Annotated in this window: 52 protein-coding genes and 3 pseudogenes (1 of these 55 cut by a window edge); 36 read left to right on the top strand and 19 right to left on the bottom strand. The window is 70.9% G+C overall.

Annotated features, from left to right (window positions below):
- From ACFU6I_RS11480 to ACFU6I_RS11510, 7 genes are all read left to right on the top strand, one after another.
- On the top strand, positions 1-332 hold a 332-nt coding region (locus ACFU6I_RS11480), incomplete at its 5' end, for a hypothetical protein (protein ID WP_384364056.1).
- A gap of 1092 nt (positions 333-1424) precedes the next feature.
- On the top strand, positions 1425-2003 hold the full coding sequence (locus tag ACFU6I_RS11485; RefSeq protein ID WP_384364058.1) for a hypothetical protein: 579 nt from the start codon (positions 1425-1427) through the stop codon (positions 2001-2003).
- Positions 2004-2445: 442 nt separating this feature from the next.
- A complete protein-coding gene (locus ACFU6I_RS11490; protein WP_384364060.1) occupies positions 2446-2739 on the top strand; it encodes a hypothetical protein in 294 nt (97 codons plus the stop codon).
- A gap of 561 nt (positions 2740-3300) precedes the next feature.
- Positions 3301-3894 (top strand): TIGR03086 family metal-binding protein, encoded by a 594-nt coding sequence (locus ACFU6I_RS11495; RefSeq protein ID WP_384364062.1) that lies wholly within the window; start codon positions 3301-3303, stop codon positions 3892-3894.
- A 154-nt stretch (positions 3895-4048) separates the two neighbouring features.
- Positions 4049-4171, top strand: a complete 123-nt coding sequence (locus ACFU6I_RS11500; protein WP_384364064.1) for a hypothetical protein — start codon at positions 4049-4051, stop codon at positions 4169-4171.
- A gap of 562 nt (positions 4172-4733) precedes the next feature.
- On the top strand, positions 4734-5792 hold the full coding sequence (locus ACFU6I_RS11505) for an NAD(+)/NADH kinase (RefSeq protein WP_384364066.1): 1059 nt from the start codon (positions 4734-4736) through the stop codon (positions 5790-5792).
- 183 nt (positions 5793-5975) lie between these two features.
- A complete protein-coding gene (locus tag ACFU6I_RS11510) occupies positions 5976-7820 on the top strand; it encodes a glycoside hydrolase family 15 protein (RefSeq protein WP_384364068.1) in 1845 nt (614 codons plus the stop codon).
- 280 nt (positions 7821-8100) lie between these two features.
- Here ACFU6I_RS11510 and ACFU6I_RS11515 read toward each other — a convergent pair whose 3' ends face one another.
- Positions 8101-9120, bottom strand: a complete 1020-nt coding sequence (locus ACFU6I_RS11515) for an alcohol dehydrogenase (protein ID WP_384364070.1) — start codon at positions 9118-9120, stop codon at positions 8101-8103.
- Between the two features lie 999 nt (positions 9121-10119).
- Between ACFU6I_RS11515 and ACFU6I_RS11520 the strand changes: the two genes are divergently transcribed.
- Positions 10120-10611: a lamin tail domain-containing protein gene (locus ACFU6I_RS11520; RefSeq protein WP_384364072.1), complete on the top strand. Its 492-nt coding sequence runs from the start codon at positions 10120-10122 to the stop codon at positions 10609-10611.
- 568 nt (positions 10612-11179) lie between these two features.
- Here ACFU6I_RS11520 and ACFU6I_RS11525 read toward each other — a convergent pair.
- Positions 11180-12328, bottom strand: coding sequence for a DUF3103 family protein (locus ACFU6I_RS11525; protein ID WP_384364074.1), 1149 nt, complete (start codon positions 12326-12328; stop codon positions 11180-11182).
- 611 nt (positions 12329-12939) lie between these two features.
- Entirely contained in the window at positions 12940-13824 is an 885-nt protein-coding gene (locus tag ACFU6I_RS11530) for an LLM class F420-dependent oxidoreductase (RefSeq protein ID WP_384364076.1), read from the bottom strand.
- Between the two features lie 457 nt (positions 13825-14281).
- Here ACFU6I_RS11530 and ACFU6I_RS11535 point away from each other — a divergent pair, with 457 nt between their 5' ends.
- A complete protein-coding gene (locus tag ACFU6I_RS11535; protein WP_384364078.1) occupies positions 14282-15310 on the top strand; it encodes a serine hydrolase in 1029 nt (342 codons plus the stop codon).
- Between the two features lie 216 nt (positions 15311-15526).
- On the opposite strand, the gene ACFU6I_RS11540 is transcribed toward ACFU6I_RS11535, so the two are convergent.
- Complete coding sequence (locus ACFU6I_RS11540) at positions 15527-16270, bottom strand: SAM-dependent methyltransferase (protein WP_384364080.1); 744 nt, start codon at positions 16268-16270, stop codon at positions 15527-15529.
- A 1272-nt stretch (positions 16271-17542) separates the two neighbouring features.
- On the bottom strand, positions 17543-18583 hold the full coding sequence (locus tag ACFU6I_RS11545; protein WP_384364082.1) for a LacI family DNA-binding transcriptional regulator: 1041 nt from the start codon (positions 18581-18583) through the stop codon (positions 17543-17545).
- A 191-nt stretch (positions 18584-18774) separates the two neighbouring features.
- Here ACFU6I_RS11545 and ACFU6I_RS11550 point away from each other — a divergent pair, with 191 nt between their 5' ends.
- The 8 genes from ACFU6I_RS11550 to ACFU6I_RS11585 all read left to right on the top strand — a co-directional run bounded on the left by ACFU6I_RS11550 (position 18775) and on the right by ACFU6I_RS11585 (position 27288).
- A complete protein-coding gene (locus tag ACFU6I_RS11550; protein WP_384364084.1) occupies positions 18775-19677 on the top strand; it encodes an ABC transporter substrate-binding protein in 903 nt (300 codons plus the stop codon).
- Positions 19674-20786, top strand: a complete 1113-nt coding sequence (locus ACFU6I_RS11555; protein ID WP_384364086.1) for an amino acid ABC transporter permease — start codon at positions 19674-19676, stop codon at positions 20784-20786. The genes ACFU6I_RS11550 and ACFU6I_RS11555 overlap by 4 nt, the downstream gene beginning before the upstream one ends.
- 1 nt (position 20787) lies before the next feature.
- The gene (locus tag ACFU6I_RS11560; protein WP_384364088.1) at positions 20788-21531 is read left to right on the top strand and encodes an amino acid ABC transporter ATP-binding protein; all 744 of its coding nucleotides are present in this window, start codon (positions 20788-20790) and stop codon (positions 21529-21531) included.
- Positions 21528-22298, top strand: coding sequence for a type 1 glutamine amidotransferase (locus ACFU6I_RS11565; protein WP_384364090.1), 771 nt, complete (start codon positions 21528-21530; stop codon positions 22296-22298). The genes ACFU6I_RS11560 and ACFU6I_RS11565 overlap by 4 nt, the downstream gene beginning before the upstream one ends.
- Positions 22299-22773: 475 nt before the next feature.
- The gene (locus ACFU6I_RS11570) at positions 22774-23769 is read left to right on the top strand and encodes an ArsR/SmtB family transcription factor (protein ID WP_384364092.1); all 996 of its coding nucleotides are present in this window, start codon (positions 22774-22776) and stop codon (positions 23767-23769) included.
- Positions 23770-24017: 248 nt separating this feature from the next.
- Positions 24018-25106: a hypothetical protein gene (locus tag ACFU6I_RS11575; protein ID WP_384364094.1), complete on the top strand. Its 1089-nt coding sequence runs from the start codon at positions 24018-24020 to the stop codon at positions 25104-25106.
- A gap of 76 nt (positions 25107-25182) precedes the next feature.
- Positions 25183-25410 (top strand): hypothetical protein, encoded by a 228-nt coding sequence (locus ACFU6I_RS11580; protein WP_384364096.1) that lies wholly within the window; start codon positions 25183-25185, stop codon positions 25408-25410.
- 381 nt (positions 25411-25791) lie between these two features.
- Positions 25792-27288 carry an IMP dehydrogenase gene (locus ACFU6I_RS11585; RefSeq protein ID WP_384364098.1) on the top strand — a complete coding sequence of 499 codons (1497 nt, stop codon included), beginning with the start codon at positions 25792-25794 and terminating at the stop codon, positions 27286-27288.
- Between the two features lie 248 nt (positions 27289-27536).
- Here the strand turns inward: ACFU6I_RS11585 and ACFU6I_RS11590 are convergent, their stop codons facing one another.
- Positions 27537-27989, bottom strand: a complete 453-nt coding sequence (locus tag ACFU6I_RS11590) for an Lrp/AsnC family transcriptional regulator (RefSeq protein WP_345516760.1) — start codon at positions 27987-27989, stop codon at positions 27537-27539.
- Positions 27990-28100: 111 nt separating this feature from the next.
- Between ACFU6I_RS11590 and ACFU6I_RS11595 the strand changes: the two genes are divergently transcribed.
- Together ACFU6I_RS11595 and ACFU6I_RS11600 are read left to right on the top strand one after the other, a co-directional pair.
- Positions 28101-28718 carry a LysE family translocator gene (locus tag ACFU6I_RS11595; RefSeq protein WP_384364101.1) on the top strand — a complete coding sequence of 206 codons (618 nt, stop codon included), beginning with the start codon at positions 28101-28103 and terminating at the stop codon, positions 28716-28718.
- Between the two features lie 49 nt (positions 28719-28767).
- On the top strand, positions 28768-29223 hold the full coding sequence (locus ACFU6I_RS11600) for a PaaI family thioesterase (protein ID WP_384364103.1): 456 nt from the start codon (positions 28768-28770) through the stop codon (positions 29221-29223).
- A 622-nt stretch (positions 29224-29845) separates the two neighbouring features.
- On the opposite strand, the gene ACFU6I_RS11605 is transcribed toward ACFU6I_RS11600, so the two are convergent.
- Positions 29846-31114: an MFS transporter gene (locus tag ACFU6I_RS11605; protein ID WP_384364105.1), complete on the bottom strand. Its 1269-nt coding sequence runs from the start codon at positions 31112-31114 to the stop codon at positions 29846-29848.
- 210 nt (positions 31115-31324) lie between these two features.
- Here ACFU6I_RS11605 and ACFU6I_RS11610 point away from each other — a divergent pair, with 210 nt between their 5' ends.
- The 4 genes from ACFU6I_RS11610 (at position 31325) to ACFU6I_RS11625 (ending at position 34327) form a co-directional block, all read left to right on the top strand.
- A complete protein-coding gene (locus ACFU6I_RS11610) occupies positions 31325-31648 on the top strand; it encodes a rhodanese-like domain-containing protein (RefSeq protein ID WP_384364107.1) in 324 nt (107 codons plus the stop codon).
- Positions 31649-31738: 90 nt separating this feature from the next.
- The gene (locus ACFU6I_RS11615) at positions 31739-33127 is read left to right on the top strand and encodes a rhodanese-like domain-containing protein (RefSeq protein ID WP_384364109.1); all 1389 of its coding nucleotides are present in this window, start codon (positions 31739-31741) and stop codon (positions 33125-33127) included.
- Between the two features lie 150 nt (positions 33128-33277).
- The gene (locus ACFU6I_RS11620) at positions 33278-33862 is read left to right on the top strand and encodes a rhodanese-like domain-containing protein (RefSeq protein WP_384364111.1); all 585 of its coding nucleotides are present in this window, start codon (positions 33278-33280) and stop codon (positions 33860-33862) included.
- Between the two features lie 198 nt (positions 33863-34060).
- On the top strand, positions 34061-34327 hold the full coding sequence (locus ACFU6I_RS11625; RefSeq protein WP_384364113.1) for a metal-sensitive transcriptional regulator: 267 nt from the start codon (positions 34061-34063) through the stop codon (positions 34325-34327).
- Between the two features lie 314 nt (positions 34328-34641).
- Here ACFU6I_RS11625 and ACFU6I_RS11630 read toward each other — a convergent pair whose 3' ends face one another.
- The gene (locus ACFU6I_RS11630) at positions 34642-38364 is read right to left on the bottom strand and encodes a S8 family serine peptidase (protein WP_384364115.1); all 3723 of its coding nucleotides are present in this window, start codon (positions 38362-38364) and stop codon (positions 34642-34644) included.
- A gap of 703 nt (positions 38365-39067) precedes the next feature.
- Here ACFU6I_RS11630 and ACFU6I_RS11635 point away from each other — a divergent pair.
- A complete protein-coding gene (locus ACFU6I_RS11635) occupies positions 39068-40432 on the top strand; it encodes an MFS transporter (protein ID WP_384364117.1) in 1365 nt (454 codons plus the stop codon).
- A 32-nt stretch (positions 40433-40464) separates the two neighbouring features.
- Positions 40465-41070, top strand: coding sequence for a TetR/AcrR family transcriptional regulator (locus ACFU6I_RS11640; protein ID WP_384364119.1), 606 nt, complete (start codon positions 40465-40467; stop codon positions 41068-41070).
- Positions 41071-41328: 258 nt separating this feature from the next.
- Here the strand turns inward: ACFU6I_RS11640 and ACFU6I_RS11645 are convergent, their stop codons facing one another.
- Positions 41329-41856: a hypothetical protein gene (locus tag ACFU6I_RS11645; RefSeq protein ID WP_384364121.1), complete on the bottom strand. Its 528-nt coding sequence runs from the start codon at positions 41854-41856 to the stop codon at positions 41329-41331.
- Positions 41857-42151: 295 nt separating this feature from the next.
- Positions 42152-43021 carry an LLM class F420-dependent oxidoreductase gene (locus ACFU6I_RS11650; RefSeq protein WP_384364123.1) on the bottom strand — a complete coding sequence of 290 codons (870 nt, stop codon included), beginning with the start codon at positions 43019-43021 and terminating at the stop codon, positions 42152-42154.
- Between the two features lie 995 nt (positions 43022-44016).
- Between ACFU6I_RS11650 and ACFU6I_RS11655 the strand changes: the two genes are divergently transcribed.
- The 6 genes and pseudogenes from ACFU6I_RS11655 to ACFU6I_RS11680 all read left to right on the top strand — a co-directional run bounded on the left by ACFU6I_RS11655 (position 44017) and on the right by ACFU6I_RS11680 (position 47645).
- Complete coding sequence (locus ACFU6I_RS11655) at positions 44017-44244, top strand: hypothetical protein (RefSeq protein WP_384364125.1); 228 nt, start codon at positions 44017-44019, stop codon at positions 44242-44244.
- A gap of 7 nt (positions 44245-44251) precedes the next feature.
- Positions 44252-45262, top strand: coding sequence for a helix-turn-helix domain-containing protein (locus tag ACFU6I_RS11660; RefSeq protein ID WP_384364127.1), 1011 nt, complete (start codon positions 44252-44254; stop codon positions 45260-45262).
- 341 nt (positions 45263-45603) lie between these two features.
- Positions 45604-45804, top strand: coding sequence for a hypothetical protein (locus tag ACFU6I_RS11665; RefSeq protein WP_384364129.1), 201 nt, complete (start codon positions 45604-45606; stop codon positions 45802-45804).
- Positions 45805-45862: 58 nt separating this feature from the next.
- Positions 45863-45961: pseudogene (locus ACFU6I_RS11670) on the top strand (IS5/IS1182 family transposase); the annotation flags it as partial.
- 182 nt (positions 45962-46143) lie between these two features.
- Positions 46144-46905, top strand: coding sequence for a MerR family transcriptional regulator (locus tag ACFU6I_RS11675; RefSeq protein ID WP_384364131.1), 762 nt, complete (start codon positions 46144-46146; stop codon positions 46903-46905).
- A 437-nt stretch (positions 46906-47342) separates the two neighbouring features.
- Positions 47343-47645 (top strand): hypothetical protein, encoded by a 303-nt coding sequence (locus tag ACFU6I_RS11680; protein WP_384364133.1) that lies wholly within the window; start codon positions 47343-47345, stop codon positions 47643-47645.
- Here the strand turns inward: ACFU6I_RS11680 and ACFU6I_RS11685 are convergent.
- Positions 47633-48073, bottom strand: a pseudogene (locus ACFU6I_RS11685) (MFS transporter); the annotation flags it as partial. The gene ACFU6I_RS11680 and the pseudogene ACFU6I_RS11685 overlap by 13 nt on opposite strands.
- Positions 48074-48121: 48 nt before the next feature.
- On the opposite strand from ACFU6I_RS11685, the gene ACFU6I_RS11690 reads away from it, so the two are divergent.
- From ACFU6I_RS11690 to ACFU6I_RS11705, 4 genes and pseudogenes are all read left to right on the top strand, one after another.
- The gene (locus ACFU6I_RS11690) at positions 48122-48328 is read left to right on the top strand and encodes a sensor histidine kinase (protein WP_384364135.1); all 207 of its coding nucleotides are present in this window, start codon (positions 48122-48124) and stop codon (positions 48326-48328) included.
- Positions 48329-48758: 430 nt separating this feature from the next.
- Positions 48759-49115 carry a hypothetical protein gene (locus ACFU6I_RS11695; RefSeq protein ID WP_384364137.1) on the top strand — a complete coding sequence of 119 codons (357 nt, stop codon included), beginning with the start codon at positions 48759-48761 and terminating at the stop codon, positions 49113-49115.
- Positions 49112-50263, top strand: coding sequence for a caspase family protein (locus tag ACFU6I_RS11700; protein ID WP_384364139.1), 1152 nt, complete (start codon positions 49112-49114; stop codon positions 50261-50263). Before ACFU6I_RS11695 ends, ACFU6I_RS11700 begins: the two co-directional genes overlap by 4 nt.
- 307 nt (positions 50264-50570) lie before the next feature.
- Positions 50571-50897: pseudogene (locus tag ACFU6I_RS11705) on the top strand (helix-turn-helix domain-containing protein); the annotation flags it as partial.
- A 117-nt stretch (positions 50898-51014) separates the two neighbouring features.
- On the opposite strand, the gene ACFU6I_RS11710 reads toward ACFU6I_RS11705, so the two are convergent.
- From ACFU6I_RS11710 to ACFU6I_RS11725, 4 genes are all read right to left on the bottom strand, one after another.
- Positions 51015-51203 (bottom strand): DUF2290 domain-containing protein, encoded by a 189-nt coding sequence (locus tag ACFU6I_RS11710; RefSeq protein WP_384364141.1) that lies wholly within the window; start codon positions 51201-51203, stop codon positions 51015-51017.
- A 16-nt stretch (positions 51204-51219) separates the two neighbouring features.
- Complete coding sequence (locus tag ACFU6I_RS11715) at positions 51220-51567, bottom strand: DUF2290 domain-containing protein (protein ID WP_384364143.1); 348 nt, start codon at positions 51565-51567, stop codon at positions 51220-51222.
- A gap of 104 nt (positions 51568-51671) precedes the next feature.
- Positions 51672-51953 carry a hypothetical protein gene (locus ACFU6I_RS11720; RefSeq protein ID WP_384364216.1) on the bottom strand — a complete coding sequence of 94 codons (282 nt, stop codon included), beginning with the start codon at positions 51951-51953 and terminating at the stop codon, positions 51672-51674.
- A gap of 150 nt (positions 51954-52103) precedes the next feature.
- Positions 52104-52502 carry a transposase gene (locus ACFU6I_RS11725; RefSeq protein ID WP_384364145.1) on the bottom strand — a complete coding sequence of 133 codons (399 nt, stop codon included), beginning with the start codon at positions 52500-52502 and terminating at the stop codon, positions 52104-52106.
- Between the two features lie 65 nt (positions 52503-52567).
- Here ACFU6I_RS11725 and ACFU6I_RS11730 point away from each other — a divergent pair, with 65 nt between their 5' ends.
- On the top strand, positions 52568-53239 hold the full coding sequence (locus ACFU6I_RS11730; RefSeq protein WP_384364147.1) for a phosphatase PAP2 family protein: 672 nt from the start codon (positions 52568-52570) through the stop codon (positions 53237-53239).
- Between the two features lie 17 nt (positions 53240-53256).
- On the opposite strand, the gene ACFU6I_RS11735 is transcribed toward ACFU6I_RS11730, so the two are convergent.
- The 4 genes in view from ACFU6I_RS11735 to ACFU6I_RS11750 are tightly spaced (at most 7 nt apart) and all read right to left on the bottom strand, a layout consistent with a single transcriptional unit that may run on beyond the window.
- The gene (locus ACFU6I_RS11735) at positions 53257-54639 is read right to left on the bottom strand and encodes a glutamate-1-semialdehyde 2,1-aminomutase (RefSeq protein ID WP_384364149.1); all 1383 of its coding nucleotides are present in this window, start codon (positions 54637-54639) and stop codon (positions 53257-53259) included.
- Positions 54640-54646: 7 nt separating this feature from the next.
- Positions 54647-55198, bottom strand: a complete 552-nt coding sequence (gene rfbC / locus ACFU6I_RS11740; RefSeq protein WP_384364151.1) for a dTDP-4-dehydrorhamnose 3,5-epimerase — start codon at positions 55196-55198, stop codon at positions 54647-54649.
- Complete coding sequence (locus ACFU6I_RS11745; RefSeq protein ID WP_384364152.1) at positions 55195-56427, bottom strand: polysaccharide pyruvyl transferase family protein; 1233 nt, start codon at positions 56425-56427, stop codon at positions 55195-55197. The genes rfbC and ACFU6I_RS11745 overlap by 4 nt, the downstream gene beginning before the upstream one ends.
- Positions 56424-56612: the final stretch of a glycosyltransferase family 2 protein gene (locus ACFU6I_RS11750; protein WP_384364154.1), read on the bottom strand. The gene runs 768 nt beyond the window's last position; the window shows 189 of its 957 coding nt (coding positions 769-957); its start codon lies off the right edge, out of view; it ends in the stop codon at positions 56424-56426. The genes ACFU6I_RS11745 and ACFU6I_RS11750 overlap by 4 nt, the downstream gene beginning before the upstream one ends.

Here is a 56612-nt window from a genome sequence, read left to right on the forward strand (position 1 = left end):
CCCTGCGGTCCTTCTGGTCCGGGCTCACCCTGCTCGCCCTGCGCACCGGGCGTGCCCTGCTGGCCCTGCGGTCCTTCTGGTCCGGGCTCACCCTGCTCGCCCTGCGCACCGGGCGTGCCCTGCTGGCCCTGCGGTCCTTCTGGTCCGGGCTCACCCTGCTTGCCCTGCGCACCAGGTGTGCCCGGCTCGCCCTGCGGTCCCTCTTGTCCGGCCGGACCCCTCTGGCAGCGGTCCTTTCCTTTGTCGTCATGCGGCCTGTGCTTGCAGCTAAGGAGGAGCCTGAACCGCGCGCAGCTGGTCGGGCACCAGACTCCGTCGCGACGCGCCGATGATCAGTACAGCTGACTAGTTGCTAGTCGATCCGCGCCGCGTGACAGGCAGGGGGCGGGGAGCGGCCCCGACGATGCAGTGGAGCGGAGGGCCGCGGTCTTCCGGTGCGCGCCGTCGTTCGAGGGGTTCGCCCATCGGGTCCGGACCGGGACCTGTCTTCGGCGTGCGGTCAAGGGGGCGGTGACCTGTCACGGCTCGAACCGCAGGTGCCACTGTCTGCGTCACTGCGTACCACCCGGGGTTTTTGGATGAGTGCCGGTGTCACTTTTGGCCGGGGCCGGGTGTCCTGTCGCGCCGGTCCTTGGCCGGTCTCACCGAAGACCGGCCGGTGCCGCGGCGTTGCGGTCGAAGCTCCCGCGCCTGCGGCCGGGAGGGGGCGGGCCCGTCGGTGTGGCGGCCCGAGCCGCATGAGCGGATGCCTCCACGGCCATGCTCCAGCGCATCGGCAGGCGGATCGGCGGGCCGGAGGCTTCTTCGGCCCGCGCCCCGGGCGACCGGGGCCAAGCGTCGTTGTCCTCGGCAAGGCCGGGCCATCGCTTCAGGAGCAAAAGACTCCGATGAGACAGGACAGGCACCATCCGGGCGCAGGGGAGTCGGTGCCACGAGGGAATTCCACGCGTGCAAACGTTCAACCGCGGCGCCCATGGCTCCGAGGCGCCGGACCGAACCGGATGATCGCGACGACGACAGCCGTCACCCCGCCCGGCGCCGCCACGGTCGTCCACCGCGCCGGCAAGGACCGGCCCGCATCCGGGCGCACGCGCTGTGGCGGCCGGGGTGGTCGGGGTGGGGCGCCGGTGACGGCTGTTCAGGGCGGCGGGTGAGGTTTTTCGGTGTGCGGGGGCCGGGCGACATGCTGCCGACAGGGTGATCGGACGTCATCAAGTCGCCCAGAAGGCCTAATCATGTGCCAAATAAGCTTATTTTTACATGTATTGACGGCGTGTCATGTGGCGATCGACGGGCGGAGCGGGGCGTGCGTACACCCGGTCGGCCCCCTGGCGATACGTCCGAGATGCCAGCTAAAGGCGCCATAAGTACGTTCGTCACAGGCCGGTTGCCCGGCCGACCCTCAGAGACAAGGGAGAAGTGACATGAAGACGCGTACTGTCGCCGTGACCGCTGCCGCAGTGGGCGCTGCGGTCATCGCCACTACCGGCATCACCTACGCCTCGGCCGCCGGATCCGCCCCGGCTGCTGCCCCGTCCGTCCAGCAAGCCGCCCCGGCTGCTCAGCAGGCCGCCCCCGACGCGGCTCCGCTCGGTGGTGAAGGCGGTGGCAACGCCGGCAACGGGGGCAAGGGGAACGAGGGCGGCTACGGCGGTGGCGGCGGCAACCGTGGCGGCAACGAGCGTGGTGGTTTCCGCTACAAGGAGGAGGGCCGGATCTTCATCAACGAGCGCTCTTACTCGGCTCGTGGTGAGGACGGCTGCATCACGGTGGTCAGCGGTCTGGGTGCCCGGAGCTTCAACGTCCGTAACGACAGCCGCCGGACTGTTGAGTTCTTCCGCGGGGCGACCTGCGACAACGGTTCCCCGGTTGCGACGGTCGGTCCCTGGAGCACCAGCAACGGTGTCTTCACCCGTCACCACGTCCGTGGCGGCGTGTTCGTCAAAAACGGTGTCGTGGGCAGCTTCCGGGTGGTCCGGGACCACTACGACAGGGAGTGGTAAGCAACCACTACGACCGGTGGTAACTATCCTCCGCAGCATACGGAAACTCCGGCCCGTCGGAATAGGGCCGGGGTTTCCGGCATGCGGGGGTATCCCTCGGCACGCCCCTCAAACCCCCCGCACCGGCTACGCCATGCCCGGCGTTCACCGAGCGCCCCGTATGCCGCCGTGGCCGGCACCCTGCGACGTCGAACGACTGCAGGCCAGTTGGCGGATCCGCCTCCCCAGGCAGGAGGCAGGAGGCGGGAGTCGGGAGGCGGGAGTCGGGAGGCGGAGGGGGCTTGGGTGCGCGTACTCAAGCCCCTCGCTGCCGTGTCGCGCAAAGGTGAGGGCATGACGAAGAAGAGGGCCCGCCCGCTGGGTGCGGGGCACGCTCGTGTCCGCGGTGGCGGCCGTCGCCTGCTGCGGGATCCGGGCGTCCCTGCGGCAAGGGGCCCAGGACGTGAGCGCGGCCGGTCCGGACACGATGTTCGCCGGGTCCTTCGGGCTCCTGTTGGCGGGGCTCACGGGCGTGGTGTCGATGCCGGTGCTGCTGCGGGCCGGGATGCGGGCCCTCGGGGAGCGGTGCCCCCACCTGTTCGTGAGCGTCGGCGCAGTGACGTGGCCCTTCCTCGGCACACACGTCGTCGAGGATCACGTCAGCGACGCGAGCACCGTCATGTACCTGGCCCTGTTCGCAGGGCTTTGCGGTCTGCCGGTCCTGGTCATGGCACCGAACGGACAACGGGCGCGTTGAGCCGGACCGGAGAAGTTCCGTTCCCGTCGCACGGGCCGCCGCCCGGCCGCGTTCCCCGAGTCGTCCTTGCCGTGCTCCACCCCTGAGCATGCCCGGGCGCAGCTAACTGCCCTCAGGGCGGGGCTCTCGACACCGGTCGTCATCGCGCAAGGGGAGCCTGCTGATGCCCCGTCCGCTGATCACAGGACGCGGTACCCGGCACGCAAGGAGTGTGTCCCGCCGGGCCTCACGGGCATGGTCGTCGACGTGAGGTCACAGCTGAACTGCGAGCCGATCTGCAGCGACCCGTCCGGGTGCTCCCCGAAGCGCTGCCCCCCCCGGGGGAGGAACACGGGATCCGCCACCTGTGCCCGCCGTGTGCGACCGCCGGGTCGCAGGAGGGCCGACCACCGTTGGGAGACGGTCCCGCAGCCGGGCGCGGCCTGTCGCACCCGCGCGGCCCACGCGGGCCCGCGGCCGCCGCACGGCGAGCGTTGAGGACTTCATCTGTCCTCAACGGTAGGTAGGTTGTCCTCAGCAGGCCGGGAGAGGTCCCGGCGGCATACGGGGAGGGGCGCACAGATGGACTCGATCGACGGTCTCAAGGTGCTGGAGCGGGCTCACACGTACCTGCGTGCGGCGGTTGCGGGCGTTCCGGCCGGGCGGTGGGACGCGGCAACCCCGTGCGACCGATGGACGGTGCGTCAGGTGCTGAACCACGCACGGCTGGACCAGCAGGCGTACGCGGCGGCCATCACCGGAGAGGGCGGCCCGCAGTCCGACCCCTTCCAGCCCGCCGACGTCCTCGGCGGGCATCACGTCCAGGCCCTGGACGGTGCCCTGGCGGCGGTGTCCGACGCGTTCGCCCGGCTGCCGGCGGACGCCGCCCGCGTGCCGACGCCGCTGGGCCCGCTGCCCGTCCGGCTCGGGGCTGTGGCAGCAGCGTTGGACGCCGGGATACATGCCTGGGACATCGCGGTCGCGACCGGCCAGGACCTTCCCCTGGAGCAGGAGTTGGCCGAGGGCCTGTGGGTCGCGGCGGATCAGCTCGTCGACCGGCTTAGCGACTCCTTCGGTGTCTTCGCCCCGGCCCTGCAGCAGGCGCAGGGGGGCGACCGGGCACACACGCTGCTGGCTTTCGTCGGACGCGACCCGTACTGGCGCCCGGCTGCCTGAAACACAGGCCGCAGCACCCGCCGGTCCCCGCTGCCCTCGCTGACGAGGACGGCGAGAAACCGCACAGCGGGCGACCACGAAGCGGTTTTGCCACCGTGCTGTCACCGCGGCGACGCCCGACGCCGAAGAAAACGTCCCGGACCGCGCCCACCCCATGTACGACTCCTACGTCCCGGAGACCGGAACGGGCCCGGCCGGGATGTTTCCTGCGGGCGAGGCCGGACGATCCGGCGCCGACACCGAGGTGTTCGAAGCAGGGGAGAGCATCGAGCTGTGAAGGACCGGGCGCTGCCCCAGGGCGAAGCCCCGGGGGCGGGACGAGCCCGGCGGACTCGTTCACCTTGCCCTCGGGTCACCTTGCCCTCGGGTGCTGTCCGGACGGCGACGGGCGGCGCGGGGAACACCGGGATCGCGCCGGCGGGACGGCCACGACCGGCGGCTCGAACACGGTTGGCGGTGACCCGCCGTGCGTACACCCGGTTCCGATCTTCATACGGGGCCGGCGGGCCGCACCTGAGCCCCGTGACAGCAGGCCCGACCTTGCCGAAACAGCCGGCACAGGACCGGCCGGCAGCCTCGGAGCCGGCCCGGCCGGGGCCGGCAGCAAGCGACCCGGCGGACACCACAGTGCGCAACGAGCCCGCCCCGCCCGCGCGGACCGGCTCAGCGGGCGAGGACTCCTGCGCCCGCTGAGCCGGCCCGCCCCCGACCGGGGCGCACCCTTGCGACCCCGGCGTACCACCACCCGCACCGGGCGGTGGCACGCCGCTCCTGCCGCTGCGCCGGGGGGATCTGTTGCGATCTGCGCGGCGGGTGGGGGCGGTCTACGGTGAGAAGTGATGCCTCTGAATCGGCTGGGTCTGGTTGTCCACCAAGGCCGGCCCGCCGCCGTCGCGGCGGCGCAGGCCGCCCGCCTGTGGTGTGCCGCGCGCGGCGTTGCCTGCACCGACATCGACGTGTGGCGGGACGGGGAGCTGCGGCACGGTGGCCAGGAGGAGGCCGAGGCGGCGGGCCATCCCGGGATGATCATCACGTTCGGCGGTGACGGCACGTTTTTGCGCGGGGCGCGGATCGCCGCCAAGGACGGGGCGGCGGTGCTGGGCGTGAACGTGGGCCGGCTCGGCTTCCTCACCGAGATCACCACCGACCAGGTGGAGGAGGCTCTGGACGTCCTCCACCGTGATCAGGCGGTGATCGAGGAGCGGATGGTGCTCACCCTGCGCGCGTCGCGCCCGCTTCGCACGCCCGTCGGCCTGGACACGGTGCTGTGCTACGGGCGCGGCCCCGCGCTGCCCGCCCCGGCCGTGCGCCCCGCCGGGGCACAGCCGGTCGGCTGGGGTGTCGCCCTGGACGTCACCGCCGTCAATGACGTGGTCCTGGAAAAACTCGCCCGGGACCGGCAGACGAGCGTGGCCGTGTACCTGGCCGGGCAGCTGCTCGCCTCCTACTCGGCCGACGCGGTGATCGTGGCAACCCCCACCGGCTCGACCGCCTACAACTTCGCCGCGGGAGGGCCGGTTCTGGACCCTGCCGCCGACGCCATCGTTTTCACCCCGGTCGCTCCGCACATGGCCTTCAGCCGCACCGTGATAGCCACGGCCGACGAGGCGGTGGTGGTCCGCGTGCTGCCGCATTCCGGCCGGGTGGCCGTGAGCATCGACGGGCAGACGCGCGGCGTACTGGAGCCGGGGGACTGGGTGGCGACCTACCGCGCACCGTACCGGCTGCGCCTGGCCCGTCTGGCACCGCTGGAGTTCTACCACCGGCTGCGCGAGCGCTTCCAGCTGGCCGACGCCCCGGCGGCCGCCGTCGACCAGACCCCCCTCTTCCACCGGCCCGACACCCCGCCACCCGACGATCTGGCCCACCTGCGCAGGCCCACGCCGCCCGCCGCATGAACGCACGGCCGGTGATTGCGCCGTGACTGCGAGGCCGGCGAACCGCCCTCGCAGCCACGGCGCGGCACACGGCAAAGGCGGCTGAAGCGGCAGACCCGGAGACAAAAACGTGGCGATTTAAACTGTTATCAGGGTTGTTTTCGGCTTCGTGACGGTGGCGTCGCGGTGGCAGGGAGGCCTGGCATGGCGTTCGAGAGTGCTGGACTCAGTGGAGACGGGCAAGGGGCAGGCCCCCCGCGCTACCTGCCGATCGCCGACCACGGCCTGATCGGCGACCTGCGTACCGTCGCGCTCGTGGGCACCGACGGCACGATCGACTGGTACTGCTGCCCGCGATTCGACGCACCCAGCGTGTTCGGCTCCATCCTGGACGCGGACCGGGGCGGATCGTTTCAGCTGGCCGCCGACGTGCCCGCGCGGACCCGCCAGTTCTACTTTCCCGACACCAATGTGCTGATCACACGGTTCTTCGCCCCGGACGGGGTGGGCGAGATCCAGGACTTCATGCCCATCGGCGACCAATCGGGCGAGGCCCACCGGCACCGGCTGATCAGACGCCTGCTCTGCGTCCGGGGCTCGCTCCCGTTCACCGCGCGGGTGGCCCCCCGCTTCGGATACGGGACCGAGCCGCACAGCGCACGCCTGGAGGGCGACAGGGCACACTTCGAATCCAGGAACCTGTCCCTGGCGCTGACGGCCACCGTGCCGCTCGAATGCGACGGCACGGATGCCTGGTCACATTTCAAGCTGCTGGAAGGCGAGTCCGCGGTCTTCGCCCTCGACCGGATCGGGGCCGAGGTCGCTCCGCGGGGGTGCGCCCGGCGCGAGGCGGAGGACGAGTTCCAGGCCACGGTCCGCTTCTGGCGGCACTGGCTGGGCGCCTCGCGCTACCACGGACGGTGGCGGGAGATGGTGCACCGCTCCGCGCTGACCCTGAAGCTGCTCGTCTACGCGCCGACCGGCGCGATCGTGGCTGCGCCGACGACGAGCCTGCCCGAGGAGATCGGATGCGGGCGTAACTGGGACTACCGGTACACGTGGGTCAGGGACGCCGCCTTCTGCATCTACGCCATGCTCAGGCTGGGCTTCACCTCGGAGGCCGAAGCGTTCATGGGCTTTCTGTCCTCCTGCATCATGTGCGAGGACGAGGCCACCGGACCGCTGCAGATCATGTACGGCATCGACGGACGCCGCGAGCTGCCCGAGCACGAACTAGCACATTTCGAGGGGTACTTGGGCTCGTCCCCGGTGCGGGTGGGAAACGCCGCCGCGACCCAGCTCCAGCTGGACATCTACGGAGCGCTCATCGACTCCATCTACCTGTACGACAAGTGGGGGCAGCCCATCAGCAGCCACCGCTGGGACGAGGTCGGCGCCGTGGTGGACTGGGTCTGCGACCACTGGGACCAGCCCGATGAAGGCGTGTGGGAGATCCGCGGGGGACGACGGGACTTCTTGTACTCGCGCCTGATGTGCTGGGTGGCGATCGAACGGGCCATGCGCATGGCGACCCGGCGCGGCCTGCCGGCCGATCTGGTCCGGTGGGGGCGCAGCCGTGACGCGATCTACCGGCAGATCATGCGACGCGGCTGGTCGGCCGAGGCCGGTGCCTTCGTCCAGCAACTGGACGGCGACGTCCTGGACGCCTCCGTGCTGATGATGCCCCTGGTCAAGTTCGTCTCCCCGGTCGACCCGAAATGGCTCGCGACGCTGGACGCCCTTGGCACGAAGCTGGTCGCCGACTCGCTCGTCTACCGCTACGACACGGGAGCAAGCCCGGACGGCCTGCCGGGCACGGAGGGCACTTTTTCGATCTGCTCATTCTGGTACATCGAAGCCCTCACCCGGGCCGGCCGCCTGGAGGAGGCCCGCCTGGCCTTCGAGAAAATGCTCACCTACTCCAACCATCTCGGCCTGTACGCGGAGGAGATCGGACCGACGGGAGAACAACTCGGCAACTTCCCGCAGGCCTTCACCCACCTCTCCCTCATCAGCGCCGCATTCAACCTCGACCGCGCCCTCGGCTGAACCCGCAGGCGGCCGGGCCCCGAACGGCCTGCGGCGGCGATCGCGGGTTCCTGCGCCGTCGTCAAGCGGCAGAGCGTGCGGCCGGCCGGGTTCAGCGCGGCTCCAGGCGCTCTGACCGGGCTGCGGCCGGCACCCTTACGGCCCGGGCGGCGGACCGGGGCGCGCAGACGGGCCGACGGCAGCCAGGGCCCTGGCGGTCAGGTCACCGATACCGGTTGCGGCGCCGGGGCGCGCAGGGAAGGATCGCCGATCCGCTCCACATACCCGGGGCAGCCGGCGGTCAGTTTCCGGTGGTGAGCACCATGCGGAAACGGGCTGCGCCGCTGAGCATCCGCTGGAAGGCGTCGTCGACTTCCTCCAGCGGCACCGTCTCCACCATGGGCTTCACCCCGGTCTGCGCGCTGAACGTCATGGTGTCCTGGATGTCCTGGGCGGTGCCGGACGGGTGGCCGTGGACGGAGCGGCTTCCCCCGATCAGCTGCAGCGGGCTGATCTGCAGCGGCTCGGGGGTAACGCCGAGGACGATCAGCTGCCCACGGTGACGCAGGCCGTCGACGGTGGCGGACATCGCGTCGGAGTTGGCTGCCGTGGCGAGCACGACGCGGGCGCCCCCCAGCGCTTGGAGGGCTTCGGCGACGTTGGCGGCGCTGCTGTCGATGTAGTGCCGGGCGCCGAGCTCTCGGGCCAGTGGCTCCTTGTCCCGGCCGCGGGCGATGGCGACGGTGTCGAAGCCGAACTGGCTGGCGTACTGGACTCCGAGGTGTCCCAGACCGCCGACGCCGAGGACCGCCACGAGGTCACCAGGCCGGGCAGAGCTGTGCCGCAGAGCGTTGAACGTGGTGACGCCGGCGCAGCCGAGCGGCGCGGCCAGGGCGGCCGGCAATCCGTCAGGAATGCGCGAGAGCGCGGTATCGGGGGCCACCATGGCGTCGGCGAAGCCGCCGGGATAGGCCCAGCCGGGAACCTGAAGGTTCTGGCAGTCGATGAAGTCGCCTTCACGGCAGGGCAGGCAGTGGCCGCAGTGGCCACCGAACCAGCCGACCTCGACACGGTCGCCGACCTGCCATCCAGTCACCCCTTCGCCGAGGGCGTCGATCCGCCCGGCGACCTCGTGGCCGGTGACCAGCGGGAACTGCACGCCGGGAAAGCCGGCGTGGACGAAGCCCGCATCGGTGTGACAGATGCCCGCCGCCTCGACGGTGATCCGGACGTGGCCGGGGCCGGGCTGCGGCAGTTCCCGCTCGACGATTTCGAACTTCCCGCCCGCGGCGCTGACCTGGGCGACACGCATCGTGTTCATGGACCTCTCCGTTGCAGGGCAAGGGGACGGGGGAGGCATGAGACCGGTCTCATGCCGGTGGAAACCAAAGCTCGTACGGTTGTTCCAGGGAACGGAATCCCCGACAGGCATAACCGGACAAGAGATTGCTGTTCAGGATATTCCCGATCCCCTGAAAGGCCCGGCAAGCCGGGCGCACGAAGAACTCCCGGAAAAGAAATGTCCGCGCCGAGGAGACTGTCCGGCTTCTTGCGCCCCCGGCCCGGGGGACTTCGATGGTGTCCGGCACCGGCTCCAGCAGCGCCCGCCGTGCGCAAAACCGTGCACCGGCCGAGCGTCTCGCCCATGCCGAACGGGTTCTTCTCCCGGCCGTCACCAGGTGGTGCCGCCGGAGAATCCCTCCCTCGTTGCGCAGGCCGTCCCCGATGCCGTCCGCCCTCACCCGCCGGAAGCCGCCCGAGGCGGACCGCGCACCCGCGTCGATGAAGTCGGCTCATGACGGGCCGTCGGCTGCACCGCCCATCCGCCCGCCGTGGCGGTGGCGGTGGCGAGCCGGCCGCACGTGGTTCCCGGCCGCCGCCGTCGACATCCCCGGGCCCGGGGTCTTCGGGCCGGAGGGCGGAGACAACCACTGCGGCCGCAGGGCGGATGTTCGGCCACACGACGGGTGTCTGAATTGCACGCCATTGTGCCTGTTACCGATCGGCGTGCTGCTCGACGGGCGGCTTGCGGACCGGTGCGGTCGGGGTGCCCGGGGGGCCGGGAAGGCTTCCTCCCGGCTGCGGGGCGGATGCGTGGACCCGGCAGCCGATCTCAGGGGCACGCCCGGGCGGGATACGTGAACAGTGCAATCGCGAGTTACGGAAATGTCCGCATTAAGTAACACGAAACGGATTCGGTGCCGGTGGCGGGGGAGGTGCTCCAGGCTGTGGGTTCTCGGCCTGAGGGGCCGGGATCCGCACCGCGCAGCACGGCCCTTGACCGGGCCCTGGGCGCCCTTACTTGCTCGAGGGGACATCAATGTCTGCTTCTCGTACCGTCCGCCGTATTGCCGCTACCGCTCTGGCGGCCGGCTCCGTCGTCGCCGCGGCGGCGATGCCGGCATCCGCCGACAGCGGCCACGGGCACGGCCACGGATACGGGCACGGCCGTCACCAGTCGTACTCCAACGTTGTCCTCGGCGACATCCAGTACAACAGCCCCGGCCGCGACGACTGGTCGAACCGGTCCCTGAACCGGGAGTGGGTGGAGGTCACCAACACCGGCCGCCGCGCGGTCGACCTGGACGGATGGACGCTCTCGGACCGCGACGGCAACCGCTACCGCTTCGACGACCTGCGCCTGCCCGGCTACGCCACGGTCCGCGTCCACACCGGGCGCGGCCACGACACCCGCCGGGACGTCTACCAGGGCAGCTGGGACTACATCTGGGGCAACTACGCCGACAAGGCCACCCTGCGCGACGACCGCGGCCGCACCGTGGACACCCAGTCCTGGGGCTACCGCCGCTGACCGGCCCCTGCACCGCCACTGACCAAGGGGGCACCTTGTGACCCCGGCGTGCCGCCCTTCCGAGCCGGCGTGCCACCACCCGCACAGGGCGGTGGCACGCCGCGCTCGCATGTCGGCGGCCGCCGGGTTCTCGCCGCTTCTCCCTGCCCCCTGGAAATGCTGCTGGGCCCCGGCCCCAGGGCCCAGGCGTACGCGTCCCGAGGGGCCGAAGGTGCGCACACCAGAGCCCGGCTGCCGCGACGAGCGGCACGTCACGGGGCCGGCGAAGACTCACAGCCGGCGGCCACGAGGACACCTGGCGTACGGGTCACCCCCTGCCGGGCTCACCCCGCCAGGTCACGTGACCGACCGGGGCCGCTCGGCCACTGCGTCGAACGGCCCCGGGTCCGCGGTGGGGGCGACGAACACCCAAACGGGACCAATTCCGGCCGGACGGGGCGGCGTTCCATCAAAGCGGTGCCCCGTCCCGCCCGCCGCGCCGTGGGTCCTGAGCCGGGCCAGGGCCCGAACGGTGGAGAGTTCGGGCCCTGGAGGCGGCGAGGAGGCGCCGCAGGTTCGAAAAGGGCGGTCAGAACTGCTGGACCCAGTACTTGGAGACCTGCATCCAGCCGTTGCCGCGAGCTCCGTGCAGGGTGCCGGCGGAATTGACCGAGAGTGTGTACCAGGAGTCCACGTAGTCGGGGTCGTTGGTGTACCAGGACGTGGGGACGGCGTCCAGGACCGCGTTCACCAGGGGCACGTACGCGCCCTGGTCGGTGATCGTCAGCAGCGCGTCGGCGATGGCCTTGGTGAGCGCGGCGTAGTTCGTGTCGCCGTCGTCCTCCATCATCACCACGTCGGCCAAGTTGTACTTGTAGTTCGACCAGTTCACCAGGATCTGGTTCGGGTAGTACGTGTGATGGTCCGTGTCCAGATAGGGCATGTCGACCGAGTCCACCCGTACCTTGCCGTCCAGCCCGAAGCCGCTGACCAGCGAGAAGATCTCCGCGTCACCCGAAGTCCACGGCTCCTCGTCGTCGTTGAGGTACACCGCGTCGACCTTGGTCGTCCAGAAACCGCCGGCCGCCGCCGTTGCGCTCGCCGCCGTTGCCCGGTCGGCCGCCGGCGTGGTCAGGCCGTCCTTCGCCAGCTCCTTGTTCAGCAGGTCCAGGCCCGCCGCCACCGCCCTGGACACGTCCAGGTCGATCACATACACCGCCTGCTGCGGCGCCTTCGTCGCGTCCAGGGTGTGCGCCCGGCCCCGGCTGTCGTACGCCGTCACCGTCGCCGCGTCGTCATCCTGCGCAGTCACCGCCACCAACGGGCTTGTCCCCGCAGTCAGTTCCTTCTTCATCGCCTCTGTGCCCAGCCGCAGCCGCAGCAGCGAACCCACACTGCTGTCCAGCCCCTTCGCTGTCACGATCCGCCGGTCGGCACCGGCCACCGCGCCCGCCAGCCCCTTGCCCGCCGCGCTTGCCGCGCCCGCGGTCACCGCGCGTAGATCGACCTCGTTCGACTTCAGTACCGCCGAACGCAGTTCCTCCCGCCACCGAACGTTCGCCAGCGACGCGGCCACCGCCTTTGCCGTCCGGTCCTCGATGCGGGTCACCGTCGACGACGAAGCGGCCGCCGGGGTCTGCGGCCGTGCCGCTGCGCCCGCCGCGGGTGCGGCGGCGCCCGCCAGCGCGACGACCGTCGTGGCGCACAGGGAGAGCGCCAGGGCGTTGCGTCGCGTCATACGTCTGTTCAAGGTTCCTCCTGTGAGCGTGCGGCGTCCCGTGTGATGGCGGGACGCCGGGGAAAGGGGGGTGCGCGTTCAGGATGAAGCCGTGTTGCCGTCGGCGGATCTATGCGAGTAGAAATCGCGATGACTAGCATGTGCATGTCGGGTGTGCTGTGCAAGAGGGCGTAATCGATCCGCGAACAGCCCTGACATCAAACAATGGTGACGGCTCATCAGCTGCTCGGCTGCGCGACGCCGTGAAGGTCACGAGCTGCGTCCGGCGCGCGGGTGAGATCCCGACGGGGGCCGCCGGGGACTGGGAACCCCTGTACGAGGGTCACGCCGGGGCAGGGCGGGCCGCCACCTCGACGCAGCCCCCTGAGTGCCGCTGCAATGGCTTGGGGGCTTGCGCGGCCGCCCACGCCACCGGCCCCGGCGGCTGCTCGCCGGTCGCGGCTACGGCTTCGACACGTAGCGGCGCCTCATTCGAGGACGCGTGGGGACACCCGGAAGAGCGCCCGCTGCGGCACCCCGCACACCATCGACGCGCAGCTCACGGTCCGCAGCGTTCCCGGGGAAGGCACGGCCCGGTCCTGGAAATGCCCGCCGGGCCCCTGCGGCACCTTTCAAAGTTCCAGCGCGGCAGCTAACCGCCGCCAGTGCTCCCGGGGCAGGGCGGCTTGATCGCCGTCCGGGGCCAGCGTCTGCACGGCGACGTGGTCGGCGCCCGCGTCGAGGAAAGCATCGATCCGCTCGCGCACCCGTTGCTCGTCACCCCAGCCGAAGAGCGTGTCGATCAAGTGGTCGCTGCCCCCGCCTGCGAAGTCGTCCTCGGTGAACCCCAGGCGCAGCCAGTTGTTGGTGTAGTTGGGCAGGAGCAGGTAGAACGCCAGCATCCGGCGGGCGGTCGCCCGTGCACGGCCCGGATCGGCCTCCAGGACCACGGTGAACTCCGGCGCGAGCAGCGGGCCCTTGCCGAGCTTCTCACGTGCCCGGGCGGTGTGTTCCGGGGTGACCAGGTACGGGTGGGCGCCCGCAGCGCGGTCGCGGGCGAGCTCGAGCATCTTCGGGCCGAGGGCGGCCAGCACCCGGCGGCCGGCCGGGACTTCGGCCGCGTCCAGTGCGCTCAGATAGTCGTTCATCGCCGCGTACGGGCGCTTGTACTGCTCGGCGAGCCCGGCGTGGCTGACTCCGAGGCCGAGCAGGAACCGGCCGGGGTGGGCGGCCTCCAGGGCGGACCAGCGGGCGGCCGTGTCCTGCGCCTCGTATCGCCAGATGCTGAGGATGCCAGTGGCGACGGTGATGGCCGAGGTCGCCTCGATCAGCGGCGCCGCGTGCTCGACGCCGCTGCCGCCGAGCCACAGGGCGCCGTAGCCGAGTTCCTCCAATTCCGCGGCGGCCTCGGCGACTTCCGTATCGCGGGACGGCTTCGGGGCGTGCAGAGCCGTGGTCCACAGGCCGTACCGGCCGATTGCCCTGGCCTGGTGCGCGCCGCTGTCGCTGAAACCCATGGGTCCGTCCTGCCGCCGGGTGACTGAGGTTCGACGTCGGTTGTACCAGCGGCGGCAGTCCCGTCTTCGTATTCCGCCGGTGAGCGGCGCGCCCCGTCGGCCCGCCGGGTGCGCAGCGTCGCGTGCCGCTCGGCGAACCTTTGACGAGGAGCGCATCCGGTCCTGCCCGGACGAGACGGCCCGTGCCGACCGGACGCGCGCTCTCGAGCGAGTCGCCGCAGCAGCGCAAGAGCTTCTTCCTCGGCCGTTCCCGTCAGTCCCGTCCGTCGTGGGAGAGGAATCCCGTCATGGTCGCCGTGAGCGACTGGACCCGCACGAAAAGTTCATTGATGACCTCATTGGGTGCTACTTCCTCAGAGTCCTTTTATGGGTGGGTGTGTGCGGAATCACGAACTGTGTCGCGTAGCTGTTACGTGGGACACAGCGATTTCATGGATGGTCTTTTTATCCTCGCGCCATGTCTCGCCATTCGTTCGCTCCGCTGGTCGCCACGGTCGCCCGGCGCCACTCTTCGCGCTACGCCCTGGCCGCGCTCGCGCTCGTCATGACCGGCTGGGCGGCGACGAGCGGCTTCGCCGACGCGGCCAGGGCCGACGGGGCCAGGGCCGTCCCGCGGCCGGGCCCGATGGCGGAGCCCGCGCCCGGCACAGCCCGGGCGGCCGCGAGCCTCACGCTGCCGTCCGCGTCCGCCACGGCGGCGCACCCGCCGGCGGTGTCCGTGGCGGCCCTGCGGACCGCCGGGACCGGTGTGGCTCCCGGTGCGGCTCCTGACCAGGCGCTGGCCCGGCGGCTCGCGCCGGTCGTGGCGGCCACCCCCGCCTCGCTCTCGGTGGCGGTGCTCGATCCGGCCGACGGCCGCGCGGCACGGTACGGCGTGCAGGCGGGGACGACGTACGACACGGCGAGCATCGTGAAGGTCGACATCCTGGCGGCCCTGCTGCTCAAGGCCCAGGACCAGCACCGCGGGCTCACGGAGCAGGAGAAGGCGTCCGCCGCGTCGATGATCCGGATCAGTGACAACGCGTCCGCCGACGCGCTGTGGCGCGTGATCGGCCAGGCGCCGGGCCTGAACGCCGCCAACCGCAGGCTCGGCCTGACCGGCACGACCGGCGGCGGCGACGGGCACTGGGGGCTCACCCAGACCACCGCGACCGATCAGCTCGCCCTGCTGCGCGCAGTCTTCGGTGCCGACTCCCCACTGGACCAGGCGTCCCGGGCCTACCTGCGCGGCCTCATGGGCGGCATAGCGGCAGGCCAGGACTGGGGCGTTTCTGCGGCCGGCCCCGTCACCGGCCTGAAGAACGGCTGGCTGCAGCGGACCGCGACGGGCCGCTGGGACGTCAACAGCATCGGTCTCGTCCGGGTGGACGGACACGACCGCCTGGTGGCCGTGCTGTCGCGGGGCAGCGTCAGCATGGCGGACGGCGTCCAACTGGTGGAGAAGGCGGCCAAGGCGGCCGTCCAGGCCCTGGACGGGAAGGCCTGACCCCGCACCGCCACAGGGCCCCGCAGCCGCCGGCTCCCGCCGGCCCCGGTCATGTCCTGGCAAGCCCCCTCGTCCTGCCCCGAGTCTTCCGGGCTTTTCGTGGCAAGCACCTCAGCCGCGAGATCACCGGCCGTCCTGCGGCGGAAGCGGCCGGGCCGGCCGCCGCGTCGCAGCGGTGTGATCTGCCGGGACGGGCCCTGAAGCACCGGGGCTGGTTCACGGGCGGTCGGACGCCCGGCGCAGGACCAGACAGACGAAGCCCCAGGTGTCCCGGTAGACGCGCAGCCATTCGGAGCGACGGGTGGTGGCTGTCGTGAGCGCGTGCGAGCTGTCCGGATCGGCAGGGTGGTCCAGGGCCCATGAGGCCAGCGACCCCCAGCAGGCCCATTCGTAGTCGTCCAGCTCACGGCGTGTGCTGACGTGCCCGTCGACAGGAGTCCACCCGTCGGCGACGACGCGGTCCACGGTGGTCGCCAGGTCGGTGAAGTCCCCGAGCATCTCGATGGCCTCCTGGGAAGGGGCACGGTCCCAGAACCCCTCACCGATAAGGGCGCGGCCGCCGGGAGCCAGGTGCTTGCGTGCCGCCTCGAGGGTGGGGAGCAGACCGCCGTAGGCATGCGTGGCCCCGACGCTGAGCACCAGGTCGAACGAGTGCGAGGAGACGAAGTCCCCGGCCTCCTGGTGATGGAGGATCAGGCGCTCCTGGACGCCGCGGTCGTTCGCGGCCCGGCGGGCCTGTGCCAGGGCGTCCTCGGAGACGTCCACGCCCTCGGCGTGCAGGCGCGGGCGCGTGGCCAGGGCGCGCAGGAGCCACTCCCCGCCCCCGCAACCGAGGTCGAGTACACGCTCGTCGCCGCGCGGGAGCCCTCGTTCCAGCAGCCGGCGCACCGAGTCGTCGTCGAGCGGAGACTTTATCGGGTGATCAGCATGGGCGATCCTGGAGATCTGTTCACGGTTCACCGGCGCAGCTTGTCAACACCGGGGGTCGCGCGCACCTCGATTTCGTCCGCGGGCCGGAGCCCTCCGCGGCAACCACCGATCCGCAGGTCCTGATGCTGATGCCCCGTACCGGCACGGACCCGTGTCCCGCCCGGGCCCCCTGTCCCCGACCGCGGCCACAGTACGCAGGCACGGTGGCCGGCCTCCTCGCGGACCCGGATTCTGGGCAGGACACGGATACATCAGCAGACCCCGGGCGAGGGCCGGCTCTGTCCCGGTGCTGTCCACCTCGCCGGGCCACCCGGGATTTGGGACCGGGCAGTCCGGCGCGTGCCGCCGGTCGCCGCCGGGCAGCAGCCGACGCCGGACGGACACCGTCTTCGGGAGTCCGCCCCGCTTCCCCGCCGTCAGGCTCCGTGTGCGGTCACCGTCAGCCGGCCGGTGGCCGTGAGCTGGTCGTCCAGCCGGAGCGAGTCGGCGGTCACGAGCCCCGCCGAGACCCTCTGCCCAGGAAAACGGGAGTGCAGCCACCGTCCGAGCCCGGACGCGTCGAGCGACCCGGGGGGGCACCTCCTCGTCCCGCCCACCCGAGACACTCCACCGGGCCGGCCCGCCGAACACGGCCCGCTCCAGCCGCTCCAGCCACTTGACGAGAGCCCGCCGCCGGCCCGCGTACACGGTGGCGTGCACGGCGGGATCCAGCAACGGCCCGGCCCAGCGGGCGAGTTCACCCACCATCCCCTCGGCCCGGAGTTCGGGCAGGCCCTTGCGCGCGATGCTCAGCCGCGCACGGCCGTACTCGATCCGCGCCCCCCGCACCCGGCTGCCCGGGCCCACCACTGCGGACCCGGCCCAGATCCCGAGCCCGGTGAACGGCGATCCGCCCGGCACACCCCCAGGACTCCACACCTGCTCCAAAGCCGCGAGAACCTCGGCGAGTTCGTGCACATGGGCGACGGCTGTCTCCTCCACGACCCGCGGATCGCGCAGCAGCGCCGTGTCGCCCGCGAGCCGCTCGGCAGTCGCGACCAGCGAGACCACCGACGTGGGGCTCCCGGTCGGGCGCAGCCGCGACTCCAAGGTGTCCAGACATACCCAGATGCCGTCGGGCCGGCCCAGCAGCCCGCCGGCGAGCGGCCGCGCGATGTCGCAACGCTTTGCGCCGCAGGTTTCGGGACCGGACTCCCTGCCCGCCTGAAGGCGCTGGTTCCCTGCGAAGAACCGGGATGGGCCACCGTCCCTGACCCCGCATCAGCGGCACCTGGTTTGCGCCCCCTGCGGGCCCGGCACCGTTCACGCACGGAGTGTGGACCTCCGGACCACGACGGTGCACGGCACCATCACATTGCGCGGTGCTTTTCCGTCCAGGACATCGATCAGTATCGTCACGGACTCGGCGCCCAGGCGGCGCGCGTCCAGGCTCAGGGCGGTCAGCGGTACATCCCAGTCCTCGGTGCCGCAGGACTGGTCGCTCTCGCGCATCACACTGACCATCAGGTCGTCGGGGATGCGCAGACCCAGCCTCCGGGCCGCGATCACCAGGGCCTGGCCGTACGTCTCGTTGAGGCCGTGGACCGCGTCCGGGCGGTCGGGGCCGGACAGAAGCCGTAGCGCCGCCTCCACCGGATCCTCGGAGGCAGCCGGTGTCTCGACGAGCGCCGGCCGGCCGGCCGCGGCGCACCACTCGCGGTAGAGGCGTTCGGAATCCTGGGTGTACGCGTCGGGTTCCGGGCCCGAGAGGAGACCGACCCGTCTGGCGCCAAAGTCCCGCAGGTGGTCGAGGACTTCGGCCATGCCATGCTCCAAGTCGCTCTCCACGGTGGGTACATCCTCGTAACCCGGGTCGATGGGGCGGCCGTCGGTGACCACCGGCATGCGGCGGCGCGCGCAGTCCGCGAGCAGCGGGTCCTCCCGTACCGGGTCGACGATGATGAGGCCGTCCATCGGGACGCGGGCCCACAGCCCGGAGGCCGGATCGCTCGGGACGACGACGAGGGCGTAGTCCCGCTCGACGGCGGTCATGGTGGCACCGGCCGAGAACGCCGCATAGTACGGGCGGTAGGTGCCGGCCCACGGGCGGTCCGACATATGGCCTACGGCCAGTCCAAGGATGCCGGTGCGTCCGGAGACCAGTCCGCGGGCCACGGGGTCGGGGCGGTAGCCGAGTTCCTCGGCGGCGCGGCGGACGCGCTCGCGGGTGGCCGGGGCGATCTGGCCCTTGCCGTGCAGGGCGTGGGACACGGTGGTGATGGACAGGCCGGTGGCCTGCGCCACGTCGCGGATACCGATCCGCCGGCCGACCTCCCCGGCCCGTGCCGATTTCCGGCTGGTCATGCTGTGGTCGCCCTTCCGTGTCATCCACCGAGCTCCAACGCGCGGCGGCCTCAAGAGTGCCAGAGAACGGTCTGTCCGCACCCCCGGAACCCAAAACGTTTTTCTTTCGCTGACCTCGAGGTCTTGACGTACAAAAACGTTTTGGGCAATGTGGCGCCACCGCTTCCCGGCACCTCTCCTCTAGGAGCTCCATGCGCAGCCTCCGTACGTTTGCCCTGCCCGCACTCACCGCCGCGTTGCTCGCGGCCCTCACGTCCTGCGGCGGTTCCGCGGCCGGCGGCGATGACTCCACCACCCACACCACCGATGCCAAGGGGTCCCGCGCCTACGGCACGTGCAAGGTGACCGGTGCCCGCGGCTCGATCCACCTCAAGACCGTCGAGAAGGGCACTCTCACCGTGGTCGGTGACCTTCCCAGCCCCGGCTGGTGGAACGGCGACACCGTGCGTCGGATCGACAGCGGGTACGAGTACTGCATGGCCGCGAACCTCGCCTACCGGGCCGGCCTGTCCAAACTCACCGTGCGCAATGTGTCCTTCGACGCGCTCGTCGCGGGCAAGGCCCAGGACTTCGACATGGCGCTCGCGGAGATCTCCATCACCGACGCCCGCCGCAAGGTCGTGGACTTCTCATCGCCGTACTTCTCCTCCGACATCGGCGTGCTGGTCAAGTCCGGGTCCAAGGTGACCGAGGACAACATCGCGGGCCTGCGGCTCGGCGTGAAGCAGGGCACGACGGGCGCCGACTTCGTCCGCGACCGCCTCCACCCGAAGAGCCAGCCGAAGGTGTTCGCGGGCGATGTCGAGCTGCAGGCCGCGCTCCAGGCGGGCCAGATCGACGCCGCGCTCACCGATGTCGCCATCGTGCTCGGCAAGGCCCAGGAGTCCAAGGGCAAGCTCAAGGTGATCGGGCAGTACGACACAGGCGAGTCGTACGGAGCGCTGTACCCCAAGGGCGGCAAGAACTCCGCCGCCCTCGACGGGGCCATCGACGCGATGAAGAAGGACGGCACGCTCGACAAGCTCTCCTCCACCTACCTGGCCCAGGCCTTCGGCGGGGACCCGGCGGCCATCGCGGTGTGGAGCGCCAAATGACCGTGTCCTCCGATCTGTTGACTGTGTTGAAGGCCGAGCGGACCGAGCCGCCGAAGGCCACCCCGCCCCGGCCGGCGCTGCCGCTCGCGGCCGCCGCAGTGGCGGCCGTCCTGGTCACCGTGACACTGACCGCCGCCACCGCCCAGTCCGTGAGCAAGGTCCTGCCCGGCTCCGCCCTGCCGGTCGCCGGCGGGGCGGTCGTCGTGGCCGTCGCCGTGCTCACCCTGCTGAGGCCCGCGCTGCGGGCTGTGCGCTCGGGCCGCGCCGCCGCCGCGGCCTGGTCCCAGGGCCGGCGGGCCGACGCCCGGCGGGCCGCGTCCGAGGGCCGCGAGGACGCCCGTACCGTACTGGGCTGGTGTCTGGCCGCACTCGTCCTGCTCGGCGCGGTCTGGTTCCTGTTCGCCAATGACCGTGCCGTGCAGCGCACTTTCCTCGACGGCGAAGTGATCGGGATCAGCCTGCGGGAGACCGCCTCCGCGTTCGGCACCAACCTCTTCATCGCCGTCGCCGCGCAGATCCTGATCCTCGTCTGGGGACTGGCGCTCGCTCTCGCCCGGATGGCGCCGGGGCGTACCGGCCGCCCGCTGCGCCTGCTCGCCACGGCGTACATCGACGGCTTCCGCGCCGTACCGGCGATCATCGTCATCTATCTGATCGGCTTCGGACTGCCGCTCGCCGAGGTGCCGGTGCTCAGCTCCCTCAGCCCGGTGTGGTTCGCGATCCTCGCGCTCACCCTCACCTACGGCGCGTACGTCGCCGAAGTGTTCCGGGCCGGCATCGAGTCCATCGCACCCGGCCAGAGCGCGGCGGCCCGTTCACTCGGCCTCTCGCACAGCGCCACGCTGCGCCATGTGGTGCTGCCGCAGGCCACCCGCCGCGTCGTACCGCCGCTGCTCAACGACTTCATCAGCCTGCAGAAGGACACCGCGCTGGTGAATGTCATCGGCACCATCGACGCCTTCAACCAGTCGAAGATCTTCGCGTCCAACCACTTCAACCTGTCCTCGGTGACCGTGGTCGCGGCGCTCTTCATCCTCATCACGATCCCGCAGGCCCGGTTGGTGGACCGGCTGGTGGCACGTGAGCAGCGCCGCGGCAAGAGAGCCTGACATGGCCTTCATCGAGATCGACGGGGTGCACAAGAGCTACGGGCAGACCCCCGTGCTCCGCGGCATCGACCTGACCGTGGCCCAGCACCAGGTGGTCACCCTGATCGGGGCCTCCGGCAGCGGCAAGTCCACCCTGCTGCGCTGCATCAACGGCCTGGAGGAGATCAGCGGGGGCGAGATCCGGGTCGGCGGTGATGTCGCCTCCGGCCGCGGCACCGATGTGGACCGGCTGCGCCGCGATGTCGGCATGGTCTTCCAGCACTTCAATCTGTTCCCGCACATGAGCGTGGTGCGCAATGTCGCCCTCGCACCGATGCAGGTGCGCGGGATACCACGCGTCGAGGCCGAGGAGCGGGCCCGCGCCCTGCTCGCGCGCGTCGGCCTGGCCGACAAGGCCGACAGCATGCCCGACCGGCTCTCCGGCGGTCAGCAGCAGCGGGTGGCCATCGTACGTGCCCTGGCCACCGGCCCCCGCGCACTGCTGCTCGACGAGATCACCTCGGCCCTCGACCCCGAGCTCGTCGCCGAAGTACTGGCCATCGTCCGCGAACTGGCCGAGGGCGGCATGACCATGCTGCTGGCCACCCATGAGATGGGCTTCGCCCGGGAGGTGTCGAACAAGGTGTGCTTTCTTCATCAGGGCGTACTGCTGGAGGAAGGCCCGCCGGAGCAGATCTTCGGCGACCCTCAGCAGGAGCGCACCCGCGCCTTCCTGCGCCGCATCGTCGAGGCGGGGCGGCTGTGAGCGGCGCGCGGGTGCTCGTCGTGGAGCACGAGGACGGCACGGGCCCCGCCCGGTTCGGTGAACGCCTCGCCGACCAGGGCCTGGTGATCGACCTCTGTCGCCCCTGGGCCGGCGACACACTGCCGCGCACCCTGGACGCGTACCACGGGCTGCTGGTCCTCGGCGGATCCATGGGCCCGTACGACGAGGAGCAGGCGCCCTGGCTGCCACAGGTGCGGAAACTGCTGCGGCAGGCCGTAGCCTGGGACCTTCCCACGCTGGGGATCTGCCTGGGCATGGAACTGCTGACAGTGGCCTGCGGGGGCGAGGTCCGGCACGCTGCCCTGCCCGAGGTCGGACTGGGCGACCTGATCTCCCATCAAGCCGCCTTCACCGACCCACTGTTCGCGCCCCTCGTGGACCAGGACAGCTGGTTGCGCGCAGTGCAGTGGCACTGGGAGGAGACGGCCACCCTGCCCGAGGGCGCCGTTCCGCTGCTCACCAGCGAGCGCTGCACCCACCAGGCGTACCGGATCGGCACGGCTGTGTGGGGTGTTCAGTTCCACCCCGAGGTGCTGGCCGATGACATACGCACCTGGGGTGCGGCGGACGTCGGTCCGCTGCACGCCCTGGGCCTCGAACCGGGCGCAGTCGTTGCCGAGGTGGGGCGCGAGGAGAAGCGGCTGCGCACGCTCTGGGGGGCTTTCGCCGAGCAGTGGGGGCGCATTGTTGCCGACGGTCCGGGCCCGTTTGCCCGACAGCGCGTTCCAGTGGAGCGCCTGCCCTGAGGGCCCGACGCCGGTCGGACCGGTCGGGCTGCGGGCGCAGCCGGTCCAACCGGTCCTCCCCGCCGGGCAACGGGTCGACAGGGGCCCCGGAAACCGCCACACCCCCCCGCGCCCCCCAACGGTTCCCGGTGCGCACCGAGAACACCCGGGCACGGGGTCTGCGCCGGCACCTTTGCCGGAGGACACGTACACGGTGCCGTCCCGGTCGGCGGTGATCCCCTCCGGCAGGACGCCGGGGATGTCGGAGACGTAGGTGCCAGGCAGCGGGCGGGCGACGGCCCGCCCGGAGTACCGCCGAAGACAGCAGCGAGGACGGCCGGGAGGAGACAGAGGAACCGTGAGATGGCGCGCATCGTCTGGACCTCCAGGAGTTCGTGGACCGGCGTGCCGCACGGGAGCCCGGCCGGTACGCGATCCGGTCGCATCGCCTTTCGGCCCTCGCACAAAGGCGTGGCCGGGCCGATAATCAGGCGGCGTGATCCGCTTACACTTCAGCGACGCCGACCTGCGCCGGGTCACGGTGGCCCAGGCTCCCGACGCCCTGCTGGAAACGGCGCTCAGCGTGCGTCGTCTCCGGGGCGGGACGGCCGCCGGGGGCCCCACCCGCCCCGCCCTCAGCCAGTGGCGCAAAGCGATGCAGGAGACCCGCCCCCGGCCCGGTGTCCTGCTCGACCTGGTTCCCCGCAACGGATTTCTGCCGGACTTCCTCCAACAGCCGACGGCCCGGGACTTCGCCACCGCACTCGACCTCGCCACCGGAACTCCCGCCGAACAACTGGCCCTGGATCTGGGCCTGGCGGACACACCCGGGTGGAACGGTTCCCTGGAGCAGCCGAGCCGGTGGGCGCGAGAGCTCGCGAACGGCTCACCGGCGGCACGGCGGGCCCTGCAGCGCGACCTCCAGGCGTACTTCACCTCGACGATCGCCCCGCTGTGGCCTCGGGTGAGGGCCGACGCCATGGCCGACCGGGCGGTGCGCGCCGAGATGCTGCTGCGCGGCGGGGTCGACGCCCTGCTCACCACGCTCAGCCCCACATGGAGCTGGCAGGCGCCCGTACTGACCCTCCCGTCGACGTCCCGGCACGACATCCCACTGTGCGGCCGCGGACTGCTGCTCGTACCGTCCTGGTTCGCGGTGAGCGCCCTGGTGATGTACCGGCCGCAGAAGCCGACGGTCCTGGTCCATCCGATGCTTCTCGCCCAGGAGCCGGCCTTCTCGTTCGACGTGCTGGGACCACTGCTGGGCCGGACAAGGGCAGCTGTGCTCGCCGGTCTGCGCGTCCCGGCCACCACGACCGAGCTCGCCGAACGTGCCGGGATCTCCCTGGCAACGGCCAGCCAGCACGCCACCGTTCTGCGGAACGCCGGACTGGTGGACACCACCCGGACGGGCCCCTCCGTCCTGCACAGCCTGACCCCGCTCGGACTGGCGCTGCTGGCGGGCGAGGAACCGTCCAGGCCTGCGCACTGAAAACCAACCGCGTCCCGCTTGGACCCGGCCGTGTACCGCTTGCTTGTGCGGGCACGCGTGACGCCCACCCGTCACCACCGCCCGCCATCCGTCGGCCCTCCCGCCCCGGGGCCCATTACCTGGCAGGTAATCGATCTTCGGAGCGGACGCGGGCAGGGTTGCCGTCGCAGGCCGGGGAGCGCGGGACGCGCACTCCACCAGGGCCTGAGGTCACGGTTGTTCCCCCTACGACGGGTGAGAGGTCGAAGATGCGCGGTACGCAGATGCTGGGGCGTGCGGGAGCCGTCACGGTCGCGATGGTGTCCGGGACGGCGTTCGGCACGGCACACACGAACACGAGCACGGACGCGGGAGCCGCGCTGCACGCGACGGCCGCAGCCGCACCAACCTCGGTCGCGTGCGCGGAGGTCCATGACAAGGTCGGCACGCTGGAAGGGACCATCACCCCCAATGCCTGCGCGTTCATGAAGCGGCAGATCACATTCGGCGAGACCCCCACCGGGACGCCGCCGCAGCCGGGCGAGGTCCAACACCCGCGGGTCGCCGCCTATCTCGACATCTTCGACCCGGAGGCCACCCTCTGGGAGGCCGGGGGCAATCCGCAGCGCGGGCACGCCGTCATCGGGAAATCCATCGCCGGCTCGCTGGGTCTCGCACCGGACCTGCGCTATCGGGGCACCGAAGTCGTCGCGGACGGTGCGGTGGTGATGTTCGGCCAGTGGAACGAGGTCACCATCAAGGGCCACAGGGTCGGCTATCCGCAGATCGCCCGCAACGTCCTCTCCGACGACGGCAAGACGATCCAGGCCCGGCGCTACTACGACCGGTACACCGTGTTCCGCTCCGCCGCCCCGGAGCTGCGCAACCTGTTCGAGGGTGTCGCGGACACGGGTTTGGACGCGGACATGGGCCCGGCGGCCGACGCCGGCCGGGGCCCCGCGCCGCACCCCTTCCGCGCCGGGGACATCACGGCGCGGCTCGCGGCCTGGAACACCGAGGACGTCGACGCTCTCGTCGGCGGCGCCGGACCCGGCCGCCTGACCGCGCCCGGTCTCGCCGCGCCCCTCAGGACCGCCGACGGCAAGGCGGCCTATCTCCGCCGGCTCTTCGACCACGCCGACGTCCGGCTGAAGCCGGGCCAGGTCGCGTTCGGCCGCACGCACACCTTCGTGGAGTGGCACGGCACCGTCAGCAGTACGAAGGGCACGAACGTCCCCTTCGGGATCGTGGAGCGCTTCGGTCCGGCGGGTGAGTGGGAGCTGTACTTCGACACTCTGCCCCTGATCGCCAACCAGGCCCAGATCGACGCCATGTTCCAGCGTCTGGCGCAGTCCTGACAGCGACGCGGGCGGTCGCGGGTCCTCAGCCCCTGGGGCGGGCGAGCCTGCCGGCCGCCCCAGGGCTCTCGACGCCGTGGACGAGCTGTACCGGCACATCGCCGAGGAGGAGGACGGGCTCTTCCCCGCCTCGCTCACCGCGTCGACCGGAGACGACCGGAACCGGGTGGCGGCCGCCTGGCGCGAGGCGCACCCGGAGGCCGGGGAGCAGCTCGTCGACGATCTGCCACCTCTGCTGCAACCGTCATCGCCGGCCACGACGTCGCTGCGGCCGTTACGGGCAGCTCACACGCCTCGCCCGTAACGCGTGAGACGGGCAGCCGGACCTCTGCGACGGCTGCTACCAGGACCCCGAAGTGAGCTGTTGCATCTGCAGCCGTGTCCACCTCCTGCGCCTGCCGCGACTGTGCCGAGTACCCCGCCGCCCGGGCCGAGGATCCGAAGGAACCGCCAGGAGGTGATGACGGCCGGTGAGGGGGCACGATTCGTGCGGCGGCCGGCCAATCGATAAGGTTCCAGGCCACGACCGCACCCCGTTCGATCCACGGGCCGGTCAGGGCTCTGCCGATTTTGTGGCACCTCCACAACTACCGTGCTGACCCCTGCCTACCTGGGCCCTGGGACACCGGGGGGCGATCTTCACGCCGGGGCAGCCGGGCCCCGGCCGACGGGCCAGGAGGAACGAGTGGCACAGATCATCGCCGAGGTCTCACGGACGTTCAACGAGTTTCTGCTCCTGCCCAACCGGACCCGGACCGACTGTTCGCCTGCGACGGTCGAGCTGCGCACGCCCCTGGTGCGGCACATCGTGGGCGAGCCGTCGACGATCGAGCTGCACTCCCCGTTCACGTCCGCGATCATGCAGGCCGTCAGCACACCGGAACTCGCGATCGCGCTCGCCCGCAACGGCGGTCTGAGCTTCCTGCACCACAACCAGTCGATCCAGGACCAGGTCGCAGCGGTCTGCCGGGTGAAGAACTTCAAGGCCGGATTCGTCACCAGCGACACGAACGTCCGGCCTGACGACAGCCTGGGGCTCCTGGTCGACATCATGCGCCGCACAGGTCACAGCACCGCCGCGGTCACCCACGACGGGACCGCCACCGGCCGCCTGCTCGGCCTGGTGACCTCCCGCGATTTCCACCCCCAACGCCACGACCTGGCCGAACCCGTCGGCGGGCGGATGACCGCCATCGCCGACTTGCCCCATGCAGGGCCGGACACCACGCTTTCCGAGGCCAACACCCGGCTGTGGGACGAACGGCTGGACTGCCTCTCGGTGCTGGACGGCGAGGGAAACCTGCAGTACCTGGTGTTCCGATCCGACTACACGGACAACAAGCGATTCCCGAACCAGGTCGTGGACACCGCCAAGCGCCTGCGCGTGGGCGCGGGCATCAACACCCATGACTACCAGGAGCGCGTCCCGGCCCTGGCGGAGGCGGGCGTGGACGTGCTGTGCCTCGACTCGTCCGACGGCTACAGCGACTGGCAAGCACAGGCCCTGGCCTGGGTGAAGAAGCACTATCCCGAGATTCCGGTCGGCGGCGGCAACGTGGTCGACGGCGAGGCGTTCACCTTCCTCGCCGAGGCGGGGGCGGACTTCGTCAAGGTCGGTGTGGGCGGCGGTTCCATCTGCATCACGCGCGACCAGAAGGGCATCGGCCGCGGCCAGGCCAGCGCTGTGCTGGATGTTGCGGCGGCACGGGATGCCTTTCGCGAGCGCACCGGCGAGTATGTGCCGATCTGTTCCGACGGCGGGCTGGTGCACGACTACCACGTGGCTCTGGCGCTGGCGATGGGGGCGGACTTCGTCATGATGGGGCGTTACTTCGCGCGATTCGACCAGGCGGCCGGCGCGAAACTGCCCACCCGTGACGGCTTCGTGAAGGAGTACTGGGGTGAGGGCTCGAACCGTGCCCGTAACTGGCAGCGCTACGGTCAGGGTGGTCAGGGGCTGGTCTTCGAGGAAGGCGTGGACGGCTACGTCCCCTACGCGGGCGACCTCAACGAAGGGCTCGCCCTGACCGTCGCCAAGCTCAAGACCACGATGGTCTCCTGCGGTTCCGCCACCCTGCCGGAGTTCCAGTCCACGGCCCGGCTGACCCTCGTTTCGGACCAGAGCTTCCAGGAGAGCCACGCCAACGTCACCCTGCGGGACACCCCGGCGACGGTCTCCTGACAACCTGCCGAGGTCCGTCGAGGACCACTGGTGGGAGGGGAACAGCGCACGGTCGAAACAGCCCCCTCCACCCAGTGGTCCTCGGTCTGCGCACCGGCCGCTGCCCGCCCGCGAATGACACCGAGAGCCTTGGCCGGCACCGTATTCACAGCCGTGCCGGCAATCCCGCCGTCGACGAACACGGCAACCATGCAGTGCCAACAGCGCGAGGCGAGCGCGCGAACGGCGCAGTGCGCCCGGGGGATTGACTATTCGGGCAGGGGGCGGTCGTCGACGACGTGCTTCATCACGAGGGTGGAGGTCAGGCGCTGGACCCCGGGCAGCCGTGCGAGCTGCTGGTCGTAGAGCTGCTGGAAGGCGGCCAGATCGGTGGTGGCGACGCGCAGGAGGTAGTCGGGTTCGCCGAACAGGCGCTGGGCCTGGAGTACGTGCGGGACGGCGGCCACGGCCTCCTCGAAGGTGGTGACGGTATCGCGGTCCTCCCAGCGCAGGGTGGCGAAGACGAGGGCCTCGAAGTCGAGGCCCACGGCGGCCGGGTCCACAACTGCGCGGTAGCCGCGGATCGCGCCCTCGCGTTCGAGGTCGCGCAGGCGGCGGTGGCACGGCGAGACGCTCAGCTTTACGCGGGCGGCCAGCTCGGTCACCGTGAGACGGCCGTCCAACTGCAGCTCGGTAAGAATCTTCCGGTCCAAGGCATCCATGAAGAAGATTCTCCCCCAGAACGCGCGATCATGAGGGAAATACGGGAACACTTTCGAGCTGATCCGACCTAGCCTTCCTCACGTAACGAAGCACGTGAGAGGGATCGATCCATGGACACGACCACGCTGGCGGCATTCCTGGCAGTGGATCTCCTGCTGGTGTTCACCCCGGGCGCGGACTGGGCCTATGCGATCGCGGCGGGCCTGCGGGACCGCTCGGTCGTCCCGGCGGTCGTCGGGCTGATAGCCGGATACGCGGGATACACGCTGCTCGCCGTCGCCGGCCTGGTGGTGATCGTGGCGAGCTCGGCGACCCTGCTCACCGCTCTGACCGTCGCCGGGGCCTGCTACCTGATGTGGCTGGGCCGGGGCGTGCTGAGGCAGCCGGCCACCTTGACGGCCTCCGTGGAGACCGTGGGCTCCTCCCGCATGCAGATCGTGCTCAAGGGAGCCGGGATCAGCGGCCTCAACCCCAAGGCGCTGCTGCTGTACTTTTCTTTGTTCCCGCAGTTCATCAACCCGGCGACGGGCTGGCCGGTCGCCGCACAGACCGGACTGCTCGGCACGCTCCACATGACCGCCTGCGCCGTCGTCTACCTCGCCGTCGGCGTCCTGGCCCGCACCGTGTTGAGAACCCGGCCGTCCGCGGTCCGGGCGGTCACCCGCGCCTCCGGTGCCATCATGATCGCCATCGGCGGTTTCCTGCTGGTGGAACGCCTGGCCGGCTGACGAACCCGCCTCATCCCGTACGCACACCGCGACGTCCGAAGGAGAGCGCGTGGAAGACCGGACACAGCAGGAACAGGCAAGCCCCGAGACAGAGGCACGTATCCGGGAGAGCTTCGACCGCCAGGGCCTGATGCGCCACCTCGGTGCACAGATCACGCGCATCGCGCCCGGCCGGGTCCACATCGCGCTCCCGAGCCGGCCCGAGGTCACCCAGCAGCACGGCTACTTCCACGCGGGCGCCACCAGTGCGATCGCGGACAGCGCCGGCGGCTACGCGGCGTTCACGCTGTTCCCCGAGAACGCCGAAGTGCTCACCGTCGAATACAAGATCAACCTCCTCGCGCCCGCCGTCGGCGACCACATCGAGGCGGTCGGAACCGTCCTGAGGTCCGGACGCACCCTGACCGTGTGCCGGCTGGAGGTCTTCGGCGTCCAAGGCGGCCGACGGAAGCTCGTCGCGAACGGGCAGCAGACGCTGATCCGCGTGAACAGGCCCGACCAGTGAACCCGCAGCCGCTGTCCACGCGGACGACCCGGTGACAACGGCCGTTCCCGGACGCCAACCCACTCGTGCTGCACGGCCGTCGGCCGGCCCTCGTCGACGGCGGCCTCGTCGGCCACGCCGAGGAGACCGCCGCCTGGGCCCGCGCGCACGTCGGCGCCGTCGACCCGGTCGTGAACCCCCACTGGCACTGCGGCCACGTCGGCGGCAACGCCCTCCTCCGGGCGAGCGGCGCCGCCGGGGCGCCGGAGGCCGGGGCCCTCGTCCGCCGGCCGGGAGGAAGTCCTCGAAGGAAACGCCGACTCGCCCGGTGCGGGTGGCCCGCGCGGTCAGCTCCTTGACGCGGCCGGCGCCGACAGCTCATCGGACGGCGGTCCGGGGACGACCTCGGCGGCCGGCCATTCCGACTCGATGCGCACCGGCGCCTCCTCGCTGCCCGGCAGGCCTGCGCGGGCTCCGGCCCTCGGATGGTCCGACCCGCGCGGGGCGGAGGATCTGGCACAGGGCCGTCGGGACCGCCGGGGCCAGGACGCGGCGGGCCGCATCTCACCGGACAGAGGCGGCCCGAGGGCGGATCGGCGTCAGAAGCTGCTTGTGAGCCCTGCATCCGACGGTCCTGCCGGTGTCAGTGGCCTGGGCTCTCGGTGATCCAGCGGGCGGCGAGCACCCCGGACACCGCGGTGAGGCCGGCGGCGGCGAGGACGGTGGCGTTCAGGCCGAGCATGTCGGCGAGGAGACCCGCGACGAGGGCTCCGGCCGCGTAGCCGATGTCGCGCCAGAAGCGGTAGGTGCCCAGCGCGTTGGCGCGCCAGGTGGGGTGGGTGTGGTCGGAGACGGAGGCGATGAGCGCCGGGTAGACCATCGCGGTGCCAAGGCCCAGGGCCACGGCGGAGAGGATGCCGGCGAGAAGGGGGCGGTCGAGGATCGCCAGCGCGAGGAGGAGACCTGCGGCCTGGACGAGCATGCCGGTGACGATGAGGGGTTTGCGGCCGATCCGGTCGGCTAGTTGGCCCGCGGGGATCTGGCCGATGCCCCACAGGAGCGGGTAGAGGCCCTTGATCAGGCCGATGGCGGCGATGCCGAGGCCGTGGTCGGCGAAGAGCAGAGGGAAGACACCCCAGGTCAGACCGTCGTTGAGGTTGTTGACCAGACCCGCCTGGCTCGCGCCGCGCAGGGAACGGTCCCGCCACGAGGTGCGCGCGAACGTGGCCGCGAACGACGCCTTCCGTTCCTTTCCGTCCGGGGCGGGGTGCTGGGCGAGTTCGAGGGCGACATGGGCGGCGGTGTCCCGGGCCAGGAGCGACAGGCCGAACCCGGCGACGACGAAGATGACGCCGATCAGCTCGGGTGCCGGCCGCAGGCCGTGCGCGGTGGCCAGGTAGCCGGTGAACAGGGCCATTGCGCCGACGGCTGCGTAGCCGGCGGCCTCGTTCAGGCCGGTGGCCAGGCCCCGGCGGGCCGGCCCCACGAGGTCGATCTTCATGTTCACGGTCATCGACCAGGTCAGGCCCTGGTTGGCGCCCAGCAGGACGTTCGCGGCCACGATCCACCACCAGGACGGACCCCAGGCGAGGGCGAACGGCACCGGTATGCCGATCAGCCAGCCGGCCAGCAGGAGCTGCCGGCGGCGGAAACGGGCGGTGAGCGCTCCGGCCGCGAGGTTGGTCAGGGCTTTGGTGAGGCCGAAGGCGATGATGAAGGAGAAGACGGCCAGGTTGCTCGTGAGTCCGAAGACGTCGGCGCCGATGAGCGGGACGGTGGTGCGCTCCAGGCCGACGAGCGCGCCGACGGAGACGGTGACGACGACGAGCAGGGTGAACTGCGCCCGATTCTCCCGAAGCCCCAGCCGCACCGGCCTGTGCACGGGTGCGACCGCAGTGGTCCGGTGGCCCATGGCATCCCTCCTGCTCATCGGCCGCGAATCTGCGGGCCGGAGCGTATCTGTGTGACTATCCGCAGGCCAACATACCCCCATGGGTATTAATGGGCCGCAGTTTTCGACGTGATCAAAGATACCCAGGGGGGTATTTGACTCGGTGCCGCCGGCCTGTCTACGGTCGGAGGTGTCGATACCCATGGGGGTATTTGGAAGCGAGGGGTCTCCATGCGTGGAGTGGATCCGGATGTCTTCGCGGCGGGACTCGCCAACGGCGCGTTCGTGATCGACGTCCGGGAGCCCGGCGAGTACCGGGCCGGTCATGTGCCGGGTGCACGACTGGCGCCGCTGTCCACGCCCGGTGCGGTTGTGGACGGTCTGCCCGGCGACCGGCCGGTGTACGTGATGTGCGCGAGCGGCAACCGCAGCGGCCGGGCCGCCGAACACCTTCGGGCCGTCGGCGCGGAAGCCGTACCGGTCGCGGGCGGCACCGCCGCACGGGCTCGGGCCGGCTGCCCGGTCGCCCGCGGCACGGCGGCTGAGGCCGCCTGAAGCCCCAGCTGCCCCAGGGCGCTGACCTGCGACTTCGGCCATATTCCCCGTACCCGGCCGGGTACGCCATCGTCAAACGAAGGGTTTGCCGTGTTCTTCAGCCAGTACTACCTCGACTGCCTCTCCCAGGCGTCGTACATGATCGCCGACGAGACGACGGGGCAGGCCGTGGTCGTGGACCCGCGCCGGGACGTCTCGGAGTACCTCGCCGACGCCGAGGCCCGCGGATTCACCGTGGTCGGGGTGATCAACACCCACTTCCACGCCGACTTCGTCGCCGGGCATCTGGAGATGGCCGACCGCACGGGGGCCTGGATCGGCTACGGTCACCGCGCCGAGACCGAGTACCCCATCCGCAAGCTCGCCGAAGGCGAGCGCGTCAGCCTGGGCGACGTCACCCTGGAGATCTTGGAGACGCCCGGGCATACGCCGGAGTCGATCAGCGTGCTGGTCTACGAGCACGCCGACGACACGGTTCCCCACGGGGTGCTGACCGGTGACGCGCTGTTCATCGGGGACGTCGGCCGCCCGGACCTGCTCGCCTCCGTGGGGGTGACCGCGGATGAACTCGGCGCGATGCTCCACGACAGCGTCCAGAACAAGCTGATGGCCCTGCCCGACGAGGTCCGCGTCTTCCCCGCCCACGGGGCCGGATCGGCCTGCGGCAAGAACCTCTCCACCGAGAAGCAGTCCACCATCGGCGAGCAGCGCGCCACCAACTACGCCTGCGCCCCCATGACCGAGGCCGAGTTCGTCGCCCTCGTTACCGCCGGCCAGTCCGCGGCGCCCGGCTACTTCGCCTACGACGCCGAGCTGAACCGCAAGGCGCGCCTGCTGTACGACCGGGTTGCGGCTCCTCGGCCGCTGCGGCTGGAGGAGTTCGCGCAGCTGCGGCGGGGCGGCGCGGTCGTGGTCGACGCCCGATCGCCGCAGGAGTTCGCCTCCGGTCACCTGCGCGGTGCCGTCAATGTGCCGGCCGAGGGCCGGTTCGCCGAGCAGGCGGGCACCGTCCTCGATCCTTCCGGCGAACTTCTCGTCATCGCGCCGGAGAACCGGGAGGAGGAGGTCGTCACCCGCCTGGCCCGGATCGGTTTCGATCACGTGGCGGGCTACCTGCGCAACCCCGAGGACGCCTTCACGGAGATGGCCGAGGAGGTCACCCCCGCGAGCCGACTCACGGCCGCGCAACTGCGGGCCGCCCTGGCGGGAGACAACCCGCCGCTGATCGTGGACGTCCGCACCTGCGGCGAACGCGAGGCGAACGGATTTGTCGACGGTGCCGCACACATCGCCCTGAGCGAACTGCCGACCCGCCTGGACGAGATCCCCACCGACCGGCCCCTCGTCCTGCACTGCGCGGGAGGCCACCGCTCCTCGATCGCCGCGAGCCTCCTGCGCCACCGCGGCTTCACCGACGTCTCCGACATCCTCGGCGGCTACGCCGCCTGGGCCCTGTCCGCCGAATCCGTCAACGCCTGACCGCTTCCCTTTCACGGCATCCCGGCATTCCCGCGGGGGAGCGGCGCCCCCACTCCCCGCGGGCCGCCCCGGGCCCCTCACCACCCGTACCCCCGGGCCCTGCACACACCCACACATACCCCCCAGGGTATTTTTCGATTGGATCCCTTCATGGCCGAGAACACCGCCCAGACCTCATCGATCACCCCGGCCGTCCTCCACCGGCTGGTCGAGGAAGGCCGTGCACCTCGCGTCCTGGACGTGCGCATGCCGGGCGAGTTCCGCACAGTTCACATCCCCGGCGCCTACAACGTGCCCCTCGGCACCCTGCGCGAGCACCGGGCCGAGCTGCTGACCCACCTCGACGAGGACGTCGTGCTCGTCTGCCGCTCGGGGGCCCGCGCCGCCCAGGCGGAACAGGCACTCGCCGAAGCCGGCCTGCCGAACCTCCGCGTCCTGGAGGGCGGCATGAACGCCTGGGAGATGGCGGGCGCACCCGTGAACCGCGGCGCCGACCGGTGGGACATGGAGCGTCAGGTCCGGCTCGTCGCCGGTTCGATCGTGCTGGCAACCGGTCTGGTGGGCATCTTCGTCCCCGGCGCGCACCTGATCGGTACGGCGGTCGGCGCCGGCCTGACGTACGCGGCCCTCAGCAACTCCTGCGCCATGGGCGTCCTGCTGTCCAAGCTCCCCTACAACAAGGGGCCGCGCGTCGACATCCGTACCGTCATCACGGAACTGCGGGGCACACCGTGACCGTCCTCGCCGTCGCGGCGTCCCGTGTGCGGCGGGAACCGCTGACACGGCATCACCCGCACGACTCGCAACCGCCGGCGCCGCCGGACGTACGAGGCCGGCCGGAGCCGAAGACACACCGTCGCACGACCGCGGGAAAGCCTTGATGTATACCCCCTGGGGTATTATGGATTCGGGTTCGGGTGAAGGAGGACTCCCGTGCAGGTGGAAGAAGGGGCCGTGGGACCCGTCCTGAACCGGCTGCGGCGCGCACAGGGGCAACTGGCCGGCGTCATCGCGATGATCGAGGCCGGACGCGACTGCAAGGACGTCGTCACTCAGCTCGCCGCCGTCTCCCGGGCACTGGACCGGGCCGGCTTCAAGATCGTGGCCGGCGGGATGCGACAGTGCCTCGCCGAGAGCGCCACCGACGCACCTCCCCTGTCGGAAGAGGAACTCGAAAAGCTCTTCCTCGCCCTGGCCTGACCGGCGGTGGGGCGGCCGCGCCACTCGGCGCGCCGTGATGACGGGGGAGTGCGGCGCACGCGGCGGGTTGTGGTGTCGCTGAGGCGGGCCGGCAGTTCGTCGGGTTGCAGGCCCAAGGCGGCGAATGCGTGGTTCTTGTCCGTCGTGTCACCCGGCCCGCGGATGGTGGTGCTCGTTGAACTGCCGGCGGCACGACGGCACACACGAAGGCCTCCGTGCGCGGTGGAGACCGGACATCTCCACCGCACCGGAGGCCTTCGCCATGAGTGCCGACACCACGCGTGCACTGCACCCAGGCGCTGTGTCAGGTGACGTCAGCGCAGGCCGAAGGCCCGGGTGATCGTCTGCGAGACGCTGTTGCCGGCAGCGTCACGGGCGGTGACCCGGAGGGTGACGAAGCCGGCGGACTTCGGCGCGTGCAGGGCCGTTCGCCATCCGCTGGTGTCCCGGTCCAGCTCGGGCCGCTGCCAGGTCGCCCCGTCGTCGTACGAGATGGCGAGGGAAGGCTTCCCGATCGCGGCTGTCGTGCCGGGCAGGTGGGAGGCGGCCACCGTCAGCTCCGCGCGCCGGTTCGCCCGGCCGGCCTTGTCGGTGTCCACCCCGTAGTCGAGCTGGATCAGTGGCAGGGACTCGGCCGACTCGACTCCGGTGGCCGCGCAGGTGAAGTTCCACTCGGTCCGGGTGTGCGTCGAGTACGGGTGGGCCCAGGCTGCCCGGTCGTTGTCGACCACCAGCCGGTAGGGCAGCCGCTGCGGGTCGAGCCCGGGAACCGGCAGAAACTCGGAATTGCCCCAGTCGAGCTGCCGATCACCCTGGTAGAGCGACATCCAGTTTCTGACGTCGAAGTTGCCGTAGGCCTCGCCGACATGGCCGCCCGAGTCGCCCCAGCCCGGCGCGGGGATGTACATCGTGTCGAGGTAGCGCACCGGCTGATAGTCGATCGGACCCATCCGGGGCCGCTGGATCGGCCCGAACCAGCTGACCTTGCCGGTCTTCCCGGTCCTGTAGCGAAGCACGTCGATCGAGTGCTGCCCGGTCTCGCCGGCGATGAAGGCGTCGTCCAGCCAGGTGGCGTCGGGGGTGACCCAGTCGGTCCGCTCGCCCTGGGCGGGAGCGGTGAGCTGGTTTCCGACGGCCCAGCCCTGCCAGACGTCGGTGCGGAACTCCAGTGCCTTGCCCGGCCGGTGGTTGCGGAACGAGACGTCCACCCGGGCCAGGTCGTTCGGCTCCGCCCGCCAGGTCGGGTTGGCCGGGACGGCGCCGGACCAGTGGTGCACCACGTCGTAGAGGTAGTCGGTGGTGGGATGGGAAGTGACCTTCAACTCGACGCTGCCGTGCCGGATGGCGTCGATCAGGTGCCCGCCCCGGTCGGCGTCGAGCGTCGCCACCGTCAGCGGGGCCGGGCTCTCGGGGCTCCAGGGATTCTCGTCCCACGGCTGAAGCCGCCCGATGCCGTCGTTGACGACCAGGAGCACCCGCGCGCCGGACGCGGCGGCGGCCTTCGCCTGCTCCGCAATCGTCATGGTGTCGTTGCGCCGCACCACCACGGCCCTGCCGCGGACGCTGTGCCCTGCCAGCTCCTTGGCCGTACCCCCGCCGGCGAAGACCGCCGTCAGCTTGCCGGACCCCGCCGGCAGCGGCGTGGCCGCACGCTTGACCAGCAGGTCGTCAAACGTTTCCGACTTCGTGCCCACGGTCAGCGCCGGCTCTTCGAGGCGGAACCGGGCGCCGAACTCGAACCTGCCGTCGGTGACCTTCGTTCCGGTCGGGAGCGCCCAGATGCTGTCGTACGACGGGTCGGGCAGCATCGAGCTCTCGGCGAGGGTGTCGGTGAACGACCGGTGGACGTCCAGCCGGGGCGCGACCGCTGTGCTCTCCTTGGGCACGTGCGCCAGGACCTGGCGGGCCTTTTGGCCGTCCAGGGTGACGGTACGGTCCTGATCCAACTGCACGTCGTTGAAGCTGAGCACCGCCATACCCAGCGAGTGCGGCCCGTTCGCCCCCCGCACGTCGCCGGTGAGCCATCCGCTGTAACTGCCGACGGGCAGCCGCACGGTGCCGGTGCCGGACCCGTCGAGCTCGAGCGTCGTCCAGAGGTGCTCCGCCACCAAGAGGACCCTGCCGGAAAGCGGCTTGCCCGACCGGTCCTTCGCGACGACGGTCAGGCTCTGCCGCCGTCCCTCCTTGGCGGCGCCGATCAGGGTCCGGGCCCGCACGACCTTGGCGCTGTCCGTACCGGTGATCATGCCGCTGACCTGCTGGTCGGCCGGAAGCCGGTCCAGCGCCGCGGTCACGGTCACCGAGACGGTGCCGTGCGCGGGAACGGTGACCCGGCCGTCGGAAAGGGTGAACAGGCCCACCGGGGCGGCAGCGTCGACCGCCAGGTCCAGGCTGACCGGGTCATCGCCGACGTTGGTGTACGTCACCTTCTGGACATCGGTCTCTCCCGCCCTCGTGGGCCACGCGTGGAAGCCGGAGTACGCGCTCGCGGTGGCGAAGACCGACGCGTGCACCGCCGCCGAGGCATCGACCCGCCCGCTGCCCGCCTGGTACGGGGTGTACGACGGGGTCGCCTTGGCGCTGCTGACCAGTGCCTCCTTCAGCCGCGGGCCGCTCCAGCCGGGGTGCGTGGCGGCGAGCAGCGCGGCGGCGCCGGCGACGTGAGGCGTCGCCATCGACGTGCCGCTCATCGTGGTGTAGAAGCCCGAGCCGCTCCGCCGGAGGTGCGAGCGGGCCGCGAGGATGTCGACGCCCGGTGCGGTGAGTTCCGGCTTCAGCCCGAAGTCGCCGTCCCGCGGGCCCTGGCTGGAGAAATCGGCGAGCCTGTCCGCGGAGTCGACCGCGCCGACCGTCAGCGCCGAGTCCGCAGCACCGGGACTGCTGATGCTGCGCGGGCCGCCGTTACCGGCCGCGACCACGAACAGCGCGCCGGTCTCGGCGCTGAGCCGGTCGACCGCCTCGCTCATCGGGTCGGTGCTGTCACCACCACCGCCCAGACTCATGCTGACGACCTTGGCCTGTGCGTCCCGGGCGGCCCACTCCATGCCCGCGATGATCCAGGACTCCTGTCCCCGGCCCTCACTGTTGAGCACCTTGCCGATCTCCAGCCGGACCCCGGGAGCAACACCCCGCTCCTTTCCGTCCGAGGCGCTGCCGGTGCCGGCGATCGTCGAGGCGACGTGGGTGCCGTGACCGTTGTAGTCGGCGACGTCCTCCTCGTACGGGACGAAGCTGGTGGCCGCGTCGACCTGCCCGACGAGGTCGGGGTGTTCGGTGTCCACGCCGGTGTCGAGCACCGCGACCTTCACCCCCTTGGCGGTGTTGCCCTCCGCCCAGACCCGGTTCGCACCGATCTGCGCGGTCGAGTCGGCCAGGTCGGCCGTCACCTTGCCGTCGAGCCAGACCTTGGCGATGCCGCCAGCGAAGGCGGGGCGCGCCGATCCACGGCGTGCTGCCGCTGCGCCGGACCGGCCGGTGAGCGCCGACCAGAACGCCGGGGCCTTTTCGCGGTTCTGCGCGACCGCCGCGCCCTGCATGCTGTCCAGCCGGCGCACGACCTTCGAGCCGGCCACGTCCGGCGCGGTCCGGGACCTGGCGGCGGCGTCGGTGTAGCGGACGATGAGCGACAACCGTTCGGCGTGCGCGTCGTCGTACCCGTCGGCGATCAGCCGGGTCACGTTGAACAACTGTTTGTCCAGCAGCCCCGCGCCGACGTAGGGCAGGGCGGCATCCGGGTAGACGTACATCGACCCGTCGATGACGGCGCGGTGGAAGCCGGCGGTGGTTCCGTCCGGGCCTTCGAAGGACCGGACGACGGTGCCGTCGGCGGCGGTGCCGATCGTGACCTTGTCACCGGTGATCAGCGTGACGCTGTGCGTGCCGCCGTTTCCCGGCGGCTGGTGTGCGGCGCCGGCGGGCAGCACCGGACCGGCCGGGTCCGCGGGCGCCGCAGCGGTGGCTGGTATGACCCCGAACGCCAGAGCGGCGACCACGGCAAGCGCGATCGGCCCCGGCCTGCGAATGGGAACGCTGGTCAAGGAGACCCCTCAAGGGAAGCGAAGAGTGGGAGACCACCCGGAGCATGGGGGTTGCCTCCGGCCTCGAACAAGAGACTCCGGCTGGCGCCCTTTGGTCATGGCGCAGTTGTGCCACCACAGGGACGGGCCGCCCCTGCAATCCCCGCGGCGGACAGCCGGCGGACCGTCTCCACCCCGGCCCCGCCCGGCTCCTGACAGATCGCCAGAACTGCGCACCATGACGGAGACGGCACGGGCACATCGGTCGCGACCACTCGCGCCGGTCACCGGTGCCGGCGGCTGCCGGCCGGACACCCCGACCGAAAGGCCGGTGTGCCGCCGCCCGGGCTCGCGGCGTCGTCGGCCTCCCCCCACGCGTGCGGCGTCTCGTGGCGTCGTCCGAGCCCGGCGGCCCGCTCGCCGGGTGCCCCGGGGCTCGGGCCCGTCCCGTCCACCGACGCCTCCTGCGGCCGCAAAGAGGGGCGTGTCCGCGACGGTCGTGGCGTCTCGTGTGTCACGTACGCCTCGTGATGTCCGCCAGGGGCGGCTCCCCGTCCGCGCCGCCGGTACCCGCCCCTGCCGCGAACCTGCGTGAACAAAACAATCAGACCGCCCGGTAGAGCCGCGTGACCTGGGACATGAACCTTCCGCTTGACCGGATCAGACAGATCTGTCTAACCTTTTTCCCGTACTAGACAGACCTGTCTAAACCTGAGGGTTACCCATGAGCCTGACACCCACTGCGCGCCACGCCGCCCGGACGAACAGCCCCGTACGACGGTCCCCTGCGTACGCCGCCCACCGGCGACGACGGGGCCCGGGACCCATTGCCTCCCTTGCCCTGCTCGCCTCGATCGTCGTGTCGCTGCTGGCCGCATCCAGCGCCCCGACCCCGCTCTACGCGATCTACCAGCAGCGCTGGGGCTTCTCGCCGATCACCACCACCACCGTCTTCGGCGTCTACGCGCTCGCTGTGCTGGTCTCGCTCCTGGTCCTCGGCAAGATCTCCGACCACGTCGGCCGCCGGCCGGTCCTGCTGGCGGCCCTGACCGGGCAGGCCGCGGCGATGATCGTCTTCGCCACCGCCGGCGGGGTGGACGCACTGCTGGCCGCCCGTGTCGTCCAGGGCGTGGGCACCGGCGCCGCGCTCGGCGCGATCGGCGCCGGCATGCTCGACATCGACCCGCGCAGGGGAGGGTTCCTGAACTCCTTCGCGCCCGCGGTGGGCACCGCCGGCGGCGCCCTGGTCTCCGGGCTGATCGTGCAGTACCTGCCCGTGCCCACCCGCCTCGTCTACTTCGTACTGCTCGGCATATTTGTCCTGCAGGCGCTCGGTGTGCTCGCTCTGCGCGAGACGGTGAGCCGCAAGCCGGGCGCGCTGGCCGGCATGACCCCCGAGATCAAGCTGCCCAAGGCCGTCCGCACCCCGGTGGCGATCGCCGCCCCCGTACTGTTCGCGGTGTGGGCACTGGCCGGTTTCTACGGCGCGCTGGGCCCGGCCATCATCCGGACCCTGGTGCACTCCACCTCCGTCGTGTGGGGCGGGCTGCCACTGTTCGTGCTCGCCGGTTCTGCGGGCCTGGCCGTCCTGGTGCTGCGCGGCACCTCGACGCGCACGGTGATGCTGCTCGGCGCCGGCGCACTGATGGCCGGTGTGGCGATCACCCTGGTGTCCATCGGCCCGGGCACCGGCGGCGCAGCCGCCGCGACCGGGTTCTTTGCGGGCAGCGCGATCGCCGGCTTCGGCTTCGGCAGCGGGTTCCAGGGCGGCATCCGGATGGTGATGCCGCAGACGGAGCCGCACGAGCGGGCCGGTGTGCTGTCCCTGCTGTATGTGGTGTCCTACCTGGGCCTGGGCGTACCCGCGGTGATCGGCGGCGTGCTGGTCGTGCACGGAGGCGGGCTGCTGCAGACCGCCCGGGAGTACGGCATCGCCGTCATCGTGCTGACGGCCGCCGCGCTGGTCGGCCTGCTGCTCAGCGGCCGCCGCGCGCAGCCGGTGGCAGCGCTCCTGAAGGCAGCCGGTCCCCCCTCCGTGGCCGCACCCGCACCGCAGACCGCACGGGTGCCGCAAACCGTCTCCGGCTAGAATAGACTGATCTGTCTGAAGGGATGATCGTCATGGCGACCAGGACCGCAACGAAACCGTCTGCACGGGAGCGCCTGCTCAAGGCCGCCAACGAGCTCTTCTACAGCGAGGGCGTGCAGACCGTCGGCATCGACCGCATCATCGAGCATGCCGGAGTCGCCAAGGCATCCCTCTACAACACCTTCGGGAACAAGGAAAGCCTGGTCTGCGCCTACCTGGAGTCCCGCAAGACGCGCATCCAGGACCGGATCCTGCGGACCCTGACCCGCTTCAGGACCCCCCGCGAACGCCTGCTCGGCGTCTTCGACGCACTGGGCGAGTCCTTCACCGCCCCCCAGTACAACGGCTGCGCGTTCGTGCGGGCCACCGCCGAGGCGCCGGACGACAGTTCGATCAGCCGCGCGGCTGACGACTACCGGGCCTGGGTGCGCGGCCTGTTCACCGAACTGGCCGCCGAAGCCGGCTACGCCGACCCCGAGGGGCTGGCCCGCCGGCTGCACCTGCTCTACGACGGCGCCGCACTGTCCGCGTGGATGGACCGCGACCCGTCGGCCTCCACCACCGCCCGCGCCGCCGCGGCCGTCCTGCTCGACGCGGCGCCGCTCGCGGGACCCGCGACCACCGGCCCGGGAAGCTGAAGGTCCAGGGGACCGTCCCGCCCCCCGACCTCAGCCGGCCGGCTGGGGGCGGATGCGCCGACTCGTCGCGCGAGCTGCGGACAGGACGTGCGCAATCCACGCTCACGGCGACCGATCAACCGGCCCATCAGTCATCTTGTCCCCGGAGGTGATGGGGGATCGGTTTCCCCAGGCTCAACCGGGCTCCCCACTTCGTTGAGCGAGGGACAAGTGGGTCAGGGCCTCCCGCTCCTGCAGTGTGCGGGCCGTGACGACATCTCAGGCGCCGAGGCTCTCGATGGTCTCCTGCACCAGGCGGTTGCCCGAGCTGGGAAGCCATGCGGTCACCGGTGACAACTCGTCGACGGCCGCACCCAGCCATTGTGGATCACCGAGACGATCCAGTGCCTTCGCCTCGGAAAGCTTGCGAACCAGGGCCTTCAGCAGGAACACATGGCTGCCCGTGTAGTGGCGCTTGTGGTGCGTGTACCGCGCCGACCACGGCTCGGACGGGTGGCGGAGCAGCCCCTGCAGGGAGCAGCCGTCACGCCCGGTCCGATAAGGGGTACTGCCGAATGCGCCGACGAAACCTCCGGTACGGGTGGCCTCCCACTTCCAGCAGGTCGCATCGACACCCAGTTGTACGAACTGGGACCACCGGACGACGGACTGAGGCGCGGGATCCGCACGCCTGTAGTGCTCGACGCCCTCGGGCGTGAGCACCACGCACAGGCCGTCCTTCCGTTTCGGATCCCCGATCATCCACCGGTCTCCGACCAGCTCCAGCGGCCCCAGGTGCTGCGCCACGATGTTTCCCTCAATCCCCGCCATCCCTCTGGACCGGGAACAATAACCGGCGCCACAGGGGACGGTCCTCCCGGGGCGTCGCGCTGCACCGGCCGTGTGACCCGGCCCCGTCTTCCGTTGTGGTTCGGCACCGACCGGTCTGTCGGCCGGACGGCTTCTCGGCGCGCCAGGCATGGGGAGCTCGTGCGAGCAGGTCTGTCTTCCCCCTGAGCGAGGGGCGGGGACATTCAAAGATCCCCATCAGGGACGCCTTGCGGGCGTGAAAGGGTGCGGCTGGTGCTCCGGCCGGCCCTGGTCATTCCTCCGGGCGAATCCAGGTCCGGGCGAGTTCCGCGACCCAGGTGGCCGCCGCGTCGGGAGCGGGCGGGGGTGCGCCGACGACGACGAGTTCGGTGACGCCCGCCGCACCGAGTGCGGGGAGCTGCTCCGGGATGCCGTCGTTCAGCGCGACGGCGACCGTGAGTTCGTCAAGAGCGCGACCGTGGTGGGCGCACTCATCGGCGAGAACGGCGATGTGCGCCGGGACGTCGGCCGCCGGGATGTTGAAGCCGTACCAGCCGTCGGCGAGCGTGGCCGCGCGGCGCAAGGCGGCGTCGCTGTTGCCGCCGACCACGACCGGGAGCCGGCCGCCGCGCAGCGGCTTCGGGTTGACCCGGATCGCGTCGAAGCGGGTGAACTCCCCTGCGAAGGAGGCCGGGTCCTCGGCCCAGAGGGCGCGCATCGCGGCGAGGTACTCCTCGGTGCGCCGCCCGCGCTCGGCGAAGGGGACTGCGAGCGCTGCGAATTCCTCGGCCGACCAGCCGACCCCGACCCCGAGGCTGAACCGTCCGGCGGAGAGCACATCGAGTGTGGCGGCCTGTTTGGCGACCAGGACCGGGTTGTGCTCAGGCAGCAGGAGTACGCCGGAGGCGAGCTCGATCCGGCTGGTGACCGCCGCCGCGAAGGTCAGGGCAAGCAGCGGGTCCAGCCAGTCCGCGTCCGCGGGCACAGCGATCCGGCCGTCCGCGGAGTAGGGGTAGCGCGAGGCGGGCGTGTCCACGAGCACCACGTGCTCGCCGCACCAGAGCCTTGCGAAGCCGTGCGTCTCCGCGGCTGTGGCCACCGCACGGATCACCTCGGGACGGGCACCGTCACCGATACCGAGCGCGTGCAACCCCACTCGCATTCTCCACCTCCGGGCGTCACCTTAAGTGCGAAGCGCGGACGCGCTCGGGTGACGTGGCCCACCGCGCGCGGAGGCGCAGGCGCGGCGGGAGCTCGACCTGACGATGTGGGAGGCGGAGAAGCAGGCCCGTAAGAAGGAGGGCCGCCAAGCCCGGGCCCAGCTGCGGCCGGGCAGGAACCGTCAGGTATGCCTGCGCCTCTACTGCACCCTCCGCAGGAACGGCGACGCCTCCCCGTCGTTGTCGAGATCGACCGCGAGGATGCCAGTACCGCCGTGGACAAGCTCCGCGACGAGGCCCTTTGCGGACCTGCGCTGCGGATCCGCTGGCACGGAGCGCTGCGCGCCGAGCTCCCGGCCGGTGTCGCCCGCCTGCACCTGCCGACACAGCCCAGCCGCACCCCGTCCGGTACTCGCTCAAGCAGGTCACCAGCACGGCGGCGATCACTCTGGGCGAGGCCGTCACCTCCGAGGCCGCACGTGTGCAGGGACGGAATCCATGAACCGGTTGACCACTTCGGCTTATGAGAGTGCGGAGGGTGGCCGCATCCGGTGAGGATGCGCCACCCTCTGGGGCGCCGCGCTGGAACGCGGTGATGCCCGGTCCCTGTTCCATGGTGCAGCCACGACGCCAGGGAAACCTCGGGCACGAGTACCCGAGACAGCGTTGCTAGGAGGGTGTCATCGCGTGCGTGTCTTCGGCAACGCCGGATGGACGGAAACGAATGAAAATATTGGTTTCACTCTCCTGACCTGCGGCCTCCTGATGATCGGCTGCCGGCTCGTCCACCCGTTCGCCTGCATCGTGGACCCGTGCTCTGGACGTTTGTGAATCAACGCCCTTGCACGAAGAGGCACGCATTGTGATGGTCGGTTACTGGTGAGAGGATCGCCCGCAGGTTGACGGACCAGACCTGGAAGTCCCCGTCAGCTGTCACGGTGCAGCCCAAGTCCACGCCCGATTACGGGTTCTGACACGACGCCAGTTGGAGACATGCATGCGTTCATCACCTCTCACACCGTTCTCGCCCAGCGCCTCTCCGGGCGCGCTGACGCCTGGCGAGGTGGTCATCATCCTCGTCGTCATCCTCGTGGCAGGAGCCCTCGCCCTGGCTGGTCTGCCGATGTTCGGCGCTGTTGAGTTCATCGCGGGCGCCCTCTACGTCGCCGTCAGCTCGCTGAGGGCGATGCGCACGACGACAGCGCCCTCGCCCGAGGCAGTCTGACCCACCCATGGGACGGCGTGAGAACGCCGTCGCCGCAGAGACCCGGCAGTCCGAAGCGCTCGCGCTGTGGCTACGTGCCCAGCGCGAGCGCCGAGGCGTCACCTACGCGACGATGGCCAAACTGATCGGATACCGGTTCACCGCGTCCATGCTCTCGCGCGGCGCCAGCGGGAAAGTCCCCTCCCGTCAACTCGTCGAAGCCTACGCACGCGCCTGCGAAGCCGACCCCGCAGAAGCGATCCGCCTGTGGAAAGCCGCCCGCCGCTCCGAGGAAGAACTCCGGCGTCGGGAGGAGACCGCCACAGAGTTTCAGGACCTGGCCACCTCGGTGCGCTCCGCACTCACTCACCCGGAACTGATCGAGACCTTCGGCCAGTTACGCCGGGCGATGATCCAGGTCCGTGCTCGGGAAGGCCAGCCGTCTCTGGGCTACTTGCAATCCGAGGCCGGGCGAACCGCTGACGGCCGGCACTTCCGGCTCCCGAAGAGCAGTCTGAGCGCTGTCCTGCGGGGGGAAGCGGTCCCTTCCCGCGAGCACGTCACCGCGTTCATGGAAGCCCTCGGCGCTTCCCCCCGCAAAGTCAGACCGTGGGAACGAGCCTGGGACCGGATCGCGCAAACCTACGCCCGCCAGCCTCCGGCTGTGGTCGAGATCCGCGTCGCGGACGGCCCCGCGGCCGTGCCGCCCCAACACCCCGTCCTACTGATGACCACAGCCGCGAACGGCCCCGACTACGACTACCTTCGTGACCAAGTGGTGAGCGACTACATGAACACCGACATGCCCCGCATCTGGAAGGGCCCGCAGCGCCCCTACCCGCCGGCAGGGCAGACTCGCTCCGGCCTGCCCATCCGGATTCCGCGACGCTACGAACGCCCGGCCCACCGCCTTCAGACTCACAAGAAACCCAGCCCGACCAGCGCCACACCCGCCCTTGCCGCACCGGGCCGCCCACGCTCCGCCGCTTCCCAGACCCTGGAGAAGACCCTTCAACTACGCCTGCTCCGCGACGACTGAGGGCTGTCCCGTAACCCCTGGCGGAACAGCGCGCGGCGTCGGATACGGTGCAACGCACGACGGAGGAGCGTCCTCGTACTGGATGTATTCGGGCGTTCCGGCAACGCAGCGAGGTGCCGTAACCGGCGTCGTGCGCCCGCCAGGGGTTACGGGACAGCTCCTGGCGCGGGCGGTGCAACCGTAAGCCCGGACGGCGAGAAGCGCCGCAGTCAAGATTCCAGGGGCGGATGCCCCGCCCCCACCGCACCCACGCAGCTGCAGTCCGTCGTGCCCGTCGCTGCGACGCGCCCGTTCACCAAGGGCAAGGCCGGTGCCGCCCCGAAGGAGGGAAGACTGCATACATGATCAAGCCCCAGATACGCCCTGCCCGACTGAGCGACATCGACGCGGTCGCGCAACTCCTCGCCCGCAAATGGGACATCACTGCAAGCACGGTCACTCGCTGGCTCGATACCAACCGAGGAGACGAACCGGGCACGGACAAGACCGTCTTGATGTCGATTGACTTGCCCCGGCCAACAGCCTCCGTGGCCATCGCATAGCCGCTTCGCGCAGTACGCGGGACGGACGCAGAAGGATCTGCAACACAGGTGACTGCACCTGCCAAAGCCGGCCTGCGGGACAAAGGCCGGCGGTCCGCCGGAGAAGCACCCGCGGCGCGAGATCGTGGACGCGATTCGGTACGTCGTGGACACGGGCTGAAAGTGGAGGGCCCTGTCGCCCTCCACCTGGGTCCGCCGTGGGCGTCGTCCGTACGGTCGCGAAGCCGGGAATCGGGTTCGCCCGGGTTCCGGGGTTGAAGTTGTCGTTGCGGCAGCTTCTACCGTCCTGAGCAGGGCCGGAGAGACCGGCCCGGTGACGCGTCTGTGAGGGAGGCGGCGATGGACTGGCCGATCGCGGAGGTTGCTCGGATGTCGGGCGTGACCGCCCGGACCCTGCGGCACTACGACGAGATCGGCCTGCTGCCGCCTGCCCGGATCGGAGCCAACGGCCACCGCTACTACGAGGAGCGTCAGCTGCTGCAGCTGCAGCAGATTCTCGTACTGCGGGCACTGGGTGTAGGACTCCCCGAGATCGGCCGGATCCTGGCCGAGCAGCTCGACGAGGTGGAAGCCCTGCGTGGCCACTACCGGCGGCTGCTCGCCGAGCGGGACCGGCTCGACGCCCTGGCCGGCACCGTCTCCCGCACGATCACCGAACTGGAGCAGTCCAGGAAGGACGGCAGAACCATGACCGCCATCAACCGACCGGAGAACCTGTTCGAGGGCGTGCAGCCCTCCCAGTACGAGGAGAGCCTGCATGACTTCCCCGAGCATGCCGAGGAGGTCGCCCGCAGGGTCGCCGCGATGACCCCGCAGGACGTCGAGGCCGGACAGCGCGAGCGCACGGCGCAGATGATCCGGCTGGCCGAGCTGATGGCCGCCGGCCACCCGGCCGACGCCGAGCCTGTGCAGGCCGAGATCGACGCCCAGTACCGGGCCCTGGTCCAACTGCGGGCCGTGTCCGCCGAGGAGTACCGCGCCATGGGACGCTCCTGCGTGGACAACGACGCCTGGCGCGCCGCATACGAGGCGATCACACCGGGTCTGGCCGCGTACCAGCGGAACGCCATCGAGGCGTATGCCGCTGCCCGGCTGAGCTGAACCGGGACCGGGCTGCCCCCGCGGGAACCGGCCCGCAACAGCGGGCTTCCGACTGTCGCACCGACAGGCTCACTCGCCCGACCCCGCAGGCGCCGGGCGAGGTGCTGCCCGTTCTCAGGTTCTGGCTCGGCTTTCGTGCAGTGGCCACGGTGAGTGACGGCTGAGCGTCCCCGGGCGGCTTGCGAAGTCGCCCGATTCACGCACTGCTGGCCGCCGGGCACAACAAGCGGTCCGTGGCCCGGCAACTCGGCATGAGTCAGAGCATGGTCCTGCGGTTCTCCCGGGCTGACGCGCCCGAAGACCTTTTCAACGGGCAGTGCAGAACCGGACGTCCGTCCTCGACCCTTCACCCGCTTCCGGCGCCCAGACGGGTACGCGGACGTGCCCTGCTTGGCCACGATCCCTTCAAGGCCCTGCGCCTGGAGTGCCTCGTACCAGTGCTCCGCCACATCCCGGTCGTCAGTTGCCGGTACGGGCTGGATCGGCGGACCGACCTCCGCGAGCAGTTCCAGGAGCAGGGCGCGCCGTTCTGTGTACGGGAGGGGGCGGGTGTCGCCGATCGCCAGGTCGGGGTGCTGCACCAGGTCGGTGGCGATGACGTGCACGATGGTGTCCGGCTCGGCGCCGTCGGTCTCCTTGCGCAGGCGGAGCAGGAGGGTGACGCAGAGCAGGCCGGTGCCGTCGGCCGTGAGGCCGGGTGCGGGGAAGGGGGGGAGGTCGTGGCGAGTCATCGACGGTAGGCGGTGGCGGCGACGGCGGGCAGGAGGGCGAGGGAGAGGATGCCGCCGGTGAGGGCGAGGATGGGATAACTGGTGGCGGCGACCAGGATGCCGGAGGCCATGTTGCCGGTGGCGCCGGCGATGGAGACGTCGACCAGGCCCTGGGTCTTGGCGCGGGTGGCCAGCGGGACGGTGTCGGTGATGATCGCCGTTCCGGAGACGAGGCCGAGGTTCCAGCCGAGGCCGAGCAGGGCCAGGGCGAGCGCGAGGAGGCCGACGGAGTCGCCGGGTGCTGCGGCGGCGAGGATACCGGCGGCCAGGAGGGTGATGCCGGAGGCGGCGGCGATCTTCATGCGGCCGTAGCGGTCGACGAGCCAGCCGGTCAGGGGTGAGGGCAGGTACATGGCGCCGATGTGGATGGCGATGACGAGGCCGGAGGCGGCGGCCCCGCGGTGCGCCTGAGCCTGCCGGACGGGGAGACCGCGTGGCCGCCGGAGGTGACCAGCACCGTCCAGGAGGCGCTGACCAACGTGCTGCGGCACGCGCCCAAGGCCCGCTCGGTCACGGTCACCGTCGAGCAGGACCCGCGGGACGTCACCGTCGAGGTCACCGACGATGCCCCGACGGCCCCGGCCTGGCACCCTCATCGCGGCGGCTATGGTCTGATCGGCATGCGCGAACGCGTCGGACGGCCTGGACGATAGGCACGATGGCACCCGGCCGACAGCGCGGAGACCGTAACGATCACCAGCGCCTTCAGGCCGCCGCCATCAGGGAGATCTCAAGCTCAGACGCCGAGCCGTCCACCGTCTTTGCAGCAGTGGTCGAGAACGTCGGCCGCGGCCGGTGACCGGACAGATGTCGGTGGCGGCCAAGGCGCGGCGCCCGGGGATGGGGACGCGGCAGTCGGCCGGGAACACCGGCCCGGACGTGCGGCCCTTGAGCGGGCAGGGCAGCAGCCGGGCAGTGCCAGTGGCCCAGTGCAATGAGAACTGCTAACAAAATGATGTGCCGCCGCCGCGGTACTCGGGGCAATCTTGTGGAGTTCGACCGCGAAGTGCCGGGCTGGTAGAGGACGATGGCCACCGGCGGTCGTCGGTGGTGGCGGCTGTGCTCATAAGTGGGGAGGCCTGGGTGCGGTTAGAGGTGCATGTGGAGTCGGGTGCGGGGGAGCTGCGTTCGCTGCAGGGTTGGCTGCGTTCGGATCCGGATGTGCGCAGGTCCGCGGTGAGCGAGGTGCGGGGGAGTACGCCGCGGCCGGGGGAGATGGGCACCGTACTCGACGTGCTGGGACTGGTGACGGGCAACGGCTGGAGCGCCGCATCGTTCGTACTGGCGCTGGCGGCATGGCGGCAGACCCGGCCGCAGCGGGCGCGAGTGGAGATCCGCCACGGTGACACGGTCATCGTCCTCACCGACTGCTCGCCCGAGGAGATCGAGCGGGCCACCAGAGCGCTGGACGCCGCAGCGGACGAGGACCGCGACACGTGAGTGTCCTGCCCGACCCGGGGGCCTCACGCGCGGTCCTGATCGGCACGAGCCGGTACGACCACCTGGAACAGTTACCGGCCGTCTCGAACAACCTGACCGACCTCGCCGTCCTCCTGAGCGGCCCGCTGTCCCTGCGCATGCCCGCCCCGCACGTGACCGTCGTCGAGAACCCGCCCGATGCAGGCGCCGTGATGGACTCGCTGCGCCAGGCAGCCGCCGAAGCCACCGACACACTGCTCGTCTATTACGCCGGCCACGGCCTCATCGACCCCCACGACGCGCTCGCCCTGGCCATGCCGCACACACAGCCCGACCGTATCGAGACCAGCCTGAACTACGACTGGCTGCGCCAGATCCTCCTGGACTCTTGCGCACAGAGACATATCGTCCTCCTCGACTGCTGTTACAGCGGCCTCGCCCTCGGCAGAATGAGCGCACCTCAGGGGCTCGCCGACCATGCCGCAGTCGAAGGCACTTTCCTCCTCGCCGCCTCCGCCGAGACCCGCACAGCCCTGGCACCGGTCGGCGACACCCACACAGCCTTCACCGGCGCCCTCCTCGACACACTGCGCCACGGCGTCCCCGGCGGCCCGCCACTGCTCGACCTGGAGACCGTCTACCTCCACCTGCGCCGGACTCTGGAGGCGCGAGCGCATCCCGTTCCGCAGGCCAGGAATCGCAACAGCGGTGCCCGCGTGGCGATGGGGCGCAACCATGCGGACCTTCCTGCCGCACCGGTCACCGCGGCAGCCGGCCCCGAGCAGCCGGACCATCGCCCATGGCCCGACCCGTCTGCGATCAGCACCGTCACCGGCTTCTTCACGAACCTTGCGGCCGTGCGGGAAGTCAGCGGACTGACTCAGCAGGAGGTCAGCCGCCGCTCAGCCGGACGCATCTCCACAGGCACCATCAGCAGACTGGTCAACCTCGACACGCTCCCCGCCACCTGGACCACCACAGCCGCCTACCTGTCCGCCTGCGGCGTCCCCGACGACCAGATCCAGCAATGGCACGGAGCCTGGCAGGAACTGCGCCGCCACGCGTCCGCGACACAGGAGCCGCGCACCGGCACGCCCGACGGTGGCACCGCTGAGGCCGGGAAGGCGCGGCGGCGGCTCTCCGCCTTATGGCGCGGCCGCGGTCACTGACCGGGGGCAGCAGGGGCTGATGCTCCGGACGGGCGGGGCTGAGGGCTCTTTTCCGTGTCGCCGGAGTCGTTCCCGACCAGGGTGTTCCACCCGGCGATGGCCAGGATGCCGGCCACCAGGATTGCGCCCGTGGACGGCTTCTTCCACCGGCTGGAGGCTGAAGAGGGCTTCACGTAATGCGCTGCCCGGTAATACCCCTTGCGTTGCTGTGCCACAGCTCCACATCCCCCGAACCGGCTGGCTGACTGTCGCAGCAAGTCTTCCAGCAGCGTTCCCGTTCTGGTTCCGAACGGCCGAGCACGTCCGGATTCCGACGCTTGAGGACGGCTGGCCGCTGCGGCGGGCTGCCGAGCGCTTCCAGGTCTCGCCCACAACGGCCCAGCGTTGGGCATACCGTTACCGGCTGTCCGGCGAGGCAGGCATGGCGGACCGTTCAAGCCGTCCGCACGCGAGCCCGCGCCGCACCCCGACTCGGACCGAACGACGGATCATCAAGGTCCGGCTCCTGCGCCGGTGGGGACCGTCCCGCATCGCCGGCTTCCTCGGCCTGGCTCCTTCGACCATGCACCGGGTACTCACCCGCTACCGGCCGGCCCGCCTGACCCACCTGGACAGTGCCACCAGCTGTGCCGTGGGGGGCGTTCAACCCCATTACAAGTGCAAGGTGTTGCGCTCCTCATGGGTGAGTGTGCGGGGGCCGGCCTGCTTGGTGGCTGAGCTTCAGAAAAATGGGTAATGGGCTTTCCACAGGTCAGGGTAGAAGTGCCGGAAAGATGAAGTCGGTGAATCGGCCGATGTGCATTGGTGCGGCGCAGGCGATCCGGCAGCCCGCAGAGTTGACGGTCATGCGAGCTGCGGGATGCCCTGTGGCGGCAGATCCGGGGTTGAAGTCGAAGCGGATCGCGGAGTGTAGAACCATATTCGTCGGCTCGGTTGCCATGTGGAGATCGATGACATCAAGGATTGGTTCCTGGCGTACGAGGTCTCTGTCCAGGCGATAGGGGCAGGGGGATACAGGCGAGTCGGTGGCCTGCGATTTCTCCCGCCTCGATGTCGTAGGTGATCTGCAGAAGTGCCCCGTCAAGCAGGAGGGCCGAGTAGGCGCCGGCCTGTGCCCACCGCTGGTAGTCCTGAAGGGTCGGGTCTCCCCGGCTGACCAGGAATGGTATGCCGGGGTCAGTTGCATGCCAGGAGACACGCGTCCCGCTCACACAGACCGTGTTGGTGTAAGCGGCTATCTCCGCGTTGAGAAGGTAGTCGAGTAGGTTGCGGACCTCCTCTGAGACCGTCCTGGTCGTTGTCACGCGGCAGGTCTTCCTTCAGCTTCATCACCATCCCGGCGATGACGAGGATTTCCCGCTGGAGCCTCGCCGGGTGCACCGGGCCGCAGCGCGCCGAGGGCCCGTCCTCAGTGGCGGTAATGCGCCTCGATCTCGCCGGGATCGCCGGAATAGGTGCCGCCGGAGGTCGCGTGGAACTCCTCGATCACGGCTATGGGCTGCTCGCTCGGCCTCGTCCGGGGGCGGTCGATCTCGTGGACAAGAAACACCGAAGCGGCCTTCAAGATCTTGTTGGCCCGCTTTAACTCCGCTATTTCCTTGCGGAGTTGTTTTGGCGCTGCTCGTATGTCTCTGTACGCCAAGGTGATAGATCTGGCTTCAGGGGCGCTACGAAACAGGGCGCGGCTCACACTGCGCGACTGTCCGACGGTGGTTTGCCGCGACCGGATTGTTGGTTAGGGTGAAAGTAGAGGCTGATCCCGATTCCCTTGGCCAGGACGATGGCCAGGCTGGCGAGTTCGTGGCTGCACAGGCTGACGACTCCCGCGGAGTCGTACAGGTCAGGAGCGGGTGTCCGCGGGGCGGTTACGGTCGCTGGAGGGTGGGTCGGACACGACGGGGGGCTCGCGTTGGATCGCCTGGCAGGAGAGGACCTGGAAGTCGGCCCGGCCCAGTTCGTGCTTGACGGGTTCATGATCTTGCTCGGTCCAGCCGCGCAGCCGCCCGTACAGGCTGACGATCCGTGCGGTGGCGGCCGCGACGATGCCTTTTCCGACCTGTCCGCGGGAGCCGAGGTACTGACGGGACACACAGGCCGTGGCGTGCCCGGACTTCCGGGCACCGGAGTCGTCCGGAAACAACGCCCCGCCGTCGTGGGGCGCGGTCACCGGCTCCGCCAACGAGGTCAGCGTCTTGTTGCGGTCCCGCGGCGCCGGCAGGGCGGCGACGTAATCCCGCAACGTCCGACGCTGCGCACGGCAGACACGAAGGTCACTACCGCAGGCCGACCGGACGCGGTGGGCGTGTGACCGGCCGGCCGGCGCCTCGAGTGCTGCCCCCGTCGCTGCGCGCGTGGCTCGGGCTGATCGCGGCCCTCGCCTCGCTGGTGGTCGTCGTGCTCGGGGTCTTGTACGCCGGCCACGACAAGCCCGGCAGGGTGGACGGGTGGTTCCAGCACGCGGTGGACGGTGTGCGGCTGCCGTGGCGGAACGTCGCTCTGGCCACGGACTTCTTGGGGGAGCCCGCCGGAGCGGAGATGCTGGTCGTAGCCGCCGTGACGGGCTGCCTGCTGCTTCGGCGTCCTCGCGCGGGGGTGCTCGTCGTTGTCGGCGTCGGCCTGAGCGTGGGGACGGCGACGCTGCTCAAGCACCTGGTGGGACGCACCATCCACGGCGACGGCAACCTGTCCTATCCGAGCGGGCACACGGCCTTCTTCACCGCATTCGCCCTCGTGGTGGCGCTGCTCGCGACCGGCCGGCTCGGGCTCGGCAGGACGGCCGGGACGTCACTCGTGCTCGCCGCGGCGCTGGTGGCCGGCGCCGCGATGGGATGGGCGCAGGTCGCCCTGGGCGCGCACTACCCGACCGACGTCCTCGGCGGCTGGTGCACCGCGCTGGCGGTGGTACCGGCGACCGCGTGGCTGGTCGACCGGATCGCCGGCCGGATGGCCGACGTCGGTCGGCGGGAGCGCCGCTGACGCCGCGTCACGTCTCGTCATGCCAAGCGGCGGAATACGGACTTCACGGGTCGCCCGGCCAGCCAGGGGGTGGGGTCGGCGGCGTCCAATGCCTTCCGGTACACCGCACATGCCTGGGCCACCACATCAACGGTGCGGTCGATGTCGGCGTCGTCAAGCGCACTGCTCACCACGAACGACGGGGCCAGCACTCCGCCCGCGAGGAGTCGGCGCAGGAACAGGGTGCGGTGCTGCTGCGACGGCTGCCGGTTCTCGTCGAGGGTGGCGAAGACCAGGTTGCTGGCCCGGCCCCGGACGACGACGTGGTCGCCGACGCCCATGCCGGCCGCGGCGTCGCGGACACCGGCGGCCAACCGCTCGCCGAGGGCATGCAGTCGCGCGGTGATGCCCTCCTCGACGTAGGTGCTCTGCACGGCCATCGCGGCTGCCAGGGAGTGCGTTTCCGCACCGTGCGTGCTGGACAGCAGGAACACCCGGTCGCGGGAGTGACGCAGCCCGCCCCGCTCCATCAGATCGCGGCGCCCAGCCAGCGCGGAGACGGCGAACCCGTTGCCCAGCGCCTTGCCGAACGTGGAGAGGTCGGGGGCGACGCCGTACAGGCCCTGGGCACCCGCCTCGGACCAGCGGAAGCCGGTGATCATCTCATCGAAGATCAGTACGCAGCCGTGCCGGTCGGCCAGTTCGCGCAGGCCGGCGAGGTACCCGGGAGTGGGGTCTCCCCTGCTCGAACGAAGTTGAGAGCTCGGGGAAGGCTCGGTGTGGCCTGCAGGTTCGAGGATCAGGCAGGCGATCTCGTCCTGGTACCGGGTGAGCAACTCCTCCGTGGCGGTCAGGTCCCCGTAGGGGAACGCCACGGTGAGCTCGGTGGTCGCGGCCGGAATACCGGCGGACATCGGCGTGGTGCCGATGAACCAGTCGTCGACGGAGAAGAACGGATGGTCGGCGCAGATGGCCACCCGCGGGCGCCCGGTGACGGCGCGGGCGAGGCGCACCGCGGCGGTGGTGACGTCGGAGCCGTTCTTCGCGAACTTCACCATCTCGGCGGTCGGTACCGTGGCCAGGAAGCGTTCCGCGGCCTCGACCTCCACCATGGACGGCCGGACGAAGTTGCTGCCGCGGTCGAGTTCTCGCCGTACCGCCTCGATCACGCGTGGGTGGGCGTGGCCGAGGCTGACCGACCGCAGGCCGGAGCCGTACTCGATGTAGCGGTTGCCATCGATGTCCCACACGTGGGCACCGCGGCCGTGGCTGATGACCGGGGCCAGGTTCTCGGGGTACTGGTCGTCGCCCTTGGCGTAGGTGTGCGCGCCCCCGGGGATCATGGCGTGCAGCCGCTCGTTCGCCGTCCGCGACCGGGGCAGGAGGAACTCATCGGTTTCTTTGGTCTCTTCGGTGTCCACGCCGACCTCACTTCTCTCTTTGCTTCAGGACCTCGGCGAGGCTCGGCGCCTCCCCGTCCCGCTGGGACATCGATGTGGCCGGCAGCGGCCAGGGAATGGCGAGCTCCGGGTCGTCGAAGGCGATCGTCACGTCCTCGGCCGGATCGTGCGGGCGGTCGATCCGGTACGAGGTGTCGGCGGTTTCGGTCAGCGCCTGGAAGCCGTGCGCGCACCCCGCCGGGATGTACAGGGTCACCTGGGTCTCGCCGGACAGCTCGAAGAAGGCCCGGTTGCGGTAGGTCGGCGAGTCCGTCCGCAGGTCCACGACGACGTCGAAGATCCTCCCGTACGAGCACCGCACCAGCTTGGACTCGCCGGCGCCGGAGCGCAGGTGCAGGCCGCGCAGTACGCCCCGGACCGAGCGGGACACGCTGTCCTGGACGAAGGCGTCCGGGTCGAGGCCCACCGAGCGGACCACGTCGGCGTCGAAGGTGCGGCAGAAGAAGCCGCGCTCGTCGGCGTACGGCGTCGGCTCGAACAGGTACGCGCCGTCGATCGCCGCGACCTCGGTCGCCTTCATGAAGCCTCCCGCAAGGCGTGGGTGTGGTCGGCCGCCGGGAACAGGGCCGCGGTCAAGGCGGTGAACTGGTGCTCAAGGCGCTGCGCGGCGGCCAGGTTCCGCTCGGTGAGGGTCTGCCGCAGCTCGGCCGATCGCTGCTCCAGCGCCCGGAACTGCTCGAGCAGCCGGTCGGCGTCGACGTCGCGAGCCGGGTGGCAGTACGCGGCAAGGCCCATCTGGGCCATGAGCGCGTCGCTCTTCGCCGCATAGCTGAGTGCGAGCGTCGGCGTGCCGACCTTCAGCGCGCAGATCAGGTTGTGGTACCGGATCGCCACCACGGTGTCGGCAGCCGCCGTCTCCTTCATCAGGTCGGCGAGTGAGGCCGCCTCGGCAGCGGTGACCAGCGGCGAGTCCACCACGTCGAGGATCGCGGCGACCACCGGCGCATCGCACTTGTCGCCGGTGAGCAGCCTGACCGGCCTGCCGTCCTCGACCAGCGCGCGGACGAAGCGGATCGTCCCGTCGAGGTAGCGCCGGTGGATCTCCTCGGCTCGGGCACGGTCGTCGTTGCCGCCGTGGAAGTCCATGACGCCGACGCAGACCGGGCCCGGCGGGCCCGAGGGTGCGCCGGCCCGTGGTGTCGGCAGGGCGAACGCGAGGTCCGGGTGGACCTCGTCGCGCGCGGTGTCCACGCCCATCTCCCGTAGCGCGTCGCGGGATTGGTCGTCCCGGTACGACCGGTAGGCGGCCAGCCGCGCCGACCGGCTTACCAGGGTCCGGGTCAGCCGGTTGCCGATGGGGGCGGCGCCGACGCCGACCAGTGCGACCCTGGTGCCGAACAGCCGGCCGGATGCGCAGAGCAGGAACAGTGCGTACGGGAAGCCCCACGGCCGCAGCGGCAGCGTGGCCTCCAGGACGCCCATGCCTGGCACGATCACCACGTCGTGCCGGCGCACCCACACGGCGGTGCGGACGACGTCGACGAGTTTGCCCAGCCCCTTGCCCGCGATCGCGCCCGCACGTGACGCGGTCCGGTACTCCCCGCGGTACCAGTGCAGCCGCGTCGCGGGGATCCCGTACCGGGCCGTGACGACCTCGGGTCCGCCGCACAGCGCGTCCACGGCCGCCTCCGGGTGCTCGGTGCGGAGATACCCGAGCACGGCCTCGAGCGACCCGTCGTTGCCGAGGTTGCCGGAGCCGAGCAGGCCGAACACCCCGACGCGCACGGGGATTCGGTCCGCGGACGTCATGCCTGCCCTCCTGCACGACCCTCACGGCCGGCGACGAGGGCGTCGACGGAGACGGTGAGCCGGCTCGGGTCGACCGGGGCGCGGTCCTCGACCCGCTCGCCGGCACCCGGCCGGACCCGGCTCGTCATCCACTCGCCCAGGTGGCGGTAGCACGCGCGCCGGTCGGCCGCGGACAACGGCGCCCG

Origin of the sequence: Streptomyces sp. NPDC057486, assembly GCF_042802415.1 — a bacterium.
GTDB classification, from domain to species: Bacteria; Actinomycetota; Actinomycetes; order Streptomycetales; family Streptomycetaceae; genus Streptomyces; species Streptomyces yanii.

What these genes read in the sequence shown, in the direction of transcription:
- ACFU6I_RS11485 (WP_384364058.1), top strand. Translation starts at nt 1,425, where the DNA reads ATGAAGACGCGTACTGTCGCCGTGACCGCTGCCGCAGTGGGCGCTGCG.
- ACFU6I_RS11495 (WP_384364062.1), top strand. Translation starts at nt 3,301, where the DNA reads ATGGACTCGATCGACGGTCTCAAGGTGCTGGAGCGGGCTCACACGTAC.
- ACFU6I_RS11500 (WP_384364064.1), top strand. Translation starts at nt 4,049, where the DNA reads ATGTACGACTCCTACGTCCCGGAGACCGGAACGGGCCCGGCCGGGATG.
- ACFU6I_RS11505 (WP_384364066.1), top strand. Translation starts at nt 4,734, where the DNA reads ATGCCTCTGAATCGGCTGGGTCTGGTTGTCCACCAAGGCCGGCCCGCC.
- ACFU6I_RS11510 (WP_384364068.1), top strand. Translation starts at nt 5,976, where the DNA reads ATGGCGTTCGAGAGTGCTGGACTCAGTGGAGACGGGCAAGGGGCAGGC.
- ACFU6I_RS11515 (WP_384364070.1), bottom strand. Translation starts at nt 9,120, where the DNA reads ATGAACACGATGCGTGTCGCCCAGGTCAGCGCCGCGGGCGGGAAGTTC.
- ACFU6I_RS11520 (WP_384364072.1), top strand. Translation starts at nt 10,120, where the DNA reads ATGTCTGCTTCTCGTACCGTCCGCCGTATTGCCGCTACCGCTCTGGCG.
- ACFU6I_RS11525 (WP_384364074.1), bottom strand. Translation starts at nt 12,328, where the DNA reads ATGACGCGACGCAACGCCCTGGCGCTCTCCCTGTGCGCCACGACGGTC.
- ACFU6I_RS11530 (WP_384364076.1), bottom strand. Translation starts at nt 13,824, where the DNA reads ATGGGTTTCAGCGACAGCGGCGCGCACCAGGCCAGGGCAATCGGCCGG.
- ACFU6I_RS11535 (WP_384364078.1), top strand. Translation starts at nt 14,282, where the DNA reads ATGTCTCGCCATTCGTTCGCTCCGCTGGTCGCCACGGTCGCCCGGCGC.
- ACFU6I_RS11545 (WP_384364082.1), bottom strand. Translation starts at nt 18,583, where the DNA reads ATGACCAGCCGGAAATCGGCACGGGCCGGGGAGGTCGGCCGGCGGATC.
- ACFU6I_RS11550 (WP_384364084.1), top strand. Translation starts at nt 18,775, where the DNA reads ATGCGCAGCCTCCGTACGTTTGCCCTGCCCGCACTCACCGCCGCGTTG.
- ACFU6I_RS11555 (WP_384364086.1), top strand. Translation starts at nt 19,674, where the DNA reads ATGACCGTGTCCTCCGATCTGTTGACTGTGTTGAAGGCCGAGCGGACC.
- ACFU6I_RS11560 (WP_384364088.1), top strand. Translation starts at nt 20,788, where the DNA reads ATGGCCTTCATCGAGATCGACGGGGTGCACAAGAGCTACGGGCAGACC.
- ACFU6I_RS11575 (WP_384364094.1), top strand. Translation starts at nt 24,018, where the DNA reads ATGCGCGGTACGCAGATGCTGGGGCGTGCGGGAGCCGTCACGGTCGCG.
- ACFU6I_RS11590 (WP_345516760.1), bottom strand. Translation starts at nt 27,989, where the DNA reads ATGGATGCCTTGGACCGGAAGATTCTTACCGAGCTGCAGTTGGACGGC.
- ACFU6I_RS11595 (WP_384364101.1), top strand. Translation starts at nt 28,101, where the DNA reads ATGGACACGACCACGCTGGCGGCATTCCTGGCAGTGGATCTCCTGCTG.
- ACFU6I_RS11605 (WP_384364105.1), bottom strand. Translation starts at nt 31,114, where the DNA reads ATGGGCCACCGGACCACTGCGGTCGCACCCGTGCACAGGCCGGTGCGG.
- ACFU6I_RS11610 (WP_384364107.1), top strand. Translation starts at nt 31,325, where the DNA reads ATGCGTGGAGTGGATCCGGATGTCTTCGCGGCGGGACTCGCCAACGGC.
- ACFU6I_RS11620 (WP_384364111.1), top strand. Translation starts at nt 33,278, where the DNA reads ATGGCCGAGAACACCGCCCAGACCTCATCGATCACCCCGGCCGTCCTC.
- ACFU6I_RS11635 (WP_384364117.1), top strand. Translation starts at nt 39,068, where the DNA reads ATGAGCCTGACACCCACTGCGCGCCACGCCGCCCGGACGAACAGCCCC.
- ACFU6I_RS11640 (WP_384364119.1), top strand. Translation starts at nt 40,465, where the DNA reads ATGGCGACCAGGACCGCAACGAAACCGTCTGCACGGGAGCGCCTGCTC.
- ACFU6I_RS11650 (WP_384364123.1), bottom strand. Translation starts at nt 43,021, where the DNA reads ATGCGAGTGGGGTTGCACGCGCTCGGTATCGGTGACGGTGCCCGTCCC.
- ACFU6I_RS11655 (WP_384364125.1), top strand. Translation starts at nt 44,017, where the DNA reads ATGCGTTCATCACCTCTCACACCGTTCTCGCCCAGCGCCTCTCCGGGC.
- ACFU6I_RS11660 (WP_384364127.1), top strand. Translation starts at nt 44,252, where the DNA reads ATGGGACGGCGTGAGAACGCCGTCGCCGCAGAGACCCGGCAGTCCGAA.
- ACFU6I_RS11665 (WP_384364129.1), top strand. Translation starts at nt 45,604, where the DNA reads ATGATCAAGCCCCAGATACGCCCTGCCCGACTGAGCGACATCGACGCG.
- ACFU6I_RS11675 (WP_384364131.1), top strand. Translation starts at nt 46,144, where the DNA reads ATGGACTGGCCGATCGCGGAGGTTGCTCGGATGTCGGGCGTGACCGCC.
- ACFU6I_RS11710 (WP_384364141.1), bottom strand. Translation starts at nt 51,203, where the DNA reads ATGGCAACCGAGCCGACGAATATGGTTCTACACTCCGCGATCCGCTTC.
- rfbC (WP_384364151.1), bottom strand. Translation starts at nt 55,198, where the DNA reads ATGAAGGCGACCGAGGTCGCGGCGATCGACGGCGCGTACCTGTTCGAG.
- ACFU6I_RS11745 (WP_384364152.1), bottom strand. Translation starts at nt 56,427, where the DNA reads ATGACGTCCGCGGACCGAATCCCCGTGCGCGTCGGGGTGTTCGGCCTG.